This window comes from Tenacibaculum sp. Mcav3-52 (assembly GCF_022347665.1).
GTDB classification, from domain to species: Bacteria; Bacteroidota; Bacteroidia; order Flavobacteriales; family Flavobacteriaceae; genus Polaribacter; species Polaribacter mesophilus.
Genome location: NZ_JAKRGE010000002.1, coordinates 115,344 through 173,014, shown reverse-complemented (window position 1 = coordinate 173,014; position 57,671 = coordinate 115,344). Strand labels below are relative to the sequence as shown.

Sequence of the window (57,671 nt, the reverse complement as noted above, 5' to 3'; positions counted from 1 at the left end):
TGGCTACTACGCCAGAAAAATGTGATGAGTTCCTCACAAAAATAGCAATTCAGTTAGAGGAAATTGAAGGTAAGTTTGCCGATTTTGAAGAATTTATTTCCTTAATTATAGAGAAGAGAGAAGAAGTTCATAATGCTTTTGATGCCCGAAAGAGTACAATACTCGAAAAAAGAAATAAGAAAATAGAAGCATTAAGCGCTGCTTCTGAAAGAATTTTAAAAAGTATAGCAAAAAAGGCACAAAGTTACCCCTCAGTTGAAGATATTAACGGATATTTTGCTGCTGATTTAATGATTAACAAAGTTAGAGATATTGTTAATCAATTAAAAGATTTAGAGTCAGTTGGTAAAGCTGAAGCTATAGAAACACAACTTAAAGTAGCTAAAGAAGATGCATTAAGAAAATTAAAAGATAAACAAGAGTTATATGAAGATGGTGAGAATATAATTCGCTTAGGAAAACACAAGTTTGGAGTTAATAAACAACCGTTGGATTTATCAATAGTTTACAAAGATCAAACGTTACATTATCATTTAACAGGAACCAATTTCTATCAAGAAGTTGAAAATGAAATTTTACTTAAATCTGAAAAATATTGGAATCAAGAACTAGTTTCTGAGAACGATTTAGTGTATAGATCTTCTTATTTGGCGTATAAATTATTTACTTCGTATTCAACAGATGAATTATTAAAGCTAAACGAACAAGGTTTATTAGCGTTAGTTCAAAATGAAAGTGGAAGCTTGTTTGCAGAAGGATATGTAAAAGGTGTACACGATGTTGATGCTTTTAAAATATTGTATACACTAGTCCATAAACATCACGAATTAGGTTTATTAACATACGCTTCAAACACTAGAGCATACGCTCAATATTTTTGGAACTCTTTGCCTAAAGAGCATCAAGATTATTATAATTTTTCAATAAAAGCATCAGGAGATGTCCTACGATTCTTTCCTGAAAGTAAAGAATACGATTTTTTAATAAATAAGTTACAAAAAGAAATAACTACTTTTTCAGAAGAAACTTTATTGTTTTCTAAAGAGGTAGGAAAAACAATAGCTAGTTACCTATTTAACCAATTAAAAAGCACTAATTCATTTATAATAAGCGCTATTGCGTTGGGAATAAAAGAAGACTTTATAAAGTATCTAACAAAACAAGATGCATTACATGTGTTTAAAAGTAATCTTGAAAAGACTACAGATTATAGCGCAAAAATCCAGCTGACTAAACAATGGGTAAGCTCATTTATAACATCTATTGATGGAAATGAAAATTACACAGATGAAGTAATTTCGTTATTATTATTTCACCATGAGCCTAATGCTGTTTTACATGCAAACCCTGAAGAAACCATTAAAGAGTTAAGAGGAGAACACGATACTATTATTGAAGGAAGTTTTGAATTTAATTATCATAATTTTATTGAAAGATTAGAGGTTTTTTCAAAAGAAGACGTACCTAATTTTTTAGCATACAAAGAGGCGAAACACCTATTGGTAGAAAATTTAAAAGAGACATTAAAGTTAAATGAATTTAAGCCAAGAGTATTATCTTCCTTTGTTCGAAATAAGCTAATAGATGAAGTTTACTTTCCCTTGATAGGAGATAACTTATCTAAGCAGTTAGGAACGGTTGGAGATAATAAACGTACAGACAGAATGGGGATGTTACTTTTAATATCACCCCCAGGTTATGGAAAAACTACTTTGATGGAGTACTTAGCCAATAGGTTAGGATTAATCTTTATGAAAATTAATGGACCTGCCATTGGTCATGAGGTAACCTCAGTCGACCCGGAAGCAGCAACAAATTCAGCTTCTAGAGAAGAACTCAAAAAGTTAAATTTAGCTTTTGAAATGGGAGATAACGTAATGTTGTATTTAGATGATATTCAGCATTGTAATCCTGAGTTTTTACAAAAATTCATTTCTCTTTCAGATGGAACAAGAAAAATAGAAGGAGTATATAACGGAAAGCCAAAAACATATGATTTAAGGGGAAAGAAGTTTTGTGTAATTATGGCTGGAAATCCATATACTGAAAGTGGAGATAAGTTTCAAATACCTGATATGTTGGCTAACCGAGCTGATATATATAACTTAGGAGATATTATAGGAGATACAGATCATTTATTTAAACTTAGTTTAATAGAAAACTCATTAACATCAAATCCTATACTACACCAGTTAAGTAGTAAATATTTTGAAGATGTTTATGCTTTGATAAATAGAGTTGAAAATAATACTGAAGAAGGGGAGTTGAAAGGAAATCATACAAAGCAAGAGATTCAAGATTATATTTCGGTATTAGAAAAAGTAATAACTATAAGGAATACCATCTTAAAAGTAAATAAAGCATATATTGAGTCGGCTGCAAAGGAAGATGAATATAGAACAGAACCCTCTTTTAAGTTACAAGGTTCATATCGAGACATGAATAAGTTAGTAGCTAAAGTAGTACCAATAATGAATGATAATGAGTTAAAAAGACTGGTATTGTCTCATTATGAAAGTGAATCTCAAACATTAACATCTTCTGCTGAAGCAAATTTATTGAAGTATAAAGAATTAATAGGAGATATATCAGAAAACGAAGCAAACCGATGGAATGATATAAAAGAAATTTTTGTTAAGAATAATAAGCTAAAAGGTTTGGGTAATAAAAATGAAATGGCTCAAATATTAAACCAAATGATGTCATTTTCAGATAATTTAGAAGGTATTAAAGAGGTTTTAAGAAAAGGATTGCAAGGATAAAATGAACACAATAATTATTTTGTTAAGAGGGATTAATGTTTCAGGGAAAAATAAAATTCCGATGCAAGAATTAAAAACACTGTTAGAAGAACTGGGATATAATACTATAAAGACCTATATCCAAAGTGGCAATATTGTGTTAAAAACTAGAGAAGACTCAAAAGAGGTAGAAAAGAATATTCATACAAAAATTAAAGAAAAATATGATTATGATGTTCTTGTTCTAGCAAAAGAAGTAAAAGAAATAAAAGAGATTCTTCAAAACAACCCTTATAGTAATTTAAACGAAAAACAAATATATTTTACTTTCTTATTCAATGAAACTACAATAAAAGAGATAGAAGTAGATGCGAAAGAAGATGAATACACCATCTTAAAAGATGTGGTTTATGTAAATGCAGCTGGAGGGTATGGGAAAACAAAATTGACGAATAATTTTTTTGAAAGAAAGTTAAAAGTTTCAGCAACTACTCGTAACTTTAAAACCACGAATAAATTAATAGAGTTAGCCAGTTCGTAAATGTCATTTCTATCAAAGGGAGAAATCTCATGAAAAATGCATTTGAAATTAAAAAATATAAAACATGGATAGTAAAGTAATCAAAGGAAAAGCAATACCAAGAGGAAAGTTTCCGCATGTAAAACAAGTAGGAGATTTTATTTATGTATCTGGAACCAGTTCACGTAGACCTGATAATTCTTTTGAAGGTGTTGCCGTAGATAAATTTGGAACGACCAACTTAGATATTAAAAAGCAAACCCGAGCGGTAATTGAAAACATTCGAGATATTTTACAAGAAGTAGGAGCAGACTTATCAGATATTGTAGATGTAACTTCATTTTTGGTGAATATGAATGATTTTGGAGGTTATAATGAAGTATATGCTGAATATTTTGATTATAACGGACCAACTAGAACAACAGTAGCTGTACATCAATTACCACATCCTCATTTATTGATTGAAATTAAAGTGGTAGCGTACAAAAAGCAAGAATAAAGAACAAAGAACCATTAGAAAAGAAAAGAGACTTTTTCCTCTCTTGGTTTCTTTAATCTGTGAATGAAATGACTATTAAAAATTATATAAACGGAGAATTCGTTATACCGGTAGCAAATAATTATATTGATAATTATAATCCATCTATTGGAGAAGTGTATGGTCAAATTCCTAATTCTACTAAAGAAGATGTAGCGTTAGCATATGAAGCAGCTAAGAAAGCTTTTCCGTCTTGGTCAAACACTACCTTAAACGAACGTAGGGATATTCTTTCTAAAATAGCACAGTTAATTCAGCAAAGGTTACCTGAATTGGCAAAAGCTGAGGCTAAGGATAATGGAAAGCCTTTAAGTTTAGCTACAGTGATTGATATTCCGAGAGCTTCATCTAATTTTCAATATTTTGCAGATGCAATTACACAATTTTCATCCGAAGCTCACGAAAGTGTAGGTTTAGGAGCGATGAACTTTACGTTACGTCAACCGATTGGTGTAGTTGCATGTATTTCTCCATGGAATTTGCCACTTTACCTATTTACGTGGAAAATAGCTCCAGCAATAGCTGCAGGAAATTGTGTTGTAGCAAAACCGAGTGAAGTTACACCTATGACAGCCTATTTGTTAGGGGAGATTTGTAATGAAGCAGGTTTACCTAAAGGGGTATTAAACATAGTTCACGGATTAGGAACCACCACAGGACAAGCCATTATTGAACATCCAGATATTAAAGCGATTTCATTTACAGGAGGAACCGCCACAGGAGCACATATCGCTCGTACAGCAGCACCAATGTTTAAGAAATTATCGTTAGAACTAGGAGGTAAAAATCCGAACATCATTTTCGCAGATTGCGATTATGAGAATATGTTAGTGACTACAGTTCGCTCTTCATTTGCAAATCAAGGTCAGGTTTGTTTGTGCGGAAGTAGAATTTTTGTAGAGGAAAGTATTTACGAGCAATTCAAAAAAGATTTTGTTCAAAAAGTATCGCAATTAAAAATAGGAAATCCTTTTGAAGAAGATACAAATATTGGAGCCTTGGTATCGAAACCACATTTAGAAAAGGTAAAATCATACATAGATATTGCGGAACAAGAAGGAGGGAAGATTTTATACGGAGGTGACAGAGTCACTGTTAAGAATTGTGAGAACGGTTACTATTTACAACCGACGATTATTGAAGTTTCAAGTAACAAGTGTAGGTTAAATCAAGAAGAGATTTTTGGGCCTGTAGTTACTTTAATGTCTTTTAAAACAGAAGAAGAAGCTTTACAGTTAGCTAATGACGTGGTATATGGACTATCATCAACATTGTGGACAAACAACTTGACAAGAACCATGCGTATGTCTAAAGAATTACATACAGGAATTGTTTGGGTGAATACTTGGTTATTACGTGATTTAAGAACACCTTTTGGAGGTCAAAAAGCGAGTGGAGTAGGGCGTGAAGGAGGTTTTGAAGCATTACGCTTTTTTACAGAACCCAAAAATGTATGTATAAAATATGAATAAAGAAATAAAGGAAAAAATAATTGCTGTATGTGAAGAGAAGATTGCTAAAAAAGGAGAAAATGTAGGGCTTTCGTTTTATGCATTTTTCAAAAATAAAAATGACAATCCGAAAATATTAATGGAAGTGGCTACTTGGTGGATTCAAACGCATCAATTAGATCATTTTGAGAAAGCAGTTAAGATTAAACAAATGATTCAGAATAACGAATAAAATGAATTTAGAGATACAACATAAAAATGCCTTGGTATGTGGTAGTACGCAAGGAATAGGAAAAGCAGCAGCAATACAATTAGCCCAAGAAGGAGTAAATGTAACCTTAGTGGCTCGTAGTGAAGAAAAGCTGAAAGCTGTGTTGACAGAATTACCAAACAATAAACAAAATCATGGGTATTTAGTTGCTGATTTCACCAATCCAGTAGATTTAAAAGAGAAATTAGAAGCGATTAACTTACAGTTTCATATTTTGGTGAATAATACGGGCGGTCCAGCAGGAGGTCCAGTATTTAATGCCAAGTTAGAAGAGTTTGAACGTGCTTTTACTATGCATTTAAAATGCAATCATGTGTTAGTGCAAGCGGTAGTTCCTTTTATGAAAGAGGAAGGTTATGGTAGAGTAATTAATGTGATCTCTACATCGGTAAAACAACCATTAGATGGTTTAGGTGTTTCGAATACCATTCGTGGAGCTGTAGCCAACTGGAGTAAAACCTTAGCGAATGAGTTAGGGCAATTCGGAATTACAGTGAATAATGTATTGCCAGGGGCAACAGCGACAGAACGTTTGACAGAAATTATCAATAATAAAGCCGCTAAAACAGGTAAATCGATAGAAGAGGTAGCAGAAATGATGAAAAATGCATCACCAGCAAAACGTTTTGCAAAACCTGAAGAAGTAGCTAATGCTATTGTGTTTTTAGCAAGTGAAAGAGCAAGCTTTATTAACGGAATTAATGTCCCTGTTGATGGAGGAAGAACAAAATCTTTATAAAAGAGATCAAAAATAAAGACTTTTAGAAACAAGACTATTTAAGTATCTTTAAAACAATCTTAACTCTTGTGTTTAAAAGTCTAAAAATCTAAATAAAATGAGCAAGTTAGTACAACCTTTAAATTTTAAAAAGTGGATTGATGAAAATCGTCATTTATTAAAACCACCAGTTGGAAATAAACAAGTTTGGGATAATGGGGAGTATATCGTAATGGTTGTTGGAGGACCTAACAATCGTAAAGATTATCACTACAATGAAACTCCAGAATTTTTCTATCAGTTAGAAGGAGATATGGTACTGAAAATTATTGATGATAAGGGTGAAATGATTGATGTTGAAATTAATGAAGGAGATATTTATTTGTTACCAGGAAAGGTGCCGCACTCACCACAACGTAAAGCGAATACGGTAGGTTTGGTTATTGAATATCCACGTGATGAAGGAATGATGGATGCTTTAGAGTGGTATTGTGAAAATTGCGGACATCAATTATACCGAGAAGAATTTGCTTTAGATAATATTGAAACGGATATGCCAATAATTTTTGATAAGTACTATTCAGATAAAGAGAAGTGTACTTGTGATAAATGTAGTACCGTAATGGAAGCACCAAACAAAGCATAAATTTTGCAATAGAAAAACAACATGACAAAACGTAAACTAAGAATAAACGGACATTCACACTTGTTGCCTTACCCAGAGCAAATTCCACAGTTTATGAAAGACAAAGGAATTTTTTGGGTAGATAAGGATAGAAAATTCATGCTACAAAAAGATTGGAGTCGACCAGTAACAGATTCTAGTTTCTTTTTAGATGAAAAACTAGCATGGATGGAACATTTTAAAATTGATCATGCAGTCGTTTTGAACCTATCTCAATTATATGGTAATGGACTTCGTTTAGAAGAAATGAAGCAAGCGTTACGTTTTCAAAACGATTTTAATGCACGTGTTCAACATGATAATCCGGGGAAGTTTACTTGTGGTTTTGTGGTGCATCCGGGGTTTGTTCGTGGAGCTTTGTGGGAAATAGAGCGGTGTGTTGAGGTGTTAGGGATGCGTTTGTTGTGTTTGCCAACACACTATATGGACACTATTGGTACATGGCGTTGTATTTTTGACGAGGAAAATGAACCTATTTTTGAATTAGCAGATAAGTATAATTTAGCAGTTGAAATTCATCCGTATGACGGGGAGAAATTCATCAAACTACAAAATACAAGTTGGCGCTTTCACTTAATTTGGATGTTGGCACAATGCGCAGATGCCTATCACTTTTTAACGTTAAATGGATATTATGAAAAATATCCTAATATGCGAGTTTGTTTTGCGCATGGAGGTCAGTTAGCACAAATGAATTTAGGGCGTCGTATTCAAGGATTTGATGGAAGACCTGATTTGTTTGAAGGAAAACAACACCCTCGTAAAGCTGTAGGACATAAAAACATCTTCTTTGATACATTGGTTCATGATACTGGTTCTTTGGATTTGTTGATTAAAAATCAAGGATCTAAACAAGTATTAATAGGGCTGGATGATCCATATCCACTAGGAGAGATGGAGAGTGAAATTCAATCATCATATCCAGGGAAAATTTTAGATTTAGCTATTGATAGAAAGATTATTAATGAGCAAGAGAAAGACGAAATGTGGGAGGATAATGTATTACAGTGGTTGTTTGGAGATGATAAAAAAGCGAAAAAAGATTTAGTATCTAAAATTTTACAATAAATGGCTGAAGTAACACAGTTTCATAACCTATTACATACGTGTATTTCTTTTATTGGAGCTGTGTTATTATTAGCAATCTACTATAATATTACAAAGCGATTTAAAGAAGTTTTAGAAGAAGGAAATTCAATTAAAAGAGTTGATAAAGGCTTGTTGTATTTCAGCTTTGGTATGTTGGTTTGGGTGGTTTCTGGTATTTGGGCACTTTCTGCAAGCTATTTCACTTTTGAAAAAACAACAATTCATCAAGTAGGAATAAACATTCTGTCTACAATAAATAACTTATTTTGGTTAATGGCATTATATTATGTGCACGATGCCCCCCAATTTATTTATAGAAATGAAAAGAATGTAAAAATTATAGCGATTATAATTGTTATTGTGGCTTCCATAACTTTATCTTTTTCTTTTTTATATGGTAATGATTTTTATTATGGAATAAAAATAGCAGCACTTCCAGATGTTTTACTAACAACTTTTTTATGTTTTTTAATGGGAGTTTCTTTTTACAAGACTTTTATGCATCGAGACTTAAAGTTGGTAGCTTTTATATCAGTTATAGTAATCTTTTTGTTGTTCGTTTCCCAATTGTCGGACATTTTTATTGGTTTTGATAATGAATTTGCAAATCAATTAATTAGGGTTGTAGCAAAAACATCGTTAGTATCGGTTTTTTTAGTATTGGCGACAAGTTGGGTAATACAATTGGCTCATACACCAAAACCTAATGAAATGAAAATTCAGTTTTTAGACTGGTCACTGATAAAGCTTACCATTCCATCTAAAGGAATAGTCAATGCTAAAGTAGATTTTGGCTCAAAAACAACACAGTATAAAAACCTACTAACATTTGCTTATAGAAGAAAGTTTTTAGAGGCGGAAAAACAATCAATTATAGTTAATTCAGGAGGTGATATAAAAAGTCAAACCTATGTTACACGAATTATAGATAATATAAATTCAATTTTAAACCTAGAAGAAGAAAAATTAGATCGCAAAGATCTAATTACGTTTGTAGGTGAAAGTAAATACCGCCTACGAATTCTTCCTGAACATATAATTATTGATGAAGCATTGTTAGAAGAGTACAAACAACAATTATAAATTATTTAGCTCTCCTAATAGTTTTATGAGTTTTCCTTTAGTTTTAGCGTATTCGTACTGGTTTTTAATTTCTTTCAATTTACTTTCTATTAATTTTACTTCTCTATAGTTAATTAAAAAAATAGAGCTTTCTCCTAAAGAAAATTTACGTTCTTCACTCTTTACAATTGTATGGTAGTCTTTCACAAGGTTTTTTAAAATATCATTTTGCTTTTTGTATGATGTAATTTCTTGCTTGGTAGCCGTTATTTTGTTTTGTAAAGAGACTTTAGTTGATGCAATTTCAAAGTCGATATCTTGTAGTTTTAGCTTAGCAAGTTTTAAATCTCCTCTAGATTTACGTAAGAATAGAGGAATGCTAACTTGAAGAGAATTTTTATAATTAGCGGTGCTAAAAGCATCAAAATTATCCACTTTTGAAGCAAGGAAGTTATACTGAAAATCTACTTTAGGTAATAGGTTGTTTACTTTTAGTTGCTTATTTATTTCTAGGTTTCTTTTCTTTAACTCTAGTAACTTTAACTTAGGATGGTTTTCAAACTCATTATCAAATAAGGTGGTTATAGAAGTATTTAGAATAATATCAATATTAGAAAAAGTGCTACTATCAGGAATTATTTCCTCTTTTATTTCCATAGGAATATTATTGCCTATCCATAAATAATTAGAAAGCTCTAACTTAGATTTAATGTATTTAATATTTGCTTTTTCTAGGTCTAACTTTCTGTTTTTTAAATTGATGTTAGCTTCTAAAGTATCAATAGCTGGTTTATCACCTGCTGTAAAACTTTTTTTTATGTTCTTTAGTCTGATATCAGCATTGGCATAATAATCTTTATAAATATTATAACTTTGGTAGTACTGTAACCAGTTTAAATAGGTGTTGATGGCTTCAAATAAAATATCGTTAACGAGTAACTGTTGTTCTAGTTTACCTTGCTGTGTGTAGAGTTTAGCTTGTTTTAAAGTAGCCATTCTTTTATTAATGAATAAGTTTTTTGCTAAAGAAACCGATACACCAACATTATATAGTCCTTTTTCTGGAGTATTATGTTCAGGGTTTAAATATTGACCAGAATTATTCTCATAACTACCTTTTAGCTCTATTCCATACCAAGTCGGAATTTTAAAGGTTGAGTTTAACTTTTTGTAATAGTCTTTACCTTTAAACTCTTTTCTATTGTAATCTACTTCTATTTTAGGGTCAAAACCACCTCTAGCTTTTAATAATTTAGCCTCATTGGTACTTGTAATAAGTTCCGCTTGTTTAATAACGGGATGGTGTTTCTTTACATAACCTAAATACTCTTCTAAACTAAGTTGAGTACTTAAATTATCTTGTGCTGTAGCTATAAAGCTTAGTAACAAAAAAAGGATGTATAGCCTTTTCATTTAGTTGTCTTTTTAATTATTAGTTAGAGTGATGTTTTAACTTGCTTTAATCTACTAAGAAGTTTATTATTCCTCTTTTTTAGCTTTTTTATCACCTCCTTTGTTATCTGGTTGATAAAAGTTGGGAGGAAAGCTATTAATTTGTCTCCATAACTCAAACCAAATAGGTACATTTTCTAATAAAGCAATAGTTTTTGCACCTGAACCTACTCTAATGGCTTTCGGCCAAGGTTCTTCTTTTTCATTAGGAACAATTAGAACACGGTATTTTCCATTGCTACTAATAAAGTTTTCAATAGCTACAATTTTAGCACCATAAGTTCCGTATGATACATTAGGCCAGCCACTAAAAACCATTGCGGGCCAACCATCAAACTCAACACGCACCTCTTCACCAATATGAATTAGAGGTAAATCTATAGGTTGTATATACATTTCAACAGCTAAATCGTAATTTGCAGGCATAATGTTTACTAATTTTTCACCTTCTTTAAAAGTTTCACCAATACCAGATTTTATAGCTTTATTAATGTAACCGTCTTGTGGAGCAGTAATGAATAATAAAGAGCTTCGCTTGTTGTAATTAGCTAAGCTAGTTTCAAGTTTTGAAACTTGAACATCAGCTTCATAAGCACCAGATTGTGCACTATACAAGCTGCTTTCTGTTTTAGATAATTTATCAGCATAAGAAGCTTGTGTACTACTAATAGCTAATTGTGCATTAATAATATTGTTTTTAGAAGTAAAGAATTTGTTTTCTTGAGAAATTAATTTAGCGGATAACTCTTGAAGTTTTGCTCTTTTTTCTTCAACATCCTTTACAGCTTTTAAACCTTCTTTTTCTAAGGTAACAGTTCTATCAAATTGAGTTTGAGCTATTTTTTGCTTAATTTTAATAGCTTCAAAATCAATACTATCACTTTTAGCTTTTAAGTAGGCTTGTTTTAATTTGTTTTTTGCTTGCTCTAGTTTTAATTTACGTTCTCTTTTAATAGCTATAATCTGATTTTGCAAGGCACTAATCTTATTGTTATATGCTTTAGCAGAAAGTGTTTTAGAGTTTAACTGTTTACCAGTTCTTTCGGCAAGCTTAGTATCAAAATAACCACTTTTTATCTCAGAAATTCTTAAAATAGTATCTCCTTTTTTAACAAAATCACCTTCTTGTACAAACCATTCTTCTATACGCCCAGGTATTTGAGATTGTAATGTTTGTGGTCTTTGGTTAGGTTTTAACGTAGTAACAAGCCCTTCGCTAGATACATTTTGTGTCCAGGGTAGAAATAAAATAATTATTAAAATTACAGAAAAAACTAATAAAAAGCTTTTAAATAACTTATGATACTCTTTGTTAAAAATTTCTTTTCCAGATTTGAATTTCGTAATATCTATTTGGTCCGAAACTGTATTTTTTGATATGTTTAACATGATTACTTACGATTTAAAGTTAGTAATACTGCCTTTTTCAAGGGTAATTTGTTTATTACATTTTTCTTTCCAATGTTCATTACGGCTAACGATAATTAAGCTCCATGGTTGAGAAACATTAGTAATAAAATCGATAATTTTCTTAGCTTCATTTTTTTCAAATTGGTCTAGAGGGTCTTCTAAAATAAGTAGTTTAGGTCTTTTAATAATAGCCCTTGAAAGGATGATTTTTTTTGCTACAGTATAGGCAATAAGTTTTCCTTCAGGTTTTAAATAAGTATCTAAACCTTTAGGTTGCTGCTTTAAAAATTCTGTTAATCCCACAACTTTAAAGATGCTATATATTTCTTCATCAGTTATTGAAGAGTCACCAAAAGTTATATTTTCTCTAATAGTTCCTTTAAAAGGAGTTTCTTCAGAAAGAGACAAGCCTAAGTTAGATCTGTAATTATTAATAAAAATGCCCTTTAAAGATAAATCATTTACAAATATATTACCAGAAGTAGGCTCTATTAAACCAGAGATAAGTTGAATTAAACTAGATTTTCCTGAGTTGCTACTTCCTTGAATTAAAATTCTATCTTGTGGATTAATTTCAAATGAAATTTTATTTATGACAGGTTTTTGTCTATTATTTACAATGTAGGAAACATCTTGAAGTTCAATTTTAAAAGGCTTATCTTTATTAATGTTACTGCCTTTTTGTGGCTCTATAGGTTTGTCAATAACTTCCCCAAGCTTTTCTATAGATGTAAGTACATCATAAAAAGATTCGAGTCCAAGTATTAGTTTCTCTACAGAGTTCATAATTAAAATTATAATAATTTCTGCAGCAACAAATTGACCAATATTCATTTGTTGAGTAAGAACCAAAAAACCACCTATAAGAAGTAACCCAGCAGTAATAATAACTTTAAAACTAATCATTTGAATATATTGCATAACAAGCACTTTAAAATGACTTTCTCTAGATTTTAAATAATTATCTACTAAAATATCGCTTTTTTCAAGGGCTAACCTTGTCTTTCCTGATAATTTGAAACTTATTATAGTTCTAGCTATTTCTTGTAACCAATGAGCAACTTTATACTTGTTTTTAGATTCTTTTAAACTAGTATCTAAACCTTTTTGTGCTGTGTATTTAAATACAACATAAATTAGTAGTATAACTAAAAATCCAAAAACAATAAAAAATGGATGATAAAAAGATAATAGTAATAAAGCAAAAACAATTTGTAATATGGCTGATGGAGCATCAATCAATATTTTAGAAATACCTTTTTGAATGGTTAGCGTATCAAAAAAACGATTGGCAAGTTCAGGTGGATAGTAGTTTCTTAATTCTATCATTTTAATTTTAGGAAAACGATAACTAAGTTCTATGGATGCTCTTGTAAAAATTCTTTGTTGTATGGTTTCAATAATTCTAAATTGCATTAGTTTTAATATTCCACTAAAAACAACGCCAGAAGTAACTAAGATGACTAAAACAATCCAGGAAGCTGATACTTGTGCTGCTTGTAACAAGTTTATAATGGCTTGTACTCCCAAGGGTAATGATAGTGCAACAATTCCTTCAAAAATGGCATAATATGCTATTTGTAAGGTGTCTTTTTTTTCTAGATTTATTAATCCTAGAAATCGCTGCCATGGAGTTAGTTTATTTTTCTCTTTCATTAGAAAGTACGTTTAAAGTTAGTTCAATAAAAAAGGAAGTGGTAGTTGTACTTTTATCACAATTAGTTAGTGATTTAAAATGAGATTTTACAAATTGCTGATGTAATATACCTTCAATTATAGTACTTGCAAGTGTTAATGGATGTTTATAATTATTGTTATAATTACTAATTATTTCAGCAAAACGTTTTACTACTTCTTTGTACAATTTAAAAAAACCTTCTTTATTTTCTGTATCTACTTCTTTAGTAGAGTATGATTTTGAGTTCTCGTTAATTACAATTAAGTTAAGTAATGCCTCATTAATATGTGAAAAATTATTGTCTTTCTCAGCTTTTCTAGCTAGAACTTCTATGGCTTTAATTAATTTCTCTTTTGGGTTACTAATACTGTAAGTTTCGATTACCAATAAATATTGAATCCACCCCCAATACCAAGAAGTTAAGTAAACTAAGAGTTTATGTTTACTTTCAAAGTAACGATAAATAGAACTTTCGTTAGAGCCTATTAGCTTTCCTAGTTTTTTAAAATTAAAATTCTCAAAACCAATTTCTTCAATAAGTATAATACTGTTTTCTATTATTCTTTTACCCAAATCAGAGGTTTCAGGGTCTTTGATGTATATTCCTGAAGGGATCTCTATTTTTAAATTTGATAGTAAATTTTTCATAAATAAAAATTAATAGCGCAAATATAATAGTAAAACTATTAAATAAGCGTTTGTAGATCTTAATAAGATGTTAATTTTTTGGTTACAAAAACTTACAAAAGCTTATTTTTTACTACAATTAACTACATACCTTTAGGTTTTAGATGTCGAAAAATATATTCGTATAAACTTAAAATTTATGGAATATATGAATTCAAGAACTGATGTTTTAGGGCATCCAAGGGGACTTTTATACTTATTTTTTGCTGAATTATGGGAACGCTTTTCTTTTTATGGAATGCGAGCTTTATTGGTGTTGTATATGACAAAACATTTACTTTTTTCTGATGAAATGTCTTTTGGTGTGTATGCAGCATATATGTCGTTAGTGTATGTGACTCCTATGATAGGAGGTATGCTTGCTGATAAAATATTAGGATTTAGAAAAGCAATTGTTTTAGGAGGTGTGTTAATGGCGTTAGGACATTTCTTTTTGACATTTGAACATCCAATATTTTTTTATGGTTCGTTATCTTTAATTATTGTTGGAAACGGTTTTTTTAAACCCAATATATCTTCGTTTGTTGGAAAGTTATATGCTGATGGAGATAATAGGAGAGATGCAGGATTTACCATATTTTATATGGGAATTAATATTGGAGGAGCGGTAGCTCCATTATTATGTGCTTGGTTAGCTGAATTATATGGTTGGCATTATGGGTTTGTTTTGGCTGGAATAGGAATGTTGTTAGGCTTGTTAGTTTTTAAAGGTGGACTTGAGAAAAATGTTTTTGAAGATAAAGGCTTAGTACCAAATCAAGAATTATTTGATGAGAAACAATTTGGAGTAAAAAAAGGAAACTTAATAACAATTGGAGCACTTTTGTCTGTTCCTGTATTTGCATTGATAGTTTATTACCATGAGTTTGAGCATTACTTAGTTTGGATTGTTTCGTTATTTCTGATATTGTTTTTAATTAAGATTTTACGAACTGTAACTTCAAAAGAACGTAAAAAACTTTCTGTAGCTATATTTTTTACCGTTTTGTATACATTGTTTGCAGCAATTTTTGAACAAGCAGGTAGTTCACTGACTTTATTTGCAGATAGAAATGTCAACTTAGTAGGAATAAATGCAGCTCAAACAAATAGTATTAATTCTACTTTTATAATTCTAATGGCAGTCCCATTTTCAATGCTTTGGGGGTATTTGCATAAAATACATAAGAATCCAAACTCTGTTGTGAAATTTGGATTAGGATTATTGTTTTTAGGGGTAGGTTTTATAACTTTTAGCTTGTCAGGTTATCAAGTTGATGAATTAGCTAAAACTCCAATGATGTATTTGATTTTAGGGTACTTTATACTAACAACAGGAGAACTGTTTTTATCTCCTATTGGATTATCTAAAATGACAGAGTTATCTCCAGTAAAGTACATTGCTTTTATAATGGGCGTATGGTTTTCAGCAAACTTTTATGGTCATTTTTTTGCAGGTAAAATAGCCAATTTAACAACAGTTGTTAACGGTAGTTTAGGAGTATTTTCTAAGGGCTTTTTTGGAAAAGTAACTGAATTATTAACCGGTTTATCATCCACAACCGTTATGAGGCAACCTGAGGTTTTTCACCAATTGTACTCATATGTTTCTGTGTATGCCAACCTAGGAGTAATATCAGTAATAATAGGTTTATTAGTCATTGCTTTTTATAAGCCTGTAAAAAAATGGATGTTTGAAGTACATTAAAACTAAAAAAGCCTCAGAAATTACTCTGAGGCTTTCAAATATATGTTTAATCGGTTTTTATTTAAAAACAGATGTAATATTTAAAGCAACTTCATCCCAAGTTTTAGAAACACCATCAGCACCTTTATGTAAGTCTTTACATGCAGTATTTAAAGACTCTAATGCTTTATTAGCTTGCCAGTCTGTAATTTTCATAGTTGCATTTAAACTAAACTTTTTTCCGTTTAATGTGTAGTTAAAAGGAAGTTTTTTACTAACACCATTCATGGTAATATTAGCATAACCAATAGAGTCATTTTCTAGAACTAATTTTCCAGAAAGTAATTCAGTTTTATCCATTACTCCAAAGAAAAACTTTTTAATTTTAAAGTCTCTACTAGTGTCTTTTGTGAAAATACTACTTACAGGAATAGAGAATTCAGCATTATTTATAGCGTCTTTAGCTGTGTTAGCTTCACCACCAGCGGTAATGTTTACTTTTTTAAATTCTCCATTCACTGGTATTTTCTCAGTAGTTTTGTAAGCTGTCCAGTTTATAACATTGTCAGCATCTTGTAATACGAATGCAGCCTTGTTTTCTACTTTAATTTCCTTATTTGTAGTTTTTGTTTCTTTTTTTGCTTCAGATTTACAAGATGTCATTTGAAAAGCTGTAAAACAAATAACTAAAGAATAAACGATTTTTTTCATGAGGTTTATTTTATAATTGAGTTTACTAGTTTAATGTATTCTTTTTTTGCTTCTGACTCACTCATACCTCTAAGCTGCATCCAAGCATTAAATTTAAAGGCATTTCGTAAGTCACTATTATCATTAAATGTAAACCTGTCTCCTTTTACAGCTTGTTTATAGTAAGCATATAAACGTAGCATAACATCAGGAGGAAGCTTTTCCTCTAGTTTAGATGCTTTTTGATAAGCTTCTTTAAACTTTAAATCTAAATCATCTTTCATAATTGAGGTTTGTGCCTATAGATAGTTTACATTATGTAATGAATGTACAAATATACGAAGGGAGCAAGGAAAAACAAGCTGTCTAGCCTATCTAATAAGCCTCCATGACCTGGCATAATTGTACCACTATCTTTCACGTTAGCTTGTCTTTTAAACTTAGATTCTACTAAATCCCCTAAAGAACCAAAAATAGCAACTATGATAGCAATAACTATCCAGTTTAAGATAGAAAAAATTCCAGAGTATTGACCAATAGCAAAACCTGCAATTATTGAAAATAATAAACCGCCTATAAACCCTTCAATTGTTTTTTTAGGAGATACTTTTTCAAATAATTTTCGTTTTCCAAAATTTTTCCCCACTAAAAAGGCAAAACTATCATTAGTCCAAATAATAAATATTATATAAATAACTATGTTTGGATGATAAGAACCATTAATGAAAGGAAGGTTCATTAAGAAGTAAAATGGTAATACTAAATATATAACTTGTAAAAAAAGTTTTTTAGCTAAAGTATCTGTTTTAATTAGTTTGGAGCTAATAAGTAAATAAATCAAAGCAGTAGATCCAACTATAGTAATGCCAAATAAAAAATCAGTGTACTTAAAAGTTGTATTCTTAAAAGTTAAATAAACAACACTAGCTAAAAGTATATATGGAATTATATTTTTTGTTTGTATAATTTTAGAAAGTTCCCAAATACAAACAGTAGCAAACAAAGCAAGTAATCCTATGTATGTTTCTGCAGAAAAAAGAATAGCAGAAATAAATAGAATAGCATAAACAAGTGCGGAAAGACTTCTTACAAAAAGGTTAGACATATTTTAAAGGTCTTCAAAGAGCAGCAAATATAAATCTTTTGTGTTATTATTACCATAACTCAAAAAATTATCATCCTCAACTTCAAATTTATAATTCTTAACAGAACTAATATTTGTTGGAATATTACCGCTAAAATGTGTTTTAATACCTGTTAATCCTTCTCCAGTGTTTTTTACAAGCTGGCTCGTAGTTGCATAAACTATAAAATGTTTAGAAAGAGAAGCTATTTTATGACTGCCTAATTGATTGGATGAAAATAAAATTTCTCCTTTATCGGCAATTAAATGTTCACAAGAAGTAAAAAAAGGCACAGATTCTGAGGAATGGTTTTGTACAGAAATATCAATTTTTTCAGTAATCTTTAATAAATCAAAATCGGTACAAGTAATTTTGCGCCAATTGTTTTCTTGTAAGATGTTCTTTAAATTATTACTTACTTCGTTTATTGATGTACAGTATAAAAATTTTCCTCCTTTATTAATAAAATGATGAACAAAAGAATCATCTAAAGACAAATAAACTTCTTGTTCGTTGGCTTTTTTTTCTTTAGATGATTCTTGATATATTTTAAATATTTTTTTGAAAAAATTCATTAAAATAAAAACTATTCTTCTGTTGTAATTTGAGGTTTTTCTTCTTTTCCAAAAGGTCTGTCTCCAAATATTTTTACTAAATCGTCTTTAAATATAACTTCTTTTTCAAGTAATAAATCAGCTAATTCAGTTAATTTATCTCTGTTTTGATCTAGTATGTCAACAGCTCTTTTGTATTGATTCTCTATTATTTCAGAGATTTCTTCATCAATTTTTTGTGCAGTTGCTTCACTGTATGGTTTTACAAATGAATCATTACCTGAAGAATCATAGTAAGTAACGTTTCCTACTTTATCATTTAAGCCATAAACAGTAACCATAGCTCGAGCTTGTTTAGTAACCTTTTCTAAATCACTTAACGCTCCAGTTGAGATTTTATTAAAAATTAGTTTTTCAGCTGCTCTACCTCCCATAGTAGCACACATCTCATCAAGCATTTGTTCTGTTTGAACAATTTTTCTCTCTTCAGGAAGGTACCAAGCAGCTCCTAACGATTGACCACGAGGAACAATAGTTACTTTTACTAAAGGGGCAGCATGTTCTAACATCCAACTAACAGTTGCGTGACCAGCTTCATGAAAAGCAATTACTTTCTTTTCTTTAGGAGTAATAACCTTATTTTTCTTTTCTAATCCACCTACGATTCTATCAACAGCATCTAAAAAGTCTTGATGTTCAATAGCTTCTTTACCTTTTCTAGCAGCAATTAAAGCGGCTTCATTACACAAGTTAGCGATATCTGCACCTGAGAATCCAGGTGTTTGTTGTGCTAAAAATTCTAAATCGGCATTAGCAGCTAATTTCAAAGGTTTAATGTGAACCTCAAAAATTTCTCTACGTTCGTGTAAGTCTGGTAAGTCAACATAAATTTGACGATCAAAACGACCAGCACGCATCAAAGCTTTGTCTAATACATCAGCGCGGTTGGTAGCAGCTAATACAATTACATTAGTATCAGTACCAAAACCATCCATTTCAGTTAATAATTGGTTTAAGGTATTCTCACGTTCGTCATTACCACCAGTCATACTGTTCTTTCCTCTAGCACGTCCAATAGCATCAATTTCATCAATAAAAATGATAGAAGGAGATTTTTGTTGTGCTTGTTTAAATAAGTCACGTACACGTGAGGCACCAACACCAACAAACATTTCAACAAAATCTGAACCAGATAGAGAGAAAAAGGGTACACCAGCTTCACCTGCTACTGCTTTTGCTAATAAGGTTTTACCAGTTCCTGGAGGACCTACTAATAAAGCTCCTTTAGGAATTTTACCTCCTAATTTGGTGTATTTTTCAGGGCTCTTTAAGAAGTCTACAATTTCTTGAACTTCTTCTTTAGCACCTTCTAAGCCAGCTACATTTTTAAAGGTAGTTTTAACTTTAGTGTTTTCATCAAAAAGTTTAGCTTTAGATTTACCAATGTTAAAAATTTGCCCTCCAGCACCACCGCCTCCAGCAGCACCAGACATTCTTCTCATAAAGAAAAGCCAAATAACAATCAATAAAATAAAAGGAAGGAAGCTAATAATGGTATCCATCATGCTAGTCCTTTCAACATTAACTTTATCGAAATCAAGATTTTTATCCTCTTTTTCTTTGTTAATTTCATTTTCAAAATTTTGTAAATCACCAAAGTTGTAAGTGTAAAGAGGAGATCCTTTTCTGTAAAATGGAGAATCTGCTAGTTTTTTATGCTCTTCTTTTTTCTCAGCTTCAGGCTTTAAAAATATTTGAGCAACATTATTGTTTTCTACAACGATTTCTTTAATATCGTTTGCTTGAAGAATTTTAGTAAACTCGTTTTTTGTAATATTACGAGAACCTAAATTACCAGAATTAAAAAAGCTTAATCCTAGTAGGATAACTATTATTGGTATGTATAGCCAAAATGAATTAAAACTAAATTTTGGCGCATTTTTTTTATTATCACTCATAAAAAGGTGTATAAAATGTTAGCAATTATGCTGGGTTGATTTCTGTAATTTTTGCATCTCCCCAAAGGCTTTCAATATCGTAAAATTCACGAACTTGTTTTTGAAAGATGTGTACAACAACATTTACGTAATCCATAAGAACCCATTCAGAGTTTCCTTGCCCTTCAATGTGCCAAGGTTTATCTTTTAGTTCTTTACTTACTATTTTTTGTACAGAGCCGGAAATGGCATTAACTTGTGTGTTCGAATTAGCAGAACAAACTACAAAATAATCACAAACAGTGTTTTCTATCTCTCTTAGATCTAGTAATTGGATATCTTCTCCTTTTACATCATCAATCCCTTTAATAATCACAGCTAAAAGATCGTCTGTGTTTGTTTGTTTTATTGTCATTAAAAAAAATTAAGTTTTAGCAAAGTTATTATTTTTTTGCGAGTAATTTATGTAATATTGATACTTGTTTTACACGCTAAATTCATATGAAAATAATCAAACTTAATGCCATCGACTCTACCAACAGTTTTTTAAAGAATATGGTGTCAAAAGTGGTAGTTGATGATTTTACGGTGGTAGTCGCAAAAACACAAACTAAAGGTAGAGGTCAAATCAATTCTGAATGGGTTGTTGAAGAGGGGAAAAACCTTACTTTTAGTGTGTTTTCAAGGTTTGTAGGGTTAAATATTCGAGAGCACAAGTACTTAAATTTTAGTGTTTCATTAAGTGTTTTTCAAGCTTTAAAAGCATTAGGAATACCAAACTTGTCGGTAAAATGGCCAAACGACATTCTGTCAGGAAATAAAAAAATAGTGGGTATATTAATTGAAAATACTCTTAAAGGGAATGATTTAGTGTCTTCTGTAATTGGTATAGGGGTCAATGTAAATCAAGCATCATTTCCCGAAAATTTACCAAATGCGTCTTCTATAAAAATGATTCTAGGAAAAGAGTTTGATTTAGAAATGTTGCTAGAAAGCATTTTAATGAAGCTAAAAGATTATTTTAATCTCTTAGAAAAAAAAGAATATGACTTACTAGAAAAGGCTTACTTAAAAGTATTGTATAAAAAAAATGTTCCAACAATGTTTAAAAATAGTCAGAACACTTTATTTATGGGGAAAATTATTGGAGTTTCAAAAAGTGGAAACCTCCAAATAGAATTAGAAAACGAAACGATTCAAGAATTTGGTTTGAAAGAAGTTTCGTTTGCCACTTTATAGCTTTTCTAAATTTTCAGTTAGCGTACCAATAAACTTTGTTAATGGTGCTTTAACCATCATAGCCATCATAGCATTAAATTCGCCATTAAACTTTAAAGTAACTTTACTTTCACTATCGTTAATTTCATTAATATCAGCAGCTAATGTAAAAGGTAGTTTACTGCTTGCAGCACCTAAAGTAACATTAGAATATTCTGTTTTTTCTTTCATGATTAAGCGAATTTCTGGCATACCTTTTAAACCAAAAATAAAGCTGTCACCATCAACCTCGAATTTTTGAGTGTTTTCAGGCATTAGTTGTTCAAAGTTTTCTAATTTAGTTAGAAACTCAAATAAATCTTTAGATGATTTTTTTACAGTAACTGTATTTCCTTCTATATTCATTGTTGTGCTGTTATTTATTGTTTTGATTCCATTCACTAGGGGCAATTCTCCAATCTTCTAATGTTCGAAGTTCTTCACTAGTAATATATTTACTATCTAAGGCTTGTTCTAGTAAATGTTCATAATTACTCAAAGTAGTAAGTTCTACTTTATCATTTTTAAAATTCTCAGTGGCAATATTAAATCCGTAAGAAAAAATAGCTATCATTCCTTTTACATTGGTATGTGCTTCTTTAAGTGCTTTTACAGCATTTAAACTACTTTTTCCTGTACTAATTAAATCCTCAATCACTACAACGTTTTGACCACTTTCTATATGTCCTTCAATTTGATTTTGTCTACCATGTTTTTTAGGTTCTGGTCTAACGTACACAAAAGGTACTCCAAGTTCTTGAGCAACTAATATACCAATAGCAATAGCACCAGTAGCAACTCCTGCAATAACATCGGGTTTACCATGTTTTTCTTCTACCAGTTTAGCAATTTCTTGTTTTAAAAAGTTTCTAACAGGAGGGTATGATAACGTGATTCTATTATCACAGTAAATAGGTGATTTCCAGCCAGAAGCCCATGTGAAAGGTTCTTGGGGACTTAATTTTATAGCCTTAATTTGCAAAAGAAGCTCGGCAGTTTTTTTTGCTGTATCTTTGTTAAAATCCATAGCGCAAATGTATAAAGTTTTTGTTAATGATAAACCAATAATCTTTACAACTTCATTTAAAAATGAAGAAGATTTTCCAGTTTATATTTACAAAAATACAATTATTCAAGAACTTATTTATAAGTTAAAAGTAGGTAAGTTAAACGGTTTTTATATCTACTCTAATAATTTAATTGAAGATTGGAAAGATTTTAAGGTTAAATTTAAAGTAATAATTGCTGCTGGAGGTATGGTTTTAAACGGAAGTAAAAAAGTATTGTTTATTTACAGAGGAAATAAATGGGATTTACCCAAAGGACGTGTTGAGGAAGGAGAGAACTTAATGGAAGCAGCAATAAGAGAAGTGGAAGAAGAATGTGGTATTGAAAAACTAATTATTAATAAAGAACTCCTTATTACATACCATTTGTTTATACAACAAAATGAATATCGATTAAAAGAAACACACTGGTATTTAATGTTTTCTAATTATGAAGGAAGTTTAACCCCTCAATTAGAAGAAGGTATTACAAAAGCAGAGTTTAAAAATAAAAAAGAAACAATTGAAGCATTACAGAATACATTTGCTAATATAGTAATGGTCTATGAATCTTATCTAGATAACATCGATTAATGACACTCTGTCATAAAAAATGATTGGATTTGTGTCTTTTTCTGTCAAAATACAAATAAAAAACCAATGGCATACACTTTGACTAATACTACTCGTAAAATTGAATTTAAAACTTAAAAAAGATAAATAAAGATTATGAGTAAAATTATAGGTATAGATTTAGGTACTACGAACTCATGTGTGTCTGTGATGGAAGGTAATGAGCCTGTAGTAATTCCAAATGCAGAAGGAAAAAGAACAACCCCTTCTATAGTTGCATTTGTAGAAGGAGGTGAACGTAAAGTAGGAGATCCTGCAAAGCGTCAAGCAGTAACAAACCCAACTAAAACAGTTTATTCTATTAAACGTTTTATGGGGAATAAATATTCTGAGTCTCAAAGAGAAGCAGAAAGAGTTCCTTATGAGGTAGCAAAAGGTGATAACGATACACCAAGAGTTAAAATTGATGATCGTATGTATACACCTCAGGAAATTTCTGCAATGATATTACAGAAAATGAAGAAAACTGCTGAAGACTACTTAGGTCAAGGAGTTTCTGAAGCTGTAATTACTGTGCCAGCATATTTTAACGATGCTCAACGTCAGGCAACTAAAGAAGCAGGAGAGATTGCAGGACTAAAGGTTCGTCGTATTATTAACGAGCCTACAGCTGCAGCTTTAGCTTATGGATTAGATAAAGCAAATGATGATAAGAAAATTGTAGTATTTGACTTTGGTGGAGGTACACATGATGTTTCTATCTTAGAATTAGGAGATGGAGTATTTGAAGTATTAGCTACTGATGGAGATACGCACCTAGGAGGTGATGATGTAGATGAAAAAATCATTAACTGGTTAGCAGATGAGTTTAATGCTGAAGAAAATATGGATTTACGTAAAGATCCTATGGCATTACAACGTTTAAAAGAAGCTGCTGAAAAAGCGAAGATAGAATTATCAAGCACAACTTCTACAGAAATTAACTTACCATATATCACTGCTACAGCTAGTGGACCAAAGCACTTGGTAAGAACGTTAAGTAGAGCTAAGTTTGAGCAATTAATTGACGATTTAGTAAAAAGAACTATCGAGCCTTGTCAAACAGCGTTAAAAAATGCTGATTTATCAACTTCTGATATCGATGAGATTATCTTAGTAGGAGGTTCAACTCGTATTCCTGCAATTCAAGAAGCAGTTGAGAAGTTCTTCGGAAAAGCGCCAAGTAAAGGAGTAAATCCAGACGAAGTTGTATCGTTAGGAGCAGCAATTCAAGGAGGAGTGTTAACTGGTGATGTAAAAGACGTATTATTATTAGATGTAACACCATTATCATTAGGAATTGAAACAATGGGTAATGTATTTACAAAGTTAATCGATGCAAATACAACCATTCCAACTAAAAAGTCGCAAGTATTCTCTACAGCAGTAGATAACCAACCATCGGTAGATATTCACGTATTACAAGGTGAAAGAGCGATGGCAGCAGACAATAAAACAATTGGTCGTTTCCAATTAACAGATATTCCACCAGCACCAAGAGGAGTTCCTCAAATTGAAGTAACTTTTGATATTGATGCAAACGGAATCATCAACGTATCTGCAGCGGATAAAGCAACAGGTAAATCTCAAAACATCCGTATCGAAGCTTCTTCTGGATTAACAGATGAAGAAATTCAAAAGATGAAAGCAGATGCAGAAGCAAATGCAGATGCAGATGCAAAGGCTAAAGAAACTGCAGATAAAATTAACGGAGCAGATTCTATGATTTTCCAAACTGAAAAGCAATTAAAAGAGTTTGGTGATAAATTATCAGCAGATAAGAAAGAACCAATCGAGGCTGCTTTAGAAGAGTTAAAGAAAGCACACGAATCTAAAGACCTTGCTGCTATCGATGCTGCAATGGAAAAGATTAACGAAGCTTGGAAAGTTGCTTCTGAAGAGATGTATAAAGCACAACAAGATGCACAAGCAAATGGAGCTGGTGCGCAAGGAAGTGCAGATGCAGGAGCTTCAGCTGAAGGAGGAGATAATGTAGAAGATGTAGATTTTGAAGAAGTAAAATAAATTTGATTGTATTATCCTAAAAAGCATTACAAGCTTTATTAGGACTGTAGATGTAAAAAAGCTCGTCATTTGACGGGCTTTTTTGTTTTTAAATAGGTATTAGGTGTTTTAGAAAAAAAAAAAAGTGTTTTAGAAAAAGATAAAATCACTTCAGCAGTTTTTTCACTGTAAGAGGTGTCCTGTGTGTAATTTTACTTCCAATATAAGGGAGAAGTGCTTTATAACTATAAGGAAGCACAAAAAATAAATCAGAAAAATAAACACACATGAGAAAAAAAATTAACATGTATGCAAGTGCTATTCTTTTTGTACTTGTAAGTATCACAAGTTGTGATAAGGATGAAGAAATTATTCCAGCAGAGTTTTCTATTACTGATATAGAAAAGGATTTTGGAGCAGTAGAAGTAGAACAAACTATTAACTATTCGTTTAAAGTAACAAATGAGGGAGGTTCAGATTTAGAAATAGATGAATTTGTATTAAAAGGAACAAATGCTGCTGATTTTTCAACTAGTGCAGTACCAAAAGTAATTAAAAAGGAAGAATCGTATACTTTTGAAATTACCTTTGCTCCTTTAACAGAAGGAGAAAAAAAGGCTATCTTAGAAATTACGACTAATATTGGGAAAAAAGAAGTAAAAGTAACAGGAATTGCAAAACCAAAACCATTACCAGGTGTTGATTTAAGTGAAACGGCTTTGGTTTTTGGAAACGTAGAGATTAATCAAACAAAAGACGCTACGTTTACTATAACTAATAGTGGAGATGCAGACTTAGAAATTACAGGCTTTGAAATAAAAGGGACCAATGCTGCTAACTTTTCAACTTCAGCAACAACAGAAACTTTAGCTGCAGGAGAAACTAAAACCATTACGGTAGTATTTGAGCCAACCAATGTAGGAGAAAAAACAGCAAGTTTAGAGGTGACAACTAATGCAGGTGTTAAAGCCATTGCCTTAAGCGGTAAAGCTACAGCAACACCTATGTCAGTTATAGAGTTTAGTGAATCACCTATAAGTTTTGGGAATGTTGAAGTAGGTGAAGACTTATCTAAAAATATTATAGTTTCTAATACAGGAAATACAGATTTAGAGATTACTAATGTGAATATTATAGGAGGTAGTTCATCATCATCTTTTACAGTAATAGGAGGAACAAGTTCATTAATAAGAACTATTGCTCCAGGTGATACATATACTTTTGAAGTTAAGTTCACGCCAAGTTCACAAGGATTTGCTTCAGCATCTATTAGATTTTTTAATAACTCTAGTGAAAATGAAGTGTTTTTACCAATGAATGGAACAGGAACAGCGCCAGCACAACCTGCAATTGCTTTTAGTGAAACAGGATTGAACTTTGGTGATGTTACTGTAGGGAACTCTGGAAATGATTTAACTTTTGCTATTCAGAATAATGGTCAAGGAAATTTAGAGGTAAGTAATATTAGAATGAGCGGAGCCAATGCTAATAACTTTACTTTGGTAAATGTATCTGCACCACAAACGATTGCTCCTAATAGCTTTTATGAGGTAACAGCACGTTTTACACCACAATCTGAAGGACAAAAGCAGGCAATGATAGTTGTAGAAAGTAATGATCCTACAAAACCGAGTTATGCTATTATTATTAGTGGAAAGGGGTTGCAAGCTGCTACAGGTAATATTGTAAACATACCAGATGCCAACTTTAAGTCAGCATTGGTAGGGGATTCATCGATAAATACAAATGGAGATGGTGAAATTCAGGTTTCAGAAGCACAAGCTTACACAGGTGTCATTCGTGTAGATGGTCTTAGTATTTCAGATGTTACTGGTTTAGAGATTTTTGAAAATATTTCACAATTTCATGCAATGAATAACTCTTTAACAAGTATAGATTTAAGCCAAAACACAGCAATAACACATTTATCGTTAAAAAACAATAACTTAACTTCATTAGATCTTTCAGCTAATACAGCTTTACAAACAATATTAATTCAGCAAAATAGTATTAGTACAATAGATTTAACAAATCATTCTAGCTTAGTGAATTTTCAATGTGGAGGTAACAATATTTCTACGTTAGTGTTACCTACTATTGCAAACGGTTTAAGAACTTTATATTTAGAACAGAATCAAATTAGTACGTTAGATGTTTCTATGTATCCAGATTTAAGAACACTTGTTGCTTATAATAACAACTTATCAAGCATGGATATTTCTAATAATTCAAGAGTAATTTCATTGCATTTAAGAAATAATAATTTAACAAGTTTAAACGTAGCAAATGGTAATAATGTAAATTTCATTTATATGATTGCAGATGGAAATGATAACTTAACATGTATTCAACATGATGCTGGTTTTGATCCTTTGAATCCACCAAATACACAAGCAAACCAATGGGTTAAGCCATCTGGAGCTTCTTGGAATACAGTCGCATGTCAATAAAAAACATTCCCTTTAAATAGTAATTCAAGAAAGAAAGTTACCTGTGTAAAAAGCAGGTAGCTTCTAATAGCATAAAAACAATAATAGAAATGAAAAAATATACAATATTAGTTTGTTTATTCTTAGCTAGTTTTTTGTTTCATCAAACAGCCAATGCTCAGTTTGGTAATATGTTAAAAAAAGCTAAGCAAAAAGTAACAAAAAAAATAGAAGAGAAAGCTTCTTCATCAATAGAAAAATCAACTACAAGTTCAGATACTAATTCAACGTCTAATACAAATGAGTATTCAGATGAAGAGTTTAAGAAAGAGTTAGCTAAAAAGTATCCCAACGATAAAGAAAAGCAAGATTTTTATTTTAAAAAGTATAAAGAATATCAACAAAAACAAGTAGCGGAAAAAGAAGCTTTATTAGCTAAAGAAAATAGTAAAGGAACAGTTGTGAGCGAAATTCCTTCACCTATAGAAAGTAGTGAAAATGATAAATTTAAAGACAATCAAATTTATGTGTTAAACAGAACGAAATTTAAAAAAATGCCTGCTTATGATGGTGGTTTTTCTGATAAGATGGAACTGTCTGGTTACTATCATTTATCACAATACTTTGTTAGAAATCCTTCAAGTCATTTTGATAGCAATCCAGGTGATATTTACGAAGGCTTTTCTATTGAATATGATCCAACATCATATCAGTTAAATGCATATTTTTCACCAAACCAAAAACGTTATGGTGTGGTTCCTGAAAAATATAGAAAATCTGCCGATAAAGGTAATATTCAGTTCCAATTTGGAATGGGAGGCGGACCAGAATGGACTAATGCTAATGTTCTTTTATTGGAACCAGGAGTATTATTAATTGGAGCAGAGGTATATCATAAAAACGATAACGTTGGTCATAAGTGGATGAATAATGCTCAACCAAAGCAGTTTGTAATTGCTGCAAAAAATCCAGAAAAAATTAAGAAGTATTATAAAAATCCTGAATTAACATCTCAAACAACTTTTGCTAAGTTTGATAACTTACGTAAAGATTGGTTAGGAGCAAAGTTAAATAGTGTAACAATGCCAGCAAAAGGGAGTTTTGATAAAAACTCAGCAATTAAAAATGCAGCTGTAAGTGGATTGAATAAATATTATGGTAAAATGAGTATGAAAAATATATATCAATACATGACATCTGATAAATGGTCAACTGTAAAACATAAGGTAACAGGGGTACCTTTATATCAATGGGCTGTAGGAGCTGTTGTACAGAAAAATTCAGATGGGCAATGTATGTTGCAACAGTTTATAGTAAGAAAAGATTATATAGGTGGAGGAAAATATGGGAGTCCTTTTTTTAATGGAATTAACAGAGGAAGTATTAGAGCTCCTTATGGAGGGTATGTAAAATGTGATGCTAAACCTAAAAACTAAAATACAGACTTTAAGTTAAGAATAGTTCTAAAAGGTGGTGTTTTGCGTATTATTGCATAACCACCTTTTTTTGTAATAAAATTAAATTTGTGAAAAAAACTTTTTATATACTAATCTTTATTTCTTTTCTCTTTGAAAATGTATTTTCACAGGAGCCTTTTTATACACAATTTACATCTGATGATGGATTAGTATCTTTAGCAAATTATAATATTATACAAGATAAAAATAACCTAGTTTGGGTTGGAGGGGAGCAAGGTTTGTTTTATTACAACGGTAAAAGATTTAGGCAAGTTAAAAATACTATTTCTACCACAAAAAGTATTTTTAACTTACAAATAGATAAGGAAGGACAAATTTGGTGTTCGACCATTTCAGGACATATTTATAAAGTAGTAAATAAAGAACTACAATTATTTAAAGATTTTTCAAATGAATTGAAAGGAGCATTTGCAAGCTTAATTGTTTTTAATGATGATGTGTTCTTTATATCACAAAGAAAAAGTTACCAAATAGATAAAAAAACTGCGTCGATAAAAAAAGACCTAAATGCCAATATTTCTAAAATAGCAAAAACAAAAAATGGTTTTTTTTACTACAATTTAAAAGAAACTAATACTATAACTCAAGTTTATGAAGAAAGTGGGCAAGCAGTTTTTAAAAAAATAAACTTTGATATAGAAAAAAACTTTTTAAATGAAGGAAAGCTTCAAATGTTTGAATGGTTTGATGATGTTGTTGTTAAAGTAGAAAAGGAGAACTCAAAGATATTTTCAGTTAATATACATACGAGAAAAATAACTACCACAAAACTTCCTGAAGCTCTTAAAAAAGCACAAGTTTATAATACCAAAAAGTTTAAAGAAAACTGGTTGTTAACATCAAAAGGTATTTATATAACTTTAAACAAAAACAAAGTAAATAATACTAAACAAATTTTTAAAGATTATCATATAACTGATGTTCTAAAAGATAATGAGAATAATTATTGGCTTGCAACACTGCAAAATGGAATTTTCGTTGTGCCAAGTTTAGAAATAACGAAGAAAAGTTTTGTGGAAATAAAAGAAGATATTATCTCAATAGAAACCATTGGTAATAATAGATTATTATTAGGAACTCAAAATGGTAACTTAATAGATTACAATACAGAAGATAATTATTATAAAATTATCAGTTTATCTAATCAACGACCTGTTAATAGAATAAAATATAATAAAAACCTACAAAAAGCATATATAAGCACAAACGGAACCAGTAGCTATACATATGATATAAAAAAGTTGAAAATTACTAATGTAGGAAATCAGTTTACCACAGCTAAAGGTTTTACGAAAATAAATAAAGATTCATTGGTGTATCTATCATATCGACGTGCTATTATTTATACTCAACTTTCTAGAAATAAAGATTATATAGTTTTAGAAAACAAAAGACCTATTAGTACTCATTACGATTCAAAAAACAAACTTATTTACGTTACTTATATTGATGGAACAGTAGCCTATAACAATAAATTACAAACTATTCCAGTACATCATCAAAATAAACCTATTATTTTTTCTGAATACACTCAAACTACTAACGGTAAAATATGGGCAACTACAAGAGATAAAATTTTAGCTTTAGAGGCAGGAAAAGTAACTGATAGCATAACCTGTTTAAACGGATTGTTAAAATCTCAAATAAAAGGAATTTTAGGGAAGGACAATTTTCTATGGATTGTTACTGAAAAAGGAATACAGCGATACGATACAGATAAAAAAATAATAAATACAATAAACTTAACTGATAAAAGTGCTATAAAATTTAAAACTCCAGTAATACAAAATAATTATTTATGGATACCTGGTAACAATTTTTTATGTAGAATAAACACATCTGTTCCAGAGTTAATAGAACCAAAATTAGCTCCGTTAGCCTACATAAGTAATGTTAAAATTGGAGGAATAGAACAAGAAATAAAAACAAAATACAAACTGCCTTACAAAACTAACGACATTACATTTAACTTTAATGCTAATGGATTTAAATCTAGTAGTAAAAATGTTTTTCAATATAAACTTTTAGGTTTTAATACAGAATGGCAAACATCTGAGTTAAACGATGATGTAGTAAGATATATTGGAATTCCATCAGGAAGATATAAGTTTTTACTTAGAACTAAAAGTTTAGATGGAAGTATAGGAAAAGAAAGTAAAGGAGTTAAAATAATTGTACAAAAGCCTTTTTGGGAAAGTTGGTGGTTTATTGTGACAATATTTATAATATCTGTTTTAGGAATAATAATATATTACCGAATTAAATTAAAATGGAAAGAAGAGGAAGGAGAACGAGAACTAGAAAGGGTAATTTTAGATAGTAGAATAAGTAAGTTAAGGCTAGAAAACTTACGCTCACAAATGAACCCTCATTTTATTTTTAATTCCTTAGGAGCTATTCAAGATTATGTAATGAAGAATGAGAAATATTTAGCAAGTGATTACTTAGTTAAATTTTCTCGTTTAATAAGAATGTATTTAAATCATAGTAGAGTAAATGTAATACTACTCAAAGAAGAACTTAGTTCACTCGAGATTTATATATCATTAGAGCAATTACGATTTGAAAATAAATTTAAGGTTCACTTCTTAGTAGATAAAAACATAAATAAAGATCAAATTGAAGTTCCGCCGTTGTTTATACAACCTTTTGTAGAAAATGCTATAAAACACGGACTTGTTCATAAGAAAGACCAAGGGAATTTATGGATAACAATAGAAGAAAATATTAACAAGGTTTTAATTATAACGATAAAAGATGATGGTGTTGGACGAAAAAAATCTTCAGAAATTAATAAGAAAAGAAAAGGGCATAAGTCTTTTGCTGTAAACGCTACCCAAGAGCGAGTTTCGTTGTATAAGAAAGAAAAGTTATTTGATATTTCAGTAGATTTTACGGATAAAGTAGATGAAAACAATAATGCTACAGGAACGATAGTAACACTAAAAATAAAAAGAATTTAATAATGAAAGCTTTAATAATTGATGATGAGGCAAAAGCACGTAGTGTAATGAAAACGATGCTTACAGAGTTTTTTCCTGAAATAAAAAATGTTATTACAGCAGATAACTTAGTAGATGGAGTAAAGTCAATTAAAGAAAACAATCCAGACATTGTTTTTTTAGATATTGAAATGCCTGAGTACTCAGGTTTAGAAATATTAGATTTTATTTCAGAGCCTATAGAGTTTCAATTAATTTTTACAACAGCATATCAACAATACGCATTAGAAGCACTAAAATTATCTGCAATAGATTATTTGGTTAAACCAATTGACAGAGAAGAGTTACGAGTAGCTATAAATAAAGCAAAAGTTAATATTAACCAAAAAAAGGTAACAGCACAATTTTCAGAGTTAAAAAAAGCCATTCAATCATTATCATCACATAAAATCGCTTTAGAAGTACCAGGAGAAATTATTTTTGTTTCGCATGAAGATATTTTATACTTAGAAGCAGATGGAATGTATACAAAAGTACATTTAGCAAATAGAGAAAGAGAATTAATTTGTAAACCACTAGCATACTTTGAAAATCAACTTCAGGGAAACAACTTATTTTTTAGATGTCATAGATCTTACTTAATAAACCTTCATTATTTAGAAAAATTTGTTAAAAAAGACGGAGATTTTTTACTAATGCAAAATCAAACAACAATTCCTATTTCAAAAACAAAAAAACAAGAATTTCTAAAAATTATAAAAGAAGTATTTTAGATTTGTAAAATGCAATTTTACCAAAAAGAAATTCAATTACCAGCATTTAATAGAGGCTATCACTTAATTACAGATGTTTTGTTAGAAGCACTTCCAGAGCTTGAAAATATTCAAATAGGACAGTTACAGGTATTTATAAAGCATACTTCTGCTAGTTTAACTATTAATGAAAATGCAGATCCTACCGTTCGAATAGATTTCGAATCGCATATCAATAAAATGGTTCCTGAAAATATGCCATACTATAAACACGATTATGAAGGTGCCGATGATATGCCAGCACATATTAAAAGTTCTATGTTAGGATGTCAGGTACAAATTCCAATTACCAATGGAAATCTCAACTTAGGAACTTGGCAAGGAATATACTTAGGTGAGCACAGAAATTATGGAGGTAAAAGAAAAATAGTACTAACCGCTTTTGGAAATTAAATGAAGTATCATAAATTCAATTTTTACAGAAGTACGTACTGTGAGTTTGAAATGCAAAATGTCAATTTCTTTGATGATATGAAGGCACATTTTCAAAGTAAATCAGGTAGTTATTACTATTACACAGCGGAGGGTGTTTTTCGTTATTCAAATCACTGGGGTAGAGTTGCCAATTGTCGTTGGAAGATTCAGGGAATAGAAAACTATAAAAATCAAAATTATTATGTAGGGTACGCAAATTGGTCTGATTTTTATCCATTAAATAGTACTGATAAAGTATTCTATTTAGAAGTAGATTATACAGTGCATAAAGTGAATATTAAAAGAGTTCAAAATAATTCAGAAGAAGCTCATTTTTTAATGACTTCAGAGTTTGCATATCAGCGTTTAAAACAAATTCAAACTCTGTTTAAAGAATACAAGTGGGCACGTTATTATGAAGAGGATATTGAAACTTTAAGAAGAAAAATAATTGACAAACTCATTACAACAAACAAAACCTTACAGCAAGTTAAATTAGAGTTATAAATCTTTATAATCTCTATTAACGCCAAGACTAAATCCAAAACGGGTGTCACTCTCTCTACCAAGTCTGTGAATAGCTACTTTACCTAATGGAATTTTACCAAACTCATTATTAGTAATTTCTTCATTATTTAAAAAAAGCTTTCCTTTAAACTGCTTTTGGGTGTTATACTCACTTCTATCTTTTTTATTTTGATAAACATTTATGGATAAAATATTATCTCTATCAGTATAACCGCAAAAAATACCATGTGTATCCCAAATAATATAATTATTACTTTTTTTTAATTCTCTACTAGGTTTGCCTAAAACATCAATTAAAGTATTATAATTAGTAGGAAATGTAAGAGGTTTATTATTAACATGTATAATGTTAGTATCACATATAATAGTTAAACTCGTTACTTTTTTCTTTTTAAAAAAATTAAACATGACAGTTATTGATTTGATTAACGGGGGCGAGCGTAAAACTAAAAAATAAATTTTAACTAACTCCTTTCTCTTTTAGTTAAATTTGCTAATTAGATTTAAAATCCTAATAAACAATGAACATACCTCAAACAAGTTTTCCTCGAATAATAATTATAGGAGGTGGGTTTGCAGGATTGGCAGTAGCAAGAGCTCTAGAAAACCAAGATTTACAAGTAGTATTAATAGATAAGCACAATTACCATACTTTTCAACCTTTACTATATCAAGTAGCCACAGGAGGATTGGAGCCTGACAGTATAGCGTTCCCTTTGAGAAAAAGATTTAATGATGTAGAAAACTTTTTCTTCAGATTAGCAAAAGTAACCCAAATACATGCCGAGAAAAACTATATAGAAACTACGATAGGAAATTTAGAGTATGATGAGTTGATTATAGCCACAGGTTCAACAACAAACTTTTTTGGAAATACAAATATTCAAAAGTATGCTATGGAAATGAAATCGGTTCCACAAGCATTAAATATTCGTAGTTTGGTTTTAGAGAATTTTGAAGAAGCATTATTGGTAACCGATTTAGAAAAGCGAAGAGCATTAATGAATTTTGTTATTGTAGGAGGTGGACCAACAGGAGTAGAGTTGGCAGGAGCTTTGGCAGAAATGAAAAAAGGAATTTTACCTAAAGACTACCCAGACTTAGATATTAGGCAGATGAAAATTAATCTCATCCAAAGCTCAGGAGAGCTATTAAAAGGAATGAGTAATGGAGCTTCTAAAAAAGCGGAAGATTTTTTAATAAAACTAGGAGTAGATGTGTGGAAAAATCTTCGTGTACTTGATTATGATGGAGAAACTGTTACTACAAACGGAGAAGATCATTTTAAAGCACAAACGGTTATTTGGGCAGCAGGAGTAAAAGGAGCTGCTGTTAATGGTTTAAATGAAGAATGTGTAGTTGAAAGAGCTAATCGATTTAAAGTAGATGAATACAACAAAGTAATAGGCTACAATAATATTTATGCTATTGGAGATGTAGCATGTATGGAAACTAAAACTTATAAAAGGGGGCATCCAATGATGGCGCAACCAGCGATTCAACAAGGACGATTATTGGGTAAAAATATCTTAGCCAAAATAAAAAGCAAAAAACAAAAACCATTTGTGTACAACAGCAAAGGATCTATGGCAACCATTGGAAGAAATAAAGCGGTAGTAGATTTATCTCGTTGGAAATTTCAAGGAGTTTTTGCATGGTTTATATGGATGTTTGTACATCTATTTTCACTCATCGGATTTAGAAATAAAGCGGTAGTGTTTATGAATTGGGTATATAACTACATACGTTTTGATAGAGAAACAAGGTTAATTATTCGCCCTTATAAAAAGAAAAATAAGTATAGCTTTAAAGAACAAGAAAATGGCAATCACTAGAAATATTAAGTGTCCTAACTGTGGAGTTTTCAATAAAAATAGAGATTACTGTAAAAACTGTAATACATTAATTTCTTTTGAAAAAAAACAAGAAGAAAAAGTTACAGCTTATAAGCAAGAAGAACTCAAAAAAGCGAAGCATGAAATAGAAAATCCTAATTTAGCAGAACGGTTAAAAAAACATTCGTTTTGGCTGTACCGTATTGTTGGTTGGGTTTTATATTCAGCATATTTATTGGTGAGTGCTATTGGAGCTTTAATAGCATGGTTTATAGCAATGGTAGCAGCAGGGTAGGGTAGCGTGAAACAAAAGATACTTACATATTATTTTGCTATTTCAATACTAATAGGGAGTCTAATTTATATAGCACAAAAGTTAATTATAAAACTACCTACATTAGTTAATAATTATGTAAACGACTTTTTAATAATTCCTATAATATTAACTATATGCCTTTATATTTTAAGATGGAGTAAGAATAATAAACATTATCAAATACCATTAGGGGTAATGGTTTATATATGTGCATTATATTCATTTTTTTTTGAGTTTATAATACCGAAATATATGGAAAGATATACAGCGGACATATTTGATGTTATTTTATATTTTATTGGAGGTTTTGTATTTTTAATTTTGCAAGAAAAGGAAATTAATTCTTGATAAGTAGGTGTTTCTAAATAAGAAGTAGTTATGAACTCAACTAAAAAAATACCCAATAAAACAGTAATCCGTATAAGTAATGCTATTGATTTTATTGAAAGAAATTTGGATAAAAAACTTGTTTTAGAAGAAATAGCAGAAAAGGCATACTTCTCTCCATATCATTTTCATAGGCTTTTTAAAGCCGTAACCAAAGAAACGGTTAATGATTTTATAACGAGAAAGAGAGTAGAAAAGTCAGCTTCTTTTTTACTAAATAAAAAGAATAAAACAGTTACAGAAGTATCCGAAATAGTAGGTTTTGTAACCTTGTCATCATTTTCAAGAGCTTTTAAAAAGTTTTACGGAATAAGTCCTGCTGAATTTAAAAAAGAAAGTCCATCTAAATATAGCAAGATTTGTAAAACAGAAAGCAAGAATGGAAAAATAGAAACACAGTTTGAGCAATACATTTGTAACATAAACACAAACTTAAAATGGATGCAAATGAAAGCTAAAACCGAAGTAAAAAAAATGCCAACCTTAAAAGTAGCCTATTTAACACATCAAGGAAAAATGGATGCAGTAGAAAATGCTTACCATAAGCTAATGGAGTGGGCTTATCCTAAAGGGTTAATGCAGCAGGAAAATTTAAGAATGTTAACGGTATATCACGACAGTCCTAAAATTACTGATGAAGACAAAATAAGAATGAGTGTTTGTTTAACTTTAAATTTAGAGGTAAAAACTGAAGGAGAAGTAGGTGTAAAAGAAATACCTGAATTAAAATGTATAGTATCTCGTTTAGAAATTACTCCGTCAGAATTTCAACAAGCATGGGAAAGTAGCTTTGTGTGGATGAGTGAACATGGTTTCAAAAAAGCTGACCAAGATCCATATGAAATTTTTTATAACAACCCTAATGAACACCCCGAAGGAAAATGTATTGTAGATATTTGTATACCTGTTGACTAAAATATTGTAAAACATAAAAGGCATGACATTCTTTAGAATGTTATGCCTTTTTATTATACTTTATTGTTAAGGTAACTCCTTTACAGTATCAGGTTTAGAAGTCAATATGCTTCTTACAACAAAATAACTAGTTAAGCCACAAACTAGCCCTACCATTGCAGCAGGAAAAATAGTATCATCACCTATTCCAATTGTAGAGGCAAATATTACAATTCCCAAAATTTCTGCTCCAAACCAAGAGCCAATCATTATACCTCTCCATTTATTAGGGCTTTCTCCTTTTTCTCCTGCTAATTCAGCTATTTTCTTACCTAAAAAAACTAATGCTAATATTTCTATCATATTTTAATTTTTGATTAAATTTTTCTTTTCATTTTTATTCATAAAATACTTATGAGTTTAATAAAATTGCTAACAAATCTTACTAACAACTAAAAAATATAATGAAGAAATATATAGCAATTTTGAGAACACCAAATATAAAAAATATTTTAATCTATTCTATAATTTTAATTCGATCTGGGTAACGTTTTGGTGCTACAGGTTGTTCGTCAGGGTACCCCAAAGCAACATTAATAGCGACTTCAAAACCTTCAGGAATGTTTAGTAGTTCTAAAATGTCTTTATTTTCTTCTAGATTTAAAATTGGTACTAAAGTCCCTAATGGGCACGTGCCTAAATCTATAGCATGCGCACTTAATAAAATGTTTTGCAAAATGATACCACTATCTAAATAGCTAATATTACTACTTTTATTTCTAGCTATAACAATAAGCGTTGGGGCGCTATGAAAAATGCTAAAACCAGGTTCTCTATAACGTGCGGCACTACCTTGAAACTCTTTGCCTTGTGCGTAATTTAAAAAACGATTATTAATTTCGGTTAATAATTCTTGATTCTGAATAACGCGTACTTCCCAAGGTTGTTTATTCAATGCACTTGGCGCAAATAAAGCGCTTTTCATAACTGTATCTAATTGGGCTTTACTAACCTGTTGATCTGTATATTTTCTAATAGATCGGCGTGTTAAAATATTGTCTATAATGGCTTCGCGTTGTGATCCAGAATAGGTTGTTTTTTCTACGGGCTTTTCTTCACAAGAAAATAAAGCTATACTAAGAGCTAAAAACAAAAACTTCTTCATAATTACTACTGTATTGGATTGAATATTTTTTTACTAAATGAAAAATTAAATTTTAAAATAATATATATAATGTATAGATATACAACGTAAGCGGTTAAATGGTAATAGTTAAGGGTAATAACAGATAAAGTAACGCCTATAATAGCTAGCGTAAGAAAAAACAGCTGTTCTATTTGTGTTTTTCTATTTATGCTTTTACCCCAAACTTTAGGTTTAAATGCTTGTGAAATTAAGTATGAAAACCCATTAAGGATTAAAATTGAAAAAGACATATACTCGTAACTAACGTTGCCTAAAAGCAATAAAAAAGCTACAAGTCCAATCATAGCGCCGTAATACAGTTTACCATTGGTATTGGTAGGGCTAGAAGGCATATCGGTAGCCATAAAAATAGTACCTAATAATACGCCTGCTAAAGAAAAGTGATAATTTTCACCACCATCTATTAACCAAAACCCAAGAAAAAATACAGCTAATAACGCTAGCGGAATATGCCAAGATATTCTATTTTTAAATAATAAATATAGTCCACCTAAGCTAATAGCCAATATTGAATATTCTCCCATAGCTCCACTAGTATTATAAACTAGTTGGTTTAAATATTGAGACAAAAATGGATGTTCTAAACCCGAGAATAAGTTAATACTTGGTGTGTTAACAAAGCTTTTGGTTGCCCAAATACTTGCCGAGGTCATAATTACAGGATAGAAAGTAGTCATAAATTCTCGTCCTACTAATGCAGGATTAAATCTATTTTTACCTAATCCGCCCCAAACTACTTTACCAAAAATAATCGCAGCAGCAGCATCAAAAGCAACGATATACCAAGGTGTTATTGGCGAAATTGTAAAACACATTAACAAAGCAGTTACAATAGCAGAGCCATCTAAAATACTTTTATAATTTTTTGTGTATAAGAACGCGCAAACAAGTTCTGTTAATAAAGCAGTTCCTATGGCCACTAACAGTAAGCTTAAAGCAAGCATACCAAACGCAATGATACTAATAATGGATAAAGGTAATAATGCAATAATAACATCTAACATCACAGCAGAAGTACTACCAAATTTTGGTTTTATATATGGGTTTAAACTCATGCTTGTTGTATTAAGGTTTTACCAGAAAAAATACTTTGCATTAAAGGCACATCACTAGGACATATATACGCACAAGCACCACATTCTATACAGTCCATTAAGTTAAAATCGTTTAACTTTTGAGTATCTTTATTTGCAGCATGACGCGCAAACTCCATTGGCATTAAACGCTGCGGACAAACATCGGTACAATATCCGCATTGGATACAGTTATAACGTTTGTTCTTAGGGTTTGGCATAGTCAATAAGCCTCCACTACCTTTGTTTATAGGTGTTTCTGGATGGTGTACAGCCTTTCCCATCATGGGACCTCCCAAAATAACCGTTTGCATATCGTTATCCCATGGTTGACCTAATGTTTCTAAAATATGATTTAAAGGTGTACCAATAGCTACTCTATAATTACCATGGTTTACAGCCTTCTCACCAGAAATTGTAACAATACGTTCGGTATAAGGTTGTTGTTTATAAAATGCTTGATACAATGCCCATAAAGTACCAACATTATTAACCATAATACCATGATTTGCAGGAATACTACCTTTTGGTATTTCTTTTTTAGTTAATGATTTTATAAGCTGTAATTCACCACCTTGAGGATAAGTGTTAGGTAATAATTTTACTTGAATTGTAATGCCTAATCTAGAGGCTACATTTTGCAAATGAGATTTTAATTCTTTGTGTTGTTTTTCAATACCAAAAATAATGTGTTTAGCTTTAATTACTTTTTGTACAACTTTAATGGCTTTAATTAATGCTTCTGCGTCTTGTTGCATAACCGCTTAATCTGCACTCAAATAAGGTTCGCACTCGGCACCATTAATTAAAAAATACGATATAGATTGCGTATTGGTTTGATATTTTGTTGCAGAAGGAAAACGCGCGCCACCACTACCTTCAATACCATATTCTTTTATAAACGTAAGAATTTGTTCCTTTGTTAAAGCTTCAATATTAATTGGTTTTTTAGAAACTTTTTCTTCCCTAAAATTATTTTCAATTTTAATATAAGATGAACCATCATTGCTTATTATGTCTATCACAGTGCCTGATACTGGTGCATGTATTGATGACGCAAAAATACCTTCGGAACTAGCGATTTTTTGATGTTTCAAAATATTGTCACCTATACCTACCAACGGCTTCAAACTACCTCGGTAAGCTTGTAAAGGCATATATAAGTATTTTGGAGTAGCAAGTGTTTTTATTGTTTTTGATTTTGTTTTCGATTTTAATGATGGAATATGCATCATAAGCTTAAAAAGGGTTTAAAATATTGCGAATGTAGTTGCATTTGGTGGTCTATAATATAGACTTCAAAATCAAATACTTTTTGAAGTTGAGACACTATAGTTTTAAATTGAGATATGTCTGCCCCAAATAAGGCTGTAGAAATCATATCGCCTAAACATGCCGATTTTGAACATAAACCAACTTGTAAGTTTTGCGAGGGAAATCCGGTTTGTGCATTTATAATATGACTATATTTTTTACCATTAATTTCTAAAAACTGAGTTTGAGTAGATGATAATGAAAAGCAAGTATTTTGTATCGACAAGCGTTTAAAGTTATTATCTAAATTAGGATGTGGTATTTTAATATACCATTGTGGGTGTGTGTTATCTGATAAGCCATAAATAGTACTACCACCAGCATTTATAATAGCATCTGTAACACCTTTGTTTTTTAAAAAGGCTACAAGTTGATCTACAGCATAGGCTTTTATAAACGATCCCGTAATTAACTCTTGTTGTGGTGCTATTTTTACATGATTACCATGTATTTGAATGTTTTTATAATTTACTTGTTTTAAACATCTTACTATGGCTGTTTCTGTAGGGGGTTGAGTAGGTTTTTCCTTATAAAATCCCCATAAACGTATTAAGGGCATAGCAGAAATATCATAACTTCCATTTGTTATTTCTGCTATTTTTATGGTTTGCTTTAGTAAATTAATTGTAACATTATCAACCGTAACCCAATAACCTGCATTGGTATTAATTTGATTAAAATAAGAACCTTTTTGATACGAATTGTAGGTGCTATCTACTGTTTCTAATAAAGAGAAACAATCCTCTAACAAAGTTTCTGGATAATTTGCAGGTATTTTAATTTTAATATGACAATGAAATAGAAACCGGGTTTGTGTAATATAGGCTTTACTGGCTACTTGAGGCATTTTCATCTCCATCCAATTCTATAGTTGTTCGTCCTTTTTTTCGTAAAGCTTTGAAGTTTACATTTCCTAAATTTATTGTTTGAAAATAAAAATTAGAATTTTTCCATGTTTTTGTAATGGTGTCGTAGGTGATTTTTTGAGTTTCAAAACGTTTTTCAACATTGTCATTAACAGTAGCAAGTGCTTTTTCTCGTTTATATTTTTCTCGAGATTCTTGCCACTTATCCCATAAATTACGATTACCAAAAAGTAATAAACTAATGCCAAGAAGGTAAAGTATTATATGCTTAAAATTCATAGATTATATGTAAACTCCAAAGGTAACATCAATCGTGTTACAAATAAATAATATAGTAGTTAATGGTTCGTTAAAGAGTAAATAAACTTAATGACTTTTGTCTTAAGTTTATTTCTATTTTGCTTCAATAACCTTAATTATTTCAGTATAGTTATAACGTTTCGCTAAATCTAAAGGCGTATCGCCTTCATAAGTTTTTAGATCTAACCGCGCTCCTGCATCTATTAGCACTTGTGCCGCTTTTGGATTGTTGTGCCAAATAGCATCATGCAAAGGTGTGTAGCCATTATTCAATCCTTGATCGTCTATATATTTTTGGGCGTCTTTGTGCGCTACCAATAACTCTAAAACTTCTGGATTGCCTTTATAACCACCTTTATGAAACGCAATTGCATTCATTGGGTAACCACGCTGACCAATGTTTGCACCAGCGTTCAGTAATATATTAACAAGTTTAGGATAATTATTCCTAGAAGCTACTAATAGCGGAGAATGTTTATCGTTACCTGTTCCTGTTATATACGATTCAGTATTTACAGGCTCTCCTGCTGCTATTAAAGCAGTTACTTTTTCAAGCTTTTGGTCTTCGGTTAGCTGTTTGTTTATTACTACCTGATATATTTTTTGCTCAGCTATTTTTTCTTTCAAATCCACCTCATAATCATCAATTATTTTGCGAAGAGAATCATACCTCTTCTGGTCATTATCGTTTGGAGAAGAATCCCAACCACCAATCATATCTCTAGCCATAATGCCACCGTTAGGGCTTTTTACATAAATATTAATATCTTTTGCTTTTAAAAGAGCTTTTATATTTTCACCTTTACTGTACCAAGCAGCAACCATTAAAGGTGAGTGCCCAGCACGTGGTGTAATTTGGTTTACAAAAGCACCGTTTTTAATTAAAATATCAATCATTTTTGGATTATCGGTCTGCGAAGCAATATGTAATGGAGCATTACCCATACGACTATCTAATTGATTAACATCGGCACCATTGGCAATTAGTTCGTGTACTTTAATTTCATCATTATCTATAATAGCTTGATGGAGCTGTGGTAAACCTGTAGCTGTTTGTTCCATGGTTTTAATTTCTTTTTTTTCTAAAGATTTTGTTTGATTTTGGGTGCAATTTAACAGCATTAAGGCTGTAAAAATTACCATTAAAAACTGTTTTTTTTTCATACTAATATGTTTATTGGTTTATGTGATAGATCATACCTGTTTTATCATCTTCTATGGCTTGTTTATACAATTTGGCAAACTCAATTGCTGGTACACCATAGGTAGAATCCATTCCCATTTGTTCCATAGTTTCTTTTGCAAAAGATGGACTTACCGCATTAATTTTAAATTCTTTGCTTTCTACAGTAGCTGCTTTTACAAACGCTTCTACACCTGCATTGATAACGCTTAAAGATAAACCACCAACCATTGGTTGTTGTGCTAAGATACCAGAAGATAATACGAAAGTCGCACCTGGATTGGCATACTTTCTACCCAGCATAACTAAGTTTATTTGCCCCATTAACTTACTTTGCAAACCGTCGTGAAAATCTTGAATACTATGTTCTTCTATGTTTCCCCATTTACCATAACCGCTTGTTGCTATTAGTGCATCAAAACCACCAATGCTTTTAAGCGTAGTATCTACTGCTTCTGCATTTGCCATGTCTAATTTATAATTGCCACTTGTACGATTAATAGTAATAATTTCATAATCTTTACATAAAATATCTTGTACTTTTGAACCAATGATGCCTGTTGCACCGACTATAATTACTTTTTTCATTTTTATAATTCGTTTACTATATATTCTTTAATTTGTATTTGACCATTAGTTGTTAGGACTAGTTTCCAATGTTCTTTAACATTGAGCTGTAATAATTCACCAGATACTTTTTCTGCTTTTAGCTTAATAGTTAAATACACATCAAAAGCATTGTTTTCTTCTTGAATGATTATGGACTCAATACGATGTTCATTATTGGGTTTTAAGGTATTTTTAATGTTGGTGTACCAAGTTTCAAACCCTTTAATACCAGTAAATTCTCCCTCAACAAATTGAAATTGCGTATCGTTATTTATATAAGGCGTAAATGAAGATGCATCTGACAAAACATCAAATTTGGCAAACCAATCTTTTACAAAGCGCTCAATACGTACTTCTGCACTAGTATTGGTTATTCCCTCTAAAACAGCAGCTAATTTTTTAATATGATTATCGGCACGTTGCAAAACAACCTCTTTGGTATTATACACACCCGGAACATAAGTTAAACCATGTGTATAAACCGGTTTTAGATAATTCATTTGACTTAAATATGCCGTTTGTTGTAAGGGTTTGATTAGTTCTTCTATGGCAAAATGATTGTAACCTATTGGCGTGTATGCCTCTTTTGGTCCGCCAACGGTAATGCTTAACAAAAAGTTTTTACCTCTTAATTTATCACCCTTAGAACCATATGCAAAGTTGAAACTAAACACTTCATCAAACCATTGTTTTAAAATGGCTGGCATATTGTACCAAAAAAATGGAAATTGAAAAATAATCGTATCTGCAGCAAGTAGTTTGGCTTGTTCGGCTTCTACATCTATTTTAAAATCGGGATATTGGTTGAAGATATCACTGATCTCAAAATGATTAAATTGTGCAGCAATTTCTGTTGATATATGTTTATTGGCTACCGAATCTTTAAGATTTGGATGCGCTAAAATCATTAATGTTTTCATTTTTGTTTAAAATTTGTGGCGTCAGTTACCAAATAGCGTTCTATAATAGGTAATGGTTCATTGGTATCTTCTCGCATTATCCATTGTTGATCTACACGGAGATCAGAGTAAGTGTTGTCTTTAAAAAGAGCCCGCCAGTGTACAATAAATTGAGCCATATACTTACCGTTACTAAGGTAACTTACATCTATTTTTTCGATGTCATGATCATCAGAAATGAGTAAATCATGTATCCATCTATGCCATTCCAAAAATTCAGATTTTGAATGTATATTTTTGTAAGCTGGAAAGTCTACGAAAATATCATCTGCAATTAATTTATTGAAAGCTTCTGCAGGTACATGTTCGTTATTACAAGTAGCCCGTTCATACATAGAAAATATTTTGTAAACAAAGCTTTTAATATCATTTTTAGTAAATTTTCTATTTCGAAAAGTATGCATTAGTTGTTCATACTCTATAGTTTTTGTATTCATTAGTATTTAAATTAGTTGTACATACAATTTAATTTAGAGTCTTTCATTTATTAAAGTATTGATAGACTTTTATTCTACTTCGTTAAGTTTTGTATTAGCTAAATGCATGTCAGCAGTTAGTTTTACAGCAAATTCTTCTCCTAATAAATTACAGTAAGCTTTATATAAGTTACCCAGTGCTTCGTCTAATGAAGGTTTTAGGTTCTTACCTTTTTCAGTAGGAATAATAAGTGTGTTTCTACCTTCGTGAGTTCGTTCTACTAATTGCATCAGAACTAATTTATCTATAAAACGAGTCATTGTAGATGCTTTTACATTTATACGCTTACTTAATTCGTTTTGACTTAAATTAGGTTCATCAATTATTAATAACATTAAATGAGCATAAGATGGTGCTAGACTAGTAACTCTGAAGGCATCTTCTGCCAGTTTACCTATATACCTTGATAGAGTGTTTGTAGTAAAATACAAACAGCATTCCTGAAAAGACTTTAAAGGTGTACTCATTTTTTTATTAAAATTATGAGACAAAGTTATATGTAATTAGTTGTACATACAATTTTTTAACTTAAAATTATAATAGTGATTTAAATACTATTTAAATCACTATTATAACCTATTTCTTTTTTACATTTTATTAACAAACCAGTTACTTGCTTTTTTTACAGCTTCAATAACTTCGGCATCTTGGTCGTAGTATGCGAATTGATGAAATGGTGATTCTAACTCTGTATCCATCCAATACAATTCTTTGTCGGTTGCTGCAATGTTATTAAAATATTTTTTGGTATATGCTGGTAGCACAGCACCGTCTGAATGTATCATTAATACAGGTTTATTTAATTTTTTTGCAGTTGGCATTGGATCTACTGTTAACCAATCTTCCCAACTTGCTACAGCAAATTTATCGTTACTCCATTGTTTTACAGCACCACGATCTTTATTTAAATAATAATCGTATGGTCCGTACATTGCGGCAGTTGAGTCTGTTTTTGAAATGGTTGGAATATAAGCTACTTCCCCTGTTTCTCCATACATTTTTTTTGCCTGTTGTGCTGCCTTAATTTTTGCCTGCACACCTTCTTTACCTCCATAAAATAATTTTACAGCTTCTGCATCGTGTAACCAAGATGCTGTAGTGACTACAGATTTAATGCGGTTGTCTTCTGAAGAAGCTATTAAGGTATACATTGCACCTGCGCAAACACCAAATGCACCAATTTTTGAATTATCTACTTCTTTTAAACTTTCTAAAAAAGAGACTGCATTTTTTATATCTTCTTTCTTAAGATTTGGGCTTTCGTAAAAACGTGGTTCACCTTCACTTTCACCATAATTTCTAAAATCAAAAGCTAATGTAATTAATCCTTTTTCCGCTAGTTTTTGAGCATATAAACCAGCCATTTGTTCTTTAACGGTTGTCCAACTTCCTGAAACGACTACTGCAGGATACGTGTTTCCTTCTCTATAATTTGCTGGGTAATATAAATGCCCTACTAAGTTTAATCCATCGCTTTTAAATGTTACTTTTTTCATCTTTTTATGTGTTATTTCTTTTGTCTTTGTTAGTTTTTGTGGGCTGTTTTTTGTGATGGCTTTATAGCCAGTAATTGCTATAAATGCTGTAAGTGCTATTGTTAATATTTTCATGTTTATTTGATTTTATCAATTAAGCCAAAACCTCTTGCGGCTACTATTGGGTTGAAAATTTCGACATATTCGGTAATTTTACCTTCAGTATTGAATTTAAAAGTTGAATAATAGTTGTTACTGTATATGCCTGCATTATGTTTTAGTTTTATGTGTCCTGTGTATTTTGCATATACCATTGCAGTATTTTCCATTGCAAAAATGTCTTCAATGTTAAATGTCATTCCATCAAAATTTGGAAAAACAGGTTCCCAATAGGCTTTTATTCCTGCTTGTCCTTGCGCTCCTTTAGGAAAAAGGTCTGAATGGTATGGATTAATTTGCTTACCATCTTCTGCAAAAAGATTGGCTACAGTTCCTGCATTTTCATCTTCAAGTGCTTTAAAGAATGCTTTAACTGTACGGATGTTTTTTTCTGAAGTTGATAATTCTTTTACATGTCCTGTAACATTATTGATAGCTTTTTGCGGTAAGGAAAGGTTACCATCTTGATATTTAAAATTAAATATCATTTTAGTGATTTTCCATTGTTTATTTATTAGTTTTAAGTCTAAATTATAAGTGCCAACTACCGTCCAAAGATGTCCTTTGTCGTCTTCTAAATAATGGGTTGCCGTGCCATAAGCAAACACTTTGGCAGTTTCACCATTTATGGTTTCCGTAAGGTTGCTTATTTGATGATGAGTGTAGGTAAAACCTGGTAAAATGGTTTTCCAAGTGCTGGTAATTTCTGATGGTTTTAAGGTCGTTGCTGGACTTCCCATAGAGGAATAATCTAATACAACTTCGGTGTTAAAACAGTCTTCTACTTGAGACCAATCCCTTTCATCAGATGCTTTAAATAACTTTAAAACGATGTCTTTTGGTGATGTCATTGTTTTGCCTTGTATTGTAATTGCCACTAAGAGAGTAGCAATCGTTAATAAATATTTCATAATCTTGTTTTACGGTACAAAGATGCTACAGAACAGCGAAGAAAAATTTACAGAATCAAAGCAAGAGGTATAAAAATCAAAGATTAGCTATTTTACGATAACTAGCAGGTGTTTTTTGCGTGTGTTTTTTAAAGAAGCTGCTAAAACTGTTTGGCGAATCGAAATGCAAACCATAAGCAATTTCTTTAATACTGGCTTCTGAATGTATTAAACGTGATTTAGCCAAATGCAAGACGTGTTTTTGTATAGTTTGTTTTGCAGTTTGACCAGTAATTAGCTTTACTACAGCATTTAGATGATTAGGATGAATATTTAATAATTCGGCATAAAATCGTGTGGTGTGCGGATTGGTTTTATTAGAAATAATTGAGTTAGGGTAAAAGCTTATTTCAATTTGTGATTGAAAACGAGATAGAATTTTTAAATCGGTTTTACGTATTTCAGCAGCAGCATTTGTATTGCTAATGTTTTTGTGAAAGTACCGTTTTACCACATTTAGTAATAGTAATAAATATGATTCGATAAGTTGAAACTTGTCAACGTTATCGCTGTGGTATTCATTGTAAATAGCATTATATACAGACAGTATTTTAGTCACATCATCTTTACTAACCTCAAAAGGCGTGCTTTTTTCAATTTTTAAAAACGAGAAGTGACTTAAAATATCTTGAAGAAAATTAGATTTAGCGATAAAATCTTTAGAAAACATCAAATAATAACCATTCCAATCTGGAATAATATCCCAGGAAATAAGTTGAAAAGGCGAGTTAAAAAAAATAACAGAACCGTCTGGAAAATCTTTAAAATGACCTGTAATAGCAATGCCACTACCTTCAACCTTAATAGCAATAGCATAAAACTCATGCCTAAAAGCGGGCATTTGACTAACTATTGTAGGCATATTGTCTTTAAAGCTTCTGATGTCAAAATCGGGATGCTTTGGTGGTGAAATATTAATTGCCTTACAATAAGCGGCTATATTTTTAAAGTGTTGCATACTATTTAAAGACGAAACTAAACAATAGACTTTACAAAAGTATATAATTAAGACGTTGATTATTTTTATATTTTACAGTCATTTTATCTTGAAGTTTATCAACTAAATAACTATTATTTTCCATTTTTTTTCAATGTATTAATAAATATTAGAAGCGTTTGCTATCTAAAAGTCATTTATTTCAACTTTATTTTTTACTTATAAATATAGTTTACAATACTTTTTTATTTATTAAAAAAGTGTTTAGTGTATAGATGTCTCAAATGGACTTTGTAGTAATGTCTCAGTATAAAAAATCGGCTTAAAATTTCAAAAAACTTAAGCCGATTTTTTGTTTTAACGATTACAATGTTTGTCTATTTTCATAGGTGAATTATTTTTCATATTCACTTAGTAGACGATAATGCTTTAATAAAGATGTATTGATATTACATTATTTTGGCAATGCAATTTTATTAATGGTAAAATTTAGGTTACTGATATCGCCTGAGGCTTCATTAATTCTAGAATTGGTATAATACAAGTCTCCATCGTATATACTAAAAGTATCTGCCCATTTTACTTTTTCACCTTCTATTAAAGTTTTAATAGTACCATTTGGAGTAATATAATTAATTTTGTTGTGCTCTAAATCGCCATAATAAAGATTACCTTTTTGGTCAAAAATCATTCCATCTGGCGCAGACGTTTTAGCTTCAAATTTTACAGAAGCTTCTATTTTAGATTTGTCTTTTAAATTGAAACTATTTACTGGAATAGAGTACAAGCTATAACCTGAAAGTGCATGGTAAAATAAACGTTGATTTTTTTGGTCAAACGCAATTCCATCGGAATGCACAACGTTTTTCCAAACTGTGTTGTCAAACGTAAGTTCAGATACTTCAGCCATGGTACTTTTATGATTATCTAAAATACGGGTACTTTTTCCTGTGTTTAAATTTAAAGCGACTAATCCTGCGTGGTTAGAATCTGTAAGATATAGTTTGTTATTGGTCTTATCTACACGTAAATCGTTAATGTAAGAATCGGTATGATAGCTGTCCTTTTCTAATTTATACGTTTGCTCTAAAATATTAGTATTCAAGTTGAACATAAACACTCTAGGAGCATCTACAACACCATTAAATTTTGGGTTTCTCGTGTCTAAAATGTATAGTTTATCTTCAAAAGCAACAACAGATTGTACAGCAAGAAATTGATCTTCTTTTGGGTGTTCCTCTAGTTGCCAAAGATTCCAAACCTCGTTTGGGTAAGGTTTATACGAACCATCTTTAAACACTTCGACTACTGAATACTTTACTGAATCTCGCCATCTAGGAAAATTAGCAAATACACGACCGTCTTGAGTTACAGTAACTCCTGTAACTTGCTGCCCTTTAAAGCTAGCAATCTCTGTAATGTTTGATTTGTTTTCTGAAATAGATTGCTTGTTTTCAGGTTTTTTAGTTTCTCTTTTAGTTTCGTTTTTACAAGTAATAAGAGAGAAAATAGATAGCGATAGTATGAGTATTTTTTTCATTTTAAAATATTTTACTTTTCTTCATTAGCATAAGCACCAGAAGAATATGTTAACTCGTAGCTGTGTGTGTAAATTTCGAAAACAATTCCAAAAGGGTCTTCTACATAACACATTTTATAGGGTTTGTCGTTCGGATAATATTCTCTAATAGGCATACGTTGTTTTCCTCCAGCTGCAACTATTTTTTCAATTAAGCCTTCAATATTAGGATCTTGGATGCAAAAATGAAACAACCCTGTATTGAATGGGTTAAATTTTGGAGCTTCTTTTTTGCCGTGAGGAAAACTAAAAAGCTCAACACCTATTCCGTCAGAGGTTGCTAAATGGGCAATTTCAAAGGTTTCCCAATCGTCACCAAATACATCAATACACATTTGCCCTATGGCTGTATCAGTTTCTTTTTTTACTAGAGATGGAGGCATAATAGTATACCAGCCCATTACTTCTGAATAAAACTTAGCAGCTTTATTAATATCAGGTACTGTAATTCCAATATGAGAAAATCGTTTAGGATATGTTTTCATTGTTTTATAATTTATAAAGTTAATTGCAAAGGACAAAATTATTTTCTTTTTAGTATAAATTATATTAAAGTTCTGTGAAAAGTTATTAAACACTTTGTTTATATAAATAATGTGTTGTTTTTTGTATATAAACTCTATTGAAATTATTATTTAAATTTGTCGAATGCAAGATAAATATGAATTACTGAGGAGGCATTTTGAAGAAATTGTTAAGGTTACAGATGAGGAATGGAATATTATAAAACCTCATTTTCAATTTAAAAAACTTAAAAAGCACCAGTTTTTAATACAAACAGGACAACCAGTAGATTGTGAGTTTTGGATTATTAAAGGGCTCATAAAATCATATATTATAGATGAAAAAGGGCACGAGCATATTCTTCAATTTGCTATGGAAGAGTATTGGGTTAGTGATTATTATGCATTTCAGTATAAAGAGTTAGCGACAACTATAGTAGATTGTATTGAAGATTCAGAATTTTTCTGTTTATCATTTGAATCAAGAGAAATTATCTGCGAAAAAATTCCTGCAATAGCAAACTTTTTTAGGGTTAAATCTAATTACGGTTTTATTAACCTACAGCAACGAATTTTATCTTTATTAACTCAAACAGCTGAAGAACGTTATGATGCTCTATTATTTAAATTACCTAAGCTAGTACAACGCGTACCCAAAAAATTAATAGCAGCTTACTTAGGAGTTTCTAGAGAAACTTTAAGTCGTTTTAAAGGTTAAAAAATGATATACATCACATTTTTATATTGCGATACATCACTTTAAAATTGTGACATACATCCTCGTATATGCTAAGGTTTTCATTGAATTTTGTCTAAGAAATTTAAACAAAAAACAAAACAATGAAAACAAGATTTTATACATTCATACTTGCTTTATTTTTTAGCACTGCATTAATAGCACAAAAAAAACAAAACAAACCAAGCGTGTTAATGGTACTATCTAGTCACCAAGAATTAGGTAAAACCGGAAAAGAAACTGGCTACTATTTAAGTGAAGTTACGCATGCTTATGAGGTTTTTGAAGCTAATAATTATGAGATAACACTAGTTAGTCCAAAAGGAGGAAACCCGCCAGTAGATGGTTTTGATCTTAAGGATGAAGTGAATAATAAATATTGGAATGATGCAACATTTCAGAACAAACTTCAAAACACATTAAAAGCTTCAAAAGTAAAAGCTAAAGATTACGACGCTATTTATTATGCTGGTGGACATGGAACAATGTGGGATTTCCCAAGCAATAAAAAACTAGCAAAAATTGCTGCAAAAATTTACGAAAATGATGGTATTGTAGCAGCTGTTTGTCATGGTCCTTCGGCTTTAGTAAATATTAAATTATCTAATGGTAATTATTTAGTCGATGGTAAAACGGTAAGTGTATTTACAAATGAAGAAGAAGCCAATGTAAAATTGGAAAACGTTGTGCCATTTTTATTAGAAAACAAACTTATTGAACGTGGTGCGACTGTAGATAAAGCAGCTATGTGGCAAGAAAAAGTAAGCGTAGATGAGCGTTTAGTAACAGGTCAAAATCCTGCTTCTGCAAAATTAGCAGCAGAAAAAATTGTAGAACTTTTAAAGGCTAAACACTAAAAATGGAAACGCAAATAGGAACTTTAAAAGCAAAATCAAAACGTAAAAGCCTACCAGCTGCATTATGGGCATTAACCATAAGTGCATTTGGTATCGGTACTACAGAATTTGTTATTGTTGGCTTACTGCCAACAGTAGCAAACGATTTAAACACCTCAATATCCTCTGCAGGTTTATTAGTAAGTCTGTACGCCGTTGGCGTTGCAATTGGTGCGCCAGTATTAACCGCATTAACAAGTCAAATTGCAAGAAAACGACTGCTAATAGCCATAATGCTATTATTTATAATTGGTAACGGATTGGCAGCTATTGCACCTAGTTTTATCTTACTAATTTTAGCTAGAATCTTAACAGGTTTTGCACATGGTGTGTTTTTTTCAATAGGCTCAACAATTGCAGCTAGTTTAGTGCCGGAAGATAAACGTGCTTCTGCCATTTCTATAATGTTTGCAGGTTTAACTGTAGCAATCGTTACTGGTGTACCATTAGGAACCTATATAGGACAAAACTTTGGATGGCGTGCCACCTTTATAGGTGTTGCTATCTTAGGAATTATCGGTGCGGTAGCAAGTTACTTTTTGGTACCAGCGTCGATTAAAACATCAAAACCACTTCGTATTGTAGATCAGTTAAAAGTACTTAAAAACCGTTCTATTTTGCTGGTACTTTCTATCACAGCTTTAGGTTATGGTGGTACTTTTGTAACCTTTACCTATTTAGCTTCTTTATTAGAAGAAGTTACTGGTTTTTCAGCAAATATGACGAGTATTTTATTACTGGTTTACGGTATTGCAATTGCATTAGGTAATGTAATAGGCGGTAAAGTATCTAATAAAAAACCAGGGAAAGCCTTAATGGTTATGTTTGCCTTACAAGCTATAGTATTGTTAATACTTTATTTTACAGCATCTAGCCAAATATGGTCAGTGGTTACACTATTTTTTATGGGCATATTAGCCTTTTCTAACGTGCCAGCATTACAATTGTATGTAGTAAAAATGTCTGAAAAGTACTTGCCAGGTACCGAAGATGTTTCATCAGCTTTAAATATAGCAGCCTTTAATGTAGGTATTGCAATTGGTGCTTATGTTGGCGGACTTATTATTGAATCTTCACTTGGTGTTGGCGCAACACCTTGGGTAGGTAGTATATTAGTAATAGTCGGCTTTTTAATCACTTTGATTTTATACAAAAAAGAAAAACTTTAAAACAATGAAAACTTTACAATTTAGAAATAACGACGAAATGCCAATTTTAGGTCTTGGTACCTTTAGATCAGAACCTAACGAAGTGTACACGTCGGTATACGAAGCTATTAAAATAGGTTACCGACATATTGATTGTGCATCAGTATATGGTAACGAAAAAGAAGTAGGAAACGCTATCGCAGATGCCATTAAAGAAGGTATTGTTACACGTGAAGACCTATGGATTACTTCAAAATTATGGAGCGATTCTCATGGAAGAGAAAACGTTATTCCTGCGTTACAAAACACCTTAAACGATTTACAGTTAGAGTATTTAGATTTATACCTAATCCATTGGCCAATTGCCTTTAAAAAAGGTGTCGAGTTTCCTAAAACAGCAGAAGAATTTATTCCGCTTGAAGACCAACCACTTACAGACACTTGGAAAGGTATGGAAGATGCTTTAGAACAAGGCTTAGCTAAGCATATTGGGATGAGTAATTTCAACCAAAATGATTTAATAGATATTATTGATCATGCTAAACATTTACCAGAAATGCTTCAGGTAGAAGTGCATCCGTTTTTACAACAAAACGAACTGTTAGAATTCGCTAAAGCACATCGCATTCACATGACGGCTTATGCACCAATAGGTTCTGGTGCAAATGATGATGATGATTTAAATTTGTTGAAAAACAAGACTATTAACGATATTTCAACTGCTAATAACATGACTGCAGCACAGGTACTTTTAGCTTGGGATATACAACGTGGTGTTTCGGTAATACCAAAATCGGTTAACCCAAAACGCCTTCAAGAAAACTTTAATACTATTGCTTTTGAATTGAATGAAGACGATATGAAACGTATTGAAGCTTTAGATAAAAATCATCGTTTTATAGATGGTACTTTTTGGGAAGTTGAAAAAGGTCCGTATACAGCAGAGGGTATCTGGAATGACTAAGAACAAAACTACATCAGACATGTTTACTTATTTAAGTTTTAAACTGTTTGATGTAGTTCAATTTTTTTAATTTTATGAAAAATTTTGATAAACTATACAAACCAGGTAAAATGACGCTTGGTATTGAATTTCCTTTAGATAACGATTGGTCTTTAGAAGGCGATAAAAAACGAAAGGAAGATGGCAGACCATTTGGTGTGCCAGATATTAGTAAGCATTTACAGTACGTTAAACAAATTGATAAGGCTGGTTTTGCTACAGTTTGGATTAGAGAAGTACCAGTTTACGATCCTAATTTTGGTGATGGCGCACAGTTATTTGACACCTTAAGTTATTTAGGGTATTTATCTGCCGCAACTAAAAATGTGTTGTTAGGTACAGCCGCAATAGTTTCTCCATTACATCAACCTATAAAACTAGCAAAAGCAACCGCTACGATAGAACATCTAAGTGACAGCCGACTTATTTTAGGCTTAGGTTTGGGTGATAGACCTGTTGAGTTTCCAATGTATGGTATCGATTATCAAGAGCGACCAAAATTGTTTAAAGATCATCTAAATATTATGCAAGAAGCTTGGAAAACCAACAGTGATTTATCGGCCATATATCCGTTTTTAAATAAAGGTGTTGCGGTATACCCGAAGCCAAAACATCAAATTCCGCTAGTCGTTGCTGGACATTCCGGACAAAGTCTTGAGTGGATTGCCAAAAATGCCAATGGTTGGTTTAATTATCCAAGAACACCTGAAGAAACCTATTTAAACCGTAAACGATGGTGCGAAGCATTATACGATACAGATCAAGCCTGCAAACCTTATATTTCGGCATTTCATTTAAATCTGTTACAAGATGATAATACTATGTTTAAACCACATCGTTTTGGTGGTTCAGTTGGTATTAATCATTTAACTGAATTACTAAAAGCTTACGAAGACGCCGGTGTAAACCATATGGCCTTACATTTACGAAAGTCAGACACATCTTTAGGTGAGGCGATTTCAAAAATTGAAACAGTAGTTCTTCCTAATTTTTATTAATAATTTACATAATCAACAATTTCTAGCCCGTAACCAATCATACCTACACGTTTAGTTTGTTTAGTATTAGAAACCAAACGTAGTTTATGAATGTGTAAATCGTGTAAAATTTGTGCACCAATACCAAAGTCTTTGTTGTCCATGACTACATTAGGAGCTTTCATTTCACCTTTTGTTTGGTTCTCTTTTAAAATGCGAAGTCTATTTAAAAGGTTTAATGCTTGCATTTGTTGGTTAATAAATAATATAGCGCCTCTACCTTCATCATTAATAACTTTGAACATTTGATCTAATTTTTTGTCAGCATTATTGGTTAAGGTTCCTAAGATATCATTGTTAACTAAAGTAGAATTAACACGAGTTAAAATAGGCTCATTTTTACTCCAAGTACCTTTGGTTAGGGCAATGTGTACTTGGTTATTAGTAGTTTGTTTATATGCACGAAGGCGGAAATCACCAAAACGAGTTTGAATGTTAAAATCTTCTTTCTTTTCAATTAACGAGTCGTGCTCCATTCTATAAGCAACTAAATCTTCAATAGAAACAATTTTTAAATCAAATTTCTTAGCAACTTTCATTAGTTGAGGCAAGCGTGCCATGGTACCGTCTTCATTCATAATTTCAACGATAACGCCAGCAGGCTCTAAACCAGCTAAACGAGCAAAATCTATAGCAGCTTCTGTATGACCGGTTCTACGTAATACACCTCCGTTTTTAGCTTTTAAAGGAAAAATATGCCCTGGTCTAGCTAAATCAAAAGGTTTTGTATCAGAATTAATTAAAGCTTGTACAGTTTTAGCTCTATCAGAAGCAGAAATACCTGTAGTAACACCATTTCCACGTAAGTCAACCGATACAGTAAAAGCAGTTTCCATAGGGTCGGTATTGTTACTAACCATCATTCCTAACTCTAATTCTTTACAACGAGTTTCAGTAAGAGGGGTACAAATTAACCCACGACCATGAGTTGCCATAAAGTTGATCATTTCTGGGGTGATTTTTTCTGCAGCTGCTAAAAAGTCACCTTCATTTTCACGATCTTCATCATCAACTACGATAATAACTTTACCGTTTTTTATATCTTCAATAGCTTCTTCAATTGTGTTTAATTGAATATTAGTTGGTGTTTGTGTTGTCATTATGTTGCGGTTTTCTCTTTTTAGAGAATAAGTTTTTTACAAAGTTTCGTATTGGAGCAAAAAAGCTATTAACATCAAAAAGACCTTTATCTTTGGTAGCTCTAACTGTTAAAATAATAGCCAAAGGTAGCATTAAAAATACACTTAGCCAAGAGCCAGTAATAGCTGTAAGTGAGCTTTCTTCTGCTAGGTTTCTTCCGAAGGTATTGGAGAAAAAATATAGTACATAAATGGCAATTGCCAAAATCATAGGTAAGCCCATTCCTCCTTTTCTAATAATAGAACCTAAGGGAGCACCAATAAAGAAAAGTAATAAACAAGAAAGAGAAAAGGCCATACGATTAAAAAACTCTATATCATATAAATTTAAATATTTTCGTTTGTTTTTTAAGATGTCTTTGTTGGATTTATTATTGTTGATTGTACGTTCTAATTTAGAGGTAGCTACCGAAAGAATATTTTGCTTTTCTTTTAATTCAAAGTTTTCAAGAATGTCTAGAGAAAGGTTTTTGTTTATTAATGAGTCAGGGTGTTGGTATAAATCTTCTACATCAATACTTAAAAACAAGTTTTTAGCTCTACTACTAACAAAAGCATCATAATTTTGTTTCATTGTTGGCAAAGTGTCTTTTAACTGAGCCAAACTTAACATATTGTAATTTGTTTTATACTTTTCATCTTCCAAACCATCATCATTAAATGAAGAGATATCAATGTTAATAGTATATTCTTTAAAAGTTGCGTAGGAAGCTGGCATTTTTTCTCGCTCTTTATAAGAAGCTCCGTTTTTCAAATGATGTTCAAAATAATGTCCATTTTTTAAAACCAATGTCATATAACGACTACCTTCTTCTGAAAGAATTTCACCACGTTCTGCAGTAATTATTTTATTGTTTCCTTTTTTAGAAGATAAGTCGTAAATCATCACTTCTT

Annotated in this window: 57 protein-coding genes and 1 pseudogene (2 of these 58 cut by a window edge); 27 read left to right on the top strand and 31 right to left on the bottom strand. The window is 31.1% G+C overall.

Features of this window, described 5'->3' with window-relative positions; genetic code table 11:
- The 9 genes from MHM83_RS06845 to MHM83_RS06805 all read left to right on the top strand — a co-directional run.
- A protein-coding gene (locus MHM83_RS06845; RefSeq protein ID WP_239178945.1) for a DNA repair ATPase crosses the window boundary here: on the top strand, window positions 1-2,762 show its 3' portion. The gene continues 2,077 nt to the left of window position 1, outside the view; the window shows 2,762 of its 4,839 coding nt (coding positions 2,078-4,839); its start codon lies beyond the left edge, outside the window; the stop codon is at window positions 2,760-2,762.
- Window position 2,763: 1 nt separating this feature from the next.
- Complete coding sequence (locus MHM83_RS06840) at window positions 2,764-3,282, top strand: DUF1697 domain-containing protein (RefSeq protein WP_047789341.1); 519 nt, start codon at window positions 2,764-2,766, stop codon at window positions 3,280-3,282.
- A gap of 64 nt (window positions 3,283-3,346) precedes the next feature.
- Entirely contained in the window at window positions 3,347-3,760 is a 414-nt protein-coding gene (locus MHM83_RS06835) for a RidA family protein (protein WP_047789340.1), read from the top strand.
- A gap of 68 nt (window positions 3,761-3,828) precedes the next feature.
- Window positions 3,829-5,271 (top strand): aldehyde dehydrogenase, encoded by a 1,443-nt coding sequence (locus tag MHM83_RS06830; protein WP_239178943.1) that lies wholly within the window; start codon window positions 3,829-3,831, stop codon window positions 5,269-5,271.
- On the top strand, window positions 5,264-5,482 hold the full coding sequence (locus tag MHM83_RS06825; RefSeq protein WP_073181339.1) for a DUF6500 family protein: 219 nt from the start codon (window positions 5,264-5,266) through the stop codon (window positions 5,480-5,482). Before MHM83_RS06830 ends, MHM83_RS06825 begins: the two co-directional genes overlap by 8 nt.
- A 1-nt stretch (window position 5,483) precedes the next feature.
- Complete coding sequence (locus MHM83_RS06820) at window positions 5,484-6,260, top strand: SDR family oxidoreductase (protein WP_239178941.1); 777 nt, start codon at window positions 5,484-5,486, stop codon at window positions 6,258-6,260.
- A 97-nt stretch (window positions 6,261-6,357) separates the two neighbouring features.
- Window positions 6,358-6,885: a 3-hydroxyanthranilate 3,4-dioxygenase gene (locus MHM83_RS06815; RefSeq protein ID WP_159615698.1), complete on the top strand. Its 528-nt coding sequence runs from the start codon at window positions 6,358-6,360 to the stop codon at window positions 6,883-6,885.
- Between the two features lie 21 nt (window positions 6,886-6,906).
- The gene (locus MHM83_RS06810; RefSeq protein ID WP_159615700.1) at window positions 6,907-7,992 is read left to right on the top strand and encodes an amidohydrolase family protein; all 1,086 of its coding nucleotides are present in this window, start codon (window positions 6,907-6,909) and stop codon (window positions 7,990-7,992) included.
- Complete coding sequence (locus MHM83_RS06805) at window positions 7,993-9,096, top strand: hypothetical protein (RefSeq protein WP_047789334.1); 1,104 nt, start codon at window positions 7,993-7,995, stop codon at window positions 9,094-9,096.
- Here MHM83_RS06805 and MHM83_RS06800 read toward each other — a convergent pair.
- The 4 genes from MHM83_RS06800 to MHM83_RS06785 form a co-directional block, all read right to left on the bottom strand.
- Entirely contained in the window at window positions 9,091-10,488 is a 1,398-nt protein-coding gene (locus MHM83_RS06800; RefSeq protein ID WP_239178940.1) for a TolC family protein, read from the bottom strand. The genes MHM83_RS06805 and MHM83_RS06800 overlap by 6 nt on opposite strands.
- A 66-nt stretch (window positions 10,489-10,554) precedes the next feature.
- A complete protein-coding gene (locus MHM83_RS06795; protein WP_047789332.1) occupies window positions 10,555-11,916 on the bottom strand; it encodes an HlyD family secretion protein in 1,362 nt (453 codons plus the stop codon).
- Between the two features lie 6 nt (window positions 11,917-11,922).
- Window positions 11,923-13,593, bottom strand: a complete 1,671-nt coding sequence (locus MHM83_RS06790) for a peptidase domain-containing ABC transporter (protein WP_239178939.1) — start codon at window positions 13,591-13,593, stop codon at window positions 11,923-11,925.
- On the bottom strand, window positions 13,577-14,263 hold the full coding sequence (locus MHM83_RS06785; protein ID WP_047789330.1) for a TetR/AcrR family transcriptional regulator: 687 nt from the start codon (window positions 14,261-14,263) through the stop codon (window positions 13,577-13,579). Before MHM83_RS06785 ends, MHM83_RS06790 begins: the two co-directional genes overlap by 17 nt.
- Before the next feature lie 187 nt (window positions 14,264-14,450).
- On the opposite strand from MHM83_RS06785, the gene MHM83_RS06780 reads away from it, so the two are divergent.
- Window positions 14,451-15,989, top strand: a complete 1,539-nt coding sequence (locus tag MHM83_RS06780; protein ID WP_239178938.1) for a peptide MFS transporter — start codon at window positions 14,451-14,453, stop codon at window positions 15,987-15,989.
- Window positions 15,990-16,046: 57 nt separating this feature from the next.
- Here MHM83_RS06780 and MHM83_RS06775 read toward each other — a convergent pair whose 3' ends face one another.
- Genes MHM83_RS06775 through rsfS form a run of 6 tightly spaced genes read right to left on the bottom strand, consistent with a single transcriptional unit; the run spans window position 16,047 to window position 20,688 of the window.
- Window positions 16,047-16,679, bottom strand: coding sequence for a YceI family protein (locus MHM83_RS06775; protein WP_047789328.1), 633 nt, complete (start codon window positions 16,677-16,679; stop codon window positions 16,047-16,049).
- 5 nt (window positions 16,680-16,684) lie between these two features.
- Window positions 16,685-16,942 (bottom strand): acyl-CoA-binding protein, encoded by a 258-nt coding sequence (locus MHM83_RS06770; protein ID WP_047789327.1) that lies wholly within the window; start codon window positions 16,940-16,942, stop codon window positions 16,685-16,687.
- A gap of 26 nt (window positions 16,943-16,968) precedes the next feature.
- Window positions 16,969-17,763, bottom strand: a complete 795-nt coding sequence (locus MHM83_RS06765; protein WP_047789326.1) for a phosphatidate cytidylyltransferase — start codon at window positions 17,761-17,763, stop codon at window positions 16,969-16,971.
- Between the two features lie 3 nt (window positions 17,764-17,766).
- A complete protein-coding gene (locus MHM83_RS06760) occupies window positions 17,767-18,357 on the bottom strand; it encodes a hypothetical protein (RefSeq protein ID WP_047789325.1) in 591 nt (196 codons plus the stop codon).
- Window positions 18,358-18,368: 11 nt separating this feature from the next.
- Window positions 18,369-20,294, bottom strand: coding sequence for an ATP-dependent zinc metalloprotease FtsH (gene ftsH / locus MHM83_RS06755; RefSeq protein ID WP_047789324.1), 1,926 nt, complete (start codon window positions 20,292-20,294; stop codon window positions 18,369-18,371).
- 25 nt (window positions 20,295-20,319) lie between these two features.
- Window positions 20,320-20,688, bottom strand: a complete 369-nt coding sequence (gene rsfS, locus MHM83_RS06750) for a ribosome silencing factor (protein WP_047789323.1) — start codon at window positions 20,686-20,688, stop codon at window positions 20,320-20,322.
- Between the two features lie 86 nt (window positions 20,689-20,774).
- Between rsfS and MHM83_RS06745 the strand changes: the two genes are divergently transcribed.
- Window positions 20,775-21,512, top strand: coding sequence for a biotin--[acetyl-CoA-carboxylase] ligase (locus MHM83_RS06745; protein ID WP_239178937.1), 738 nt, complete (start codon window positions 20,775-20,777; stop codon window positions 21,510-21,512).
- On the opposite strand, the gene MHM83_RS06740 is transcribed toward MHM83_RS06745, so the two are convergent.
- Window positions 21,507-21,896: an orotate phosphoribosyltransferase gene (locus MHM83_RS06740; RefSeq protein WP_047789390.1), complete on the bottom strand. Its 390-nt coding sequence runs from the start codon at window positions 21,894-21,896 to the stop codon at window positions 21,507-21,509. The genes MHM83_RS06745 and MHM83_RS06740 overlap by 6 nt on opposite strands.
- A gap of 10 nt (window positions 21,897-21,906) precedes the next feature.
- Window positions 21,907-22,557 (bottom strand): orotate phosphoribosyltransferase, encoded by a 651-nt coding sequence (pyrE, locus tag MHM83_RS06735; protein ID WP_047789321.1) that lies wholly within the window; start codon window positions 22,555-22,557, stop codon window positions 21,907-21,909.
- Between the two features lie 7 nt (window positions 22,558-22,564).
- Here pyrE and MHM83_RS06730 point away from each other — a divergent pair, with 7 nt between their 5' ends.
- The 8 genes from MHM83_RS06730 (at window position 22,565) to MHM83_RS06695 (ending at window position 33,774) form a co-directional block, all read left to right on the top strand.
- On the top strand, window positions 22,565-23,170 hold the full coding sequence (locus tag MHM83_RS06730) for an NUDIX hydrolase (RefSeq protein WP_047789389.1): 606 nt from the start codon (window positions 22,565-22,567) through the stop codon (window positions 23,168-23,170).
- Between the two features lie 135 nt (window positions 23,171-23,305).
- A complete protein-coding gene (gene dnaK / locus MHM83_RS06725; RefSeq protein WP_047789320.1) occupies window positions 23,306-25,213 on the top strand; it encodes a molecular chaperone DnaK in 1,908 nt (635 codons plus the stop codon).
- A 266-nt stretch (window positions 25,214-25,479) separates the two neighbouring features.
- A complete protein-coding gene (locus MHM83_RS06720; protein WP_239178936.1) occupies window positions 25,480-27,642 on the top strand; it encodes a choice-of-anchor D domain-containing protein in 2,163 nt (720 codons plus the stop codon).
- A gap of 89 nt (window positions 27,643-27,731) precedes the next feature.
- Window positions 27,732-29,057, top strand: coding sequence for a hypothetical protein (locus MHM83_RS06715; protein ID WP_047789318.1), 1,326 nt, complete (start codon window positions 27,732-27,734; stop codon window positions 29,055-29,057).
- An 89-nt stretch (window positions 29,058-29,146) separates the two neighbouring features.
- Window positions 29,147-32,062 (top strand): sensor histidine kinase, encoded by a 2,916-nt coding sequence (locus MHM83_RS06710; RefSeq protein WP_239178935.1) that lies wholly within the window; start codon window positions 29,147-29,149, stop codon window positions 32,060-32,062.
- A gap of 2 nt (window positions 32,063-32,064) precedes the next feature.
- Window positions 32,065-32,814 (top strand): LytR/AlgR family response regulator transcription factor, encoded by a 750-nt coding sequence (locus MHM83_RS06705; RefSeq protein ID WP_047789316.1) that lies wholly within the window; start codon window positions 32,065-32,067, stop codon window positions 32,812-32,814.
- A 9-nt stretch (window positions 32,815-32,823) separates the two neighbouring features.
- On the top strand, window positions 32,824-33,246 hold the full coding sequence (locus tag MHM83_RS06700) for a secondary thiamine-phosphate synthase enzyme YjbQ (protein ID WP_047789315.1): 423 nt from the start codon (window positions 32,824-32,826) through the stop codon (window positions 33,244-33,246).
- Complete coding sequence (locus tag MHM83_RS06695) at window positions 33,247-33,774, top strand: hypothetical protein (RefSeq protein ID WP_047789314.1); 528 nt, start codon at window positions 33,247-33,249, stop codon at window positions 33,772-33,774.
- Here the strand turns inward: MHM83_RS06695 and MHM83_RS06690 are convergent.
- Window positions 33,769-34,203, bottom strand: a complete 435-nt coding sequence (locus MHM83_RS06690; RefSeq protein WP_047789313.1) for a DUF7738 domain-containing protein — start codon at window positions 34,201-34,203, stop codon at window positions 33,769-33,771. The two genes, MHM83_RS06695 and MHM83_RS06690, sit on opposite strands and share 6 nt — an antisense overlap.
- A 113-nt stretch (window positions 34,204-34,316) precedes the next feature.
- Between MHM83_RS06690 and MHM83_RS06685 the strand changes: the two genes are divergently transcribed.
- The 3 genes from MHM83_RS06685 (at window position 34,317) to MHM83_RS06675 (ending at window position 37,248) form a co-directional block, all read left to right on the top strand.
- Entirely contained in the window at window positions 34,317-35,630 is a 1,314-nt protein-coding gene (locus tag MHM83_RS06685; protein WP_047789312.1) for an NAD(P)/FAD-dependent oxidoreductase, read from the top strand.
- Window positions 35,617-35,925, top strand: coding sequence for a hypothetical protein (locus MHM83_RS06680; RefSeq protein WP_047789311.1), 309 nt, complete (start codon window positions 35,617-35,619; stop codon window positions 35,923-35,925). The genes MHM83_RS06685 and MHM83_RS06680 overlap by 14 nt, the downstream gene beginning before the upstream one ends.
- Before the next feature lie 399 nt (window positions 35,926-36,324).
- Window positions 36,325-37,248 carry an AraC family transcriptional regulator gene (locus MHM83_RS06675; RefSeq protein WP_239178934.1) on the top strand — a complete coding sequence of 308 codons (924 nt, stop codon included), beginning with the start codon at window positions 36,325-36,327 and terminating at the stop codon, window positions 37,246-37,248.
- Between the two features lie 66 nt (window positions 37,249-37,314).
- On the opposite strand, the gene MHM83_RS06670 is transcribed toward MHM83_RS06675, so the two are convergent.
- The 16 genes and pseudogenes from MHM83_RS06670 to MHM83_RS06595 all read right to left on the bottom strand — a co-directional run bounded on the left by MHM83_RS06670 (window position 37,315) and on the right by MHM83_RS06595 (window position 50,800).
- Window positions 37,315-37,590, bottom strand: a complete 276-nt coding sequence (locus MHM83_RS06670) for a hypothetical protein (protein ID WP_239178932.1) — start codon at window positions 37,588-37,590, stop codon at window positions 37,315-37,317.
- 154 nt (window positions 37,591-37,744) lie between these two features.
- Window positions 37,745-38,392: a nitroreductase family protein gene (locus tag MHM83_RS06665; RefSeq protein WP_159492498.1), complete on the bottom strand. Its 648-nt coding sequence runs from the start codon at window positions 38,390-38,392 to the stop codon at window positions 37,745-37,747.
- 5 nt (window positions 38,393-38,397) lie between these two features.
- Window positions 38,398-39,489 carry an RnfABCDGE type electron transport complex subunit D gene (locus MHM83_RS06660; protein ID WP_239178930.1) on the bottom strand — a complete coding sequence of 364 codons (1,092 nt, stop codon included), beginning with the start codon at window positions 39,487-39,489 and terminating at the stop codon, window positions 38,398-38,400.
- A pseudogene (gene rsxC / locus MHM83_RS06655) lies at window positions 39,486-40,739 on the bottom strand (electron transport complex subunit RsxC). Before rsxC ends, MHM83_RS06660 begins: the two are co-directional and overlap by 4 nt.
- Window positions 40,739-41,674, bottom strand: a complete 936-nt coding sequence (locus MHM83_RS06650; protein WP_159432104.1) for an FAD:protein FMN transferase — start codon at window positions 41,672-41,674, stop codon at window positions 40,739-40,741. The pseudogene rsxC and the gene MHM83_RS06650 overlap by 1 nt, the downstream one beginning before the upstream one ends.
- Entirely contained in the window at window positions 41,649-41,966 is a 318-nt protein-coding gene (locus MHM83_RS06645; RefSeq protein WP_073181312.1) for a hypothetical protein, read from the bottom strand. Before MHM83_RS06645 ends, MHM83_RS06650 begins: the two co-directional genes overlap by 26 nt.
- Before the next feature lie 114 nt (window positions 41,967-42,080).
- Window positions 42,081-43,151: an ankyrin repeat domain-containing protein gene (locus tag MHM83_RS06640; RefSeq protein WP_167713494.1), complete on the bottom strand. Its 1,071-nt coding sequence runs from the start codon at window positions 43,149-43,151 to the stop codon at window positions 42,081-42,083.
- A gap of 10 nt (window positions 43,152-43,161) precedes the next feature.
- The gene (locus MHM83_RS06635) at window positions 43,162-43,758 is read right to left on the bottom strand and encodes a short chain dehydrogenase (protein ID WP_159492494.1); all 597 of its coding nucleotides are present in this window, start codon (window positions 43,756-43,758) and stop codon (window positions 43,162-43,164) included.
- 2 nt (window positions 43,759-43,760) lie between these two features.
- Window positions 43,761-44,699, bottom strand: a complete 939-nt coding sequence (locus tag MHM83_RS06630; RefSeq protein WP_239178928.1) for an NAD(P)H-dependent oxidoreductase — start codon at window positions 44,697-44,699, stop codon at window positions 43,761-43,763.
- Entirely contained in the window at window positions 44,696-45,175 is a 480-nt protein-coding gene (locus MHM83_RS06625; protein ID WP_125064357.1) for a hypothetical protein, read from the bottom strand. Before MHM83_RS06625 ends, MHM83_RS06630 begins: the two co-directional genes overlap by 4 nt.
- A gap of 69 nt (window positions 45,176-45,244) precedes the next feature.
- Entirely contained in the window at window positions 45,245-45,682 is a 438-nt protein-coding gene (locus MHM83_RS06620; protein WP_073181308.1) for a MarR family transcriptional regulator, read from the bottom strand.
- Between the two features lie 120 nt (window positions 45,683-45,802).
- On the bottom strand, window positions 45,803-46,825 hold the full coding sequence (locus tag MHM83_RS06615; protein ID WP_073181307.1) for an alpha/beta hydrolase: 1,023 nt from the start codon (window positions 46,823-46,825) through the stop codon (window positions 45,803-45,805).
- 2 nt (window positions 46,826-46,827) lie between these two features.
- A complete protein-coding gene (locus tag MHM83_RS06610; protein ID WP_239178925.1) occupies window positions 46,828-47,760 on the bottom strand; it encodes a nuclear transport factor 2 family protein in 933 nt (310 codons plus the stop codon).
- A gap of 76 nt (window positions 47,761-47,836) precedes the next feature.
- Complete coding sequence (locus MHM83_RS06605) at window positions 47,837-48,757, bottom strand: helix-turn-helix domain-containing protein (RefSeq protein WP_073181305.1); 921 nt, start codon at window positions 48,755-48,757, stop codon at window positions 47,837-47,839.
- A gap of 433 nt (window positions 48,758-49,190) precedes the next feature.
- Window positions 49,191-50,276, bottom strand: a complete 1,086-nt coding sequence (locus tag MHM83_RS06600) for an L-dopachrome tautomerase-related protein (protein WP_239178923.1) — start codon at window positions 50,274-50,276, stop codon at window positions 49,191-49,193.
- An 11-nt stretch (window positions 50,277-50,287) separates the two neighbouring features.
- Window positions 50,288-50,800, bottom strand: coding sequence for a VOC family protein (locus MHM83_RS06595; RefSeq protein ID WP_047789299.1), 513 nt, complete (start codon window positions 50,798-50,800; stop codon window positions 50,288-50,290).
- Window positions 50,801-50,963: 163 nt separating this feature from the next.
- On the opposite strand from MHM83_RS06595, the gene MHM83_RS06590 reads away from it, so the two are divergent.
- The 5 genes from MHM83_RS06590 to MHM83_RS06570 all read left to right on the top strand — a co-directional run bounded on the left by MHM83_RS06590 (window position 50,964) and on the right by MHM83_RS06570 (window position 55,599).
- Complete coding sequence (locus MHM83_RS06590; protein WP_047789298.1) at window positions 50,964-51,536, top strand: Crp/Fnr family transcriptional regulator; 573 nt, start codon at window positions 50,964-50,966, stop codon at window positions 51,534-51,536.
- Between the two features lie 122 nt (window positions 51,537-51,658).
- Window positions 51,659-52,411 (top strand): type 1 glutamine amidotransferase domain-containing protein, encoded by a 753-nt coding sequence (locus tag MHM83_RS06585; protein WP_159616078.1) that lies wholly within the window; start codon window positions 51,659-51,661, stop codon window positions 52,409-52,411.
- 2 nt (window positions 52,412-52,413) lie between these two features.
- A complete protein-coding gene (locus tag MHM83_RS06580) occupies window positions 52,414-53,619 on the top strand; it encodes an MFS transporter (RefSeq protein WP_173360665.1) in 1,206 nt (401 codons plus the stop codon).
- Between the two features lie 4 nt (window positions 53,620-53,623).
- Window positions 53,624-54,562: an aldo/keto reductase gene (locus tag MHM83_RS06575; RefSeq protein ID WP_073181297.1), complete on the top strand. Its 939-nt coding sequence runs from the start codon at window positions 53,624-53,626 to the stop codon at window positions 54,560-54,562.
- Between the two features lie 74 nt (window positions 54,563-54,636).
- Complete coding sequence (locus tag MHM83_RS06570; RefSeq protein WP_239178921.1) at window positions 54,637-55,599, top strand: TIGR03571 family LLM class oxidoreductase; 963 nt, start codon at window positions 54,637-54,639, stop codon at window positions 55,597-55,599.
- Here MHM83_RS06570 and ribB read toward each other — a convergent pair.
- Complete coding sequence (gene ribB, locus MHM83_RS06565; protein WP_047789295.1) at window positions 55,596-56,738, bottom strand: 3,4-dihydroxy-2-butanone-4-phosphate synthase; 1,143 nt, start codon at window positions 56,736-56,738, stop codon at window positions 55,596-55,598. The genes MHM83_RS06570 and ribB overlap by 4 nt on opposite strands.
- Window positions 56,716-57,671 carry the 3' portion of an LptF/LptG family permease gene (locus MHM83_RS06560; RefSeq protein WP_239178919.1) on the bottom strand. 517 nt of this gene lie beyond the right edge of the window, so the window shows 956 of its 1,473 coding nt (coding positions 518-1,473); its start codon lies beyond the right edge, outside the window; its stop codon occupies window positions 56,716-56,718. The genes ribB and MHM83_RS06560 overlap by 23 nt, the downstream gene beginning before the upstream one ends.

Excerpts from the sequence above, each read along its gene's own strand:
- MHM83_RS06840 (WP_047789341.1), top strand. The coding sequence starts at position 2,764 with ATGAACACAATAATTATTTTGTTAAGAGGGATTAATGTTTCAGGGAAA.
- MHM83_RS06835 (WP_047789340.1), top strand. The coding sequence starts at position 3,347 with ATGGATAGTAAAGTAATCAAAGGAAAAGCAATACCAAGAGGAAAGTTT.
- MHM83_RS06830 (WP_239178943.1), top strand. The coding sequence starts at position 3,829 with ATGACTATTAAAAATTATATAAACGGAGAATTCGTTATACCGGTAGCA.
- MHM83_RS06825 (WP_073181339.1), top strand. The coding sequence starts at position 5,264 with ATGAATAAAGAAATAAAGGAAAAAATAATTGCTGTATGTGAAGAGAAG.
- MHM83_RS06820 (WP_239178941.1), top strand. The coding sequence starts at position 5,484 with ATGAATTTAGAGATACAACATAAAAATGCCTTGGTATGTGGTAGTACG.
- MHM83_RS06815 (WP_159615698.1), top strand. The coding sequence starts at position 6,358 with ATGAGCAAGTTAGTACAACCTTTAAATTTTAAAAAGTGGATTGATGAA.
- MHM83_RS06810 (WP_159615700.1), top strand. The coding sequence starts at position 6,907 with ATGACAAAACGTAAACTAAGAATAAACGGACATTCACACTTGTTGCCT.
- MHM83_RS06805 (WP_047789334.1), top strand. The coding sequence starts at position 7,993 with ATGGCTGAAGTAACACAGTTTCATAACCTATTACATACGTGTATTTCT.
- MHM83_RS06800 (WP_239178940.1), bottom strand. The coding sequence starts at position 10,488 with ATGAAAAGGCTATACATCCTTTTTTTGTTACTAAGCTTTATAGCTACA.
- MHM83_RS06795 (WP_047789332.1), bottom strand. The coding sequence starts at position 11,916 with ATGTTAAACATATCAAAAAATACAGTTTCGGACCAAATAGATATTACG.
- MHM83_RS06790 (WP_239178939.1), bottom strand. The coding sequence starts at position 13,593 with ATGAAAGAGAAAAATAAACTAACTCCATGGCAGCGATTTCTAGGATTA.
- MHM83_RS06785 (WP_047789330.1), bottom strand. The coding sequence starts at position 14,263 with ATGAAAAATTTACTATCAAATTTAAAAATAGAGATCCCTTCAGGAATA.
- MHM83_RS06780 (WP_239178938.1), top strand. The coding sequence starts at position 14,451 with ATGAATTCAAGAACTGATGTTTTAGGGCATCCAAGGGGACTTTTATAC.
- MHM83_RS06775 (WP_047789328.1), bottom strand. The coding sequence starts at position 16,679 with ATGAAAAAAATCGTTTATTCTTTAGTTATTTGTTTTACAGCTTTTCAA.
- MHM83_RS06770 (WP_047789327.1), bottom strand. The coding sequence starts at position 16,942 with ATGAAAGATGATTTAGATTTAAAGTTTAAAGAAGCTTATCAAAAAGCA.
- MHM83_RS06765 (WP_047789326.1), bottom strand. The coding sequence starts at position 17,763 with ATGTCTAACCTTTTTGTAAGAAGTCTTTCCGCACTTGTTTATGCTATT.
- MHM83_RS06760 (WP_047789325.1), bottom strand. The coding sequence starts at position 18,357 with ATGAATTTTTTCAAAAAAATATTTAAAATATATCAAGAATCATCTAAA.
- ftsH (WP_047789324.1), bottom strand. The coding sequence starts at position 20,294 with ATGAGTGATAATAAAAAAAATGCGCCAAAATTTAGTTTTAATTCATTT.
- rsfS (WP_047789323.1), bottom strand. The coding sequence starts at position 20,688 with ATGACAATAAAACAAACAAACACAGACGATCTTTTAGCTGTGATTATT.
- MHM83_RS06745 (WP_239178937.1), top strand. The coding sequence starts at position 20,775 with ATGAAAATAATCAAACTTAATGCCATCGACTCTACCAACAGTTTTTTA.
- MHM83_RS06740 (WP_047789390.1), bottom strand. The coding sequence starts at position 21,896 with ATGAATATAGAAGGAAATACAGTTACTGTAAAAAAATCATCTAAAGAT.
- pyrE (WP_047789321.1), bottom strand. The coding sequence starts at position 22,557 with ATGGATTTTAACAAAGATACAGCAAAAAAAACTGCCGAGCTTCTTTTG.
- MHM83_RS06730 (WP_047789389.1), top strand. The coding sequence starts at position 22,565 with ATGTATAAAGTTTTTGTTAATGATAAACCAATAATCTTTACAACTTCA.
- dnaK (WP_047789320.1), top strand. The coding sequence starts at position 23,306 with ATGAGTAAAATTATAGGTATAGATTTAGGTACTACGAACTCATGTGTG.
- MHM83_RS06720 (WP_239178936.1), top strand. The coding sequence starts at position 25,480 with ATGAGAAAAAAAATTAACATGTATGCAAGTGCTATTCTTTTTGTACTT.
- MHM83_RS06715 (WP_047789318.1), top strand. The coding sequence starts at position 27,732 with ATGAAAAAATATACAATATTAGTTTGTTTATTCTTAGCTAGTTTTTTG.
- MHM83_RS06705 (WP_047789316.1), top strand. The coding sequence starts at position 32,065 with ATGAAAGCTTTAATAATTGATGATGAGGCAAAAGCACGTAGTGTAATG.
- MHM83_RS06700 (WP_047789315.1), top strand. The coding sequence starts at position 32,824 with ATGCAATTTTACCAAAAAGAAATTCAATTACCAGCATTTAATAGAGGC.
- MHM83_RS06695 (WP_047789314.1), top strand. The coding sequence starts at position 33,247 with ATGAAGTATCATAAATTCAATTTTTACAGAAGTACGTACTGTGAGTTT.
- MHM83_RS06690 (WP_047789313.1), bottom strand. The coding sequence starts at position 34,203 with ATGTTTAATTTTTTTAAAAAGAAAAAAGTAACGAGTTTAACTATTATA.
- MHM83_RS06685 (WP_047789312.1), top strand. The coding sequence starts at position 34,317 with ATGAACATACCTCAAACAAGTTTTCCTCGAATAATAATTATAGGAGGT.
- MHM83_RS06680 (WP_047789311.1), top strand. The coding sequence starts at position 35,617 with ATGGCAATCACTAGAAATATTAAGTGTCCTAACTGTGGAGTTTTCAAT.
- MHM83_RS06675 (WP_239178934.1), top strand. The coding sequence starts at position 36,325 with ATGAACTCAACTAAAAAAATACCCAATAAAACAGTAATCCGTATAAGT.
- MHM83_RS06670 (WP_239178932.1), bottom strand. The coding sequence starts at position 37,590 with ATGATAGAAATATTAGCATTAGTTTTTTTAGGTAAGAAAATAGCTGAA.
- MHM83_RS06665 (WP_159492498.1), bottom strand. The coding sequence starts at position 38,392 with ATGAAGAAGTTTTTGTTTTTAGCTCTTAGTATAGCTTTATTTTCTTGT.
- MHM83_RS06660 (WP_239178930.1), bottom strand. The coding sequence starts at position 39,489 with ATGAGTTTAAACCCATATATAAAACCAAAATTTGGTAGTACTTCTGCT.
- MHM83_RS06650 (WP_159432104.1), bottom strand. The coding sequence starts at position 41,674 with ATGAAAATGCCTCAAGTAGCCAGTAAAGCCTATATTACACAAACCCGG.
- MHM83_RS06645 (WP_073181312.1), bottom strand. The coding sequence starts at position 41,966 with ATGAATTTTAAGCATATAATACTTTACCTTCTTGGCATTAGTTTATTA.
- MHM83_RS06640 (WP_167713494.1), bottom strand. The coding sequence starts at position 43,151 with ATGAAAAAAAAACAGTTTTTAATGGTAATTTTTACAGCCTTAATGCTG.
- MHM83_RS06635 (WP_159492494.1), bottom strand. The coding sequence starts at position 43,758 with ATGAAAAAAGTAATTATAGTCGGTGCAACAGGCATCATTGGTTCAAAA.
- MHM83_RS06630 (WP_239178928.1), bottom strand. The coding sequence starts at position 44,699 with ATGAAAACATTAATGATTTTAGCGCATCCAAATCTTAAAGATTCGGTA.
- MHM83_RS06625 (WP_125064357.1), bottom strand. The coding sequence starts at position 45,175 with ATGAATACAAAAACTATAGAGTATGAACAACTAATGCATACTTTTCGA.
- MHM83_RS06620 (WP_073181308.1), bottom strand. The coding sequence starts at position 45,682 with ATGAGTACACCTTTAAAGTCTTTTCAGGAATGCTGTTTGTATTTTACT.
- MHM83_RS06615 (WP_073181307.1), bottom strand. The coding sequence starts at position 46,825 with ATGAAAATATTAACAATAGCACTTACAGCATTTATAGCAATTACTGGC.
- MHM83_RS06610 (WP_239178925.1), bottom strand. The coding sequence starts at position 47,760 with ATGAAATATTTATTAACGATTGCTACTCTCTTAGTGGCAATTACAATA.
- MHM83_RS06605 (WP_073181305.1), bottom strand. The coding sequence starts at position 48,757 with ATGCAACACTTTAAAAATATAGCCGCTTATTGTAAGGCAATTAATATT.
- MHM83_RS06600 (WP_239178923.1), bottom strand. The coding sequence starts at position 50,276 with ATGAAAAAAATACTCATACTATCGCTATCTATTTTCTCTCTTATTACT.
- MHM83_RS06595 (WP_047789299.1), bottom strand. The coding sequence starts at position 50,800 with ATGAAAACATATCCTAAACGATTTTCTCATATTGGAATTACAGTACCT.
- MHM83_RS06590 (WP_047789298.1), top strand. The coding sequence starts at position 50,964 with ATGCAAGATAAATATGAATTACTGAGGAGGCATTTTGAAGAAATTGTT.
- MHM83_RS06585 (WP_159616078.1), top strand. The coding sequence starts at position 51,659 with ATGAAAACAAGATTTTATACATTCATACTTGCTTTATTTTTTAGCACT.
- MHM83_RS06580 (WP_173360665.1), top strand. The coding sequence starts at position 52,414 with ATGGAAACGCAAATAGGAACTTTAAAAGCAAAATCAAAACGTAAAAGC.
- MHM83_RS06575 (WP_073181297.1), top strand. The coding sequence starts at position 53,624 with ATGAAAACTTTACAATTTAGAAATAACGACGAAATGCCAATTTTAGGT.
- MHM83_RS06570 (WP_239178921.1), top strand. The coding sequence starts at position 54,637 with ATGAAAAATTTTGATAAACTATACAAACCAGGTAAAATGACGCTTGGT.
- ribB (WP_047789295.1), bottom strand. The coding sequence starts at position 56,738 with ATGACAACACAAACACCAACTAATATTCAATTAAACACAATTGAAGAA.